General features: G+C 39.3%; 53 protein-coding genes and 2 tRNA genes (1 of these 55 running past the window's edge). 38 read left to right on the forward strand and 17 right to left on the reverse strand.

The features are described 5' to 3' along the window. Positions 1 to 776 (forward strand): hypothetical protein (locus U0839_RS00275; RefSeq protein WP_413549843.1); only part of this gene is annotated, 776 nt, incomplete at its 5' end. A 78-nt stretch (positions 777 to 854) separates the two neighbouring features. Here the strand turns inward: U0839_RS00275 and hemJ are convergent. Genes hemJ through hemE form a run of 3 tightly spaced genes read right to left on the reverse strand, consistent with a single transcriptional unit; the run spans position 855 to position 3,120 of the window. After that, complete coding sequence (hemJ, locus tag U0839_RS00280; protein ID WP_110439218.1) at positions 855 to 1,304, reverse strand: protoporphyrinogen oxidase HemJ; 450 nt, start codon at positions 1,302 to 1,304, stop codon at positions 855 to 857. A 2-nt stretch (positions 1,305 to 1,306) separates the two neighbouring features. Next, positions 1,307 to 2,041 carry an HAD family hydrolase gene (locus tag U0839_RS00285; RefSeq protein ID WP_155564749.1) on the reverse strand — a complete coding sequence of 245 codons (735 nt, stop codon included), beginning with the start codon at positions 2,039 to 2,041 and terminating at the stop codon, positions 1,307 to 1,309. A gap of 14 nt (positions 2,042 to 2,055) precedes the next feature. Beyond that, on the reverse strand, positions 2,056 to 3,120 hold the full coding sequence (hemE, locus tag U0839_RS00290) for a uroporphyrinogen decarboxylase (RefSeq protein ID WP_413549844.1): 1,065 nt from the start codon (positions 3,118 to 3,120) through the stop codon (positions 2,056 to 2,058). Positions 3,121 to 3,588: 468 nt separating this feature from the next. Here hemE and U0839_RS00295 point away from each other — a divergent pair, with 468 nt between their 5' ends. Beyond that, positions 3,589 to 4,029: a carboxymuconolactone decarboxylase family protein gene (locus tag U0839_RS00295; protein WP_110439215.1), complete on the forward strand. Its 441-nt coding sequence runs from the start codon at positions 3,589 to 3,591 to the stop codon at positions 4,027 to 4,029. 217 nt (positions 4,030 to 4,246) lie between these two features. Then, positions 4,247 to 4,322 (forward strand) — tRNA-Ala (locus tag U0839_RS00300). Between the two features lie 256 nt (positions 4,323 to 4,578). Here the strand turns inward: U0839_RS00300 and U0839_RS00305 are convergent. After that, on the reverse strand, positions 4,579 to 9,108 hold the full coding sequence (locus U0839_RS00305) for a DEAD/DEAH box helicase (protein WP_413549845.1): 4,530 nt from the start codon (positions 9,106 to 9,108) through the stop codon (positions 4,579 to 4,581). A gap of 280 nt (positions 9,109 to 9,388) precedes the next feature. On the opposite strand from U0839_RS00305, the gene dalD reads away from it, so the two are divergent. From dalD to U0839_RS00345, 8 genes are all read left to right on the forward strand, one after another. Further along, entirely contained in the window at positions 9,389 to 10,765 is a 1,377-nt protein-coding gene (gene dalD, locus U0839_RS00310; RefSeq protein ID WP_230882710.1) for a D-arabinitol 4-dehydrogenase, read from the forward strand. A 99-nt stretch (positions 10,766 to 10,864) separates the two neighbouring features. Continuing rightward, positions 10,865 to 11,767, forward strand: coding sequence for a glycosyltransferase family 2 protein (locus tag U0839_RS00315; RefSeq protein WP_155564745.1), 903 nt, complete (start codon positions 10,865 to 10,867; stop codon positions 11,765 to 11,767). Positions 11,768 to 11,909: 142 nt separating this feature from the next. After that, positions 11,910 to 12,803, forward strand: a complete 894-nt coding sequence (locus U0839_RS00320; RefSeq protein ID WP_122124207.1) for a BadF/BadG/BcrA/BcrD ATPase family protein — start codon at positions 11,910 to 11,912, stop codon at positions 12,801 to 12,803. Then, entirely contained in the window at positions 12,803 to 13,591 is a 789-nt protein-coding gene (nagB, locus tag U0839_RS00325; protein WP_413549848.1) for a glucosamine-6-phosphate deaminase, read from the forward strand. The genes U0839_RS00320 and nagB overlap by 1 nt, the downstream gene beginning before the upstream one ends. Before the next feature lie 36 nt (positions 13,592 to 13,627). Then, the gene (locus tag U0839_RS00330) at positions 13,628 to 14,929 is read left to right on the forward strand and encodes a sugar MFS transporter (RefSeq protein WP_155566147.1); all 1,302 of its coding nucleotides are present in this window, start codon (positions 13,628 to 13,630) and stop codon (positions 14,927 to 14,929) included. Between the two features lie 2 nt (positions 14,930 to 14,931). Next, complete coding sequence (gene nagA, locus U0839_RS00335) at positions 14,932 to 16,047, forward strand: N-acetylglucosamine-6-phosphate deacetylase (protein WP_413549850.1); 1,116 nt, start codon at positions 14,932 to 14,934, stop codon at positions 16,045 to 16,047. Positions 16,048 to 16,206: 159 nt separating this feature from the next. Then, complete coding sequence (locus U0839_RS00340) at positions 16,207 to 16,476, forward strand: DUF333 domain-containing protein (RefSeq protein ID WP_413549852.1); 270 nt, start codon at positions 16,207 to 16,209, stop codon at positions 16,474 to 16,476. A gap of 74 nt (positions 16,477 to 16,550) precedes the next feature. Next, positions 16,551 to 17,243: a pirin family protein gene (locus U0839_RS00345; protein ID WP_413549853.1), complete on the forward strand. Its 693-nt coding sequence runs from the start codon at positions 16,551 to 16,553 to the stop codon at positions 17,241 to 17,243. Between the two features lie 49 nt (positions 17,244 to 17,292). Here the strand turns inward: U0839_RS00345 and U0839_RS00350 are convergent, their stop codons facing one another. Further along, entirely contained in the window at positions 17,293 to 19,224 is a 1,932-nt protein-coding gene (locus U0839_RS00350; protein WP_413549854.1) for an alpha/beta hydrolase family protein, read from the reverse strand. Between the two features lie 168 nt (positions 19,225 to 19,392). Here U0839_RS00350 and U0839_RS00355 point away from each other — a divergent pair, with 168 nt between their 5' ends. Next, positions 19,393 to 19,971: a DedA family protein gene (locus U0839_RS00355; protein ID WP_155564739.1), complete on the forward strand. Its 579-nt coding sequence runs from the start codon at positions 19,393 to 19,395 to the stop codon at positions 19,969 to 19,971. On the opposite strand, the gene trmB is transcribed toward U0839_RS00355, so the two are convergent. From trmB to U0839_RS00385, 6 genes are all read right to left on the reverse strand, one after another. Then, positions 19,966 to 20,718: a tRNA (guanine(46)-N(7))-methyltransferase TrmB gene (gene trmB / locus U0839_RS00360; protein ID WP_155564738.1), complete on the reverse strand. Its 753-nt coding sequence runs from the start codon at positions 20,716 to 20,718 to the stop codon at positions 19,966 to 19,968. The genes U0839_RS00355 and trmB overlap by 6 nt on opposite strands. 11 nt (positions 20,719 to 20,729) lie before the next feature. Continuing rightward, a complete protein-coding gene (metK, locus tag U0839_RS00365) occupies positions 20,730 to 21,917 on the reverse strand; it encodes a methionine adenosyltransferase (RefSeq protein ID WP_155564737.1) in 1,188 nt (395 codons plus the stop codon). 97 nt (positions 21,918 to 22,014) lie between these two features. Further along, the gene (gene dapB, locus U0839_RS00370) at positions 22,015 to 22,812 is read right to left on the reverse strand and encodes a 4-hydroxy-tetrahydrodipicolinate reductase (protein WP_155564736.1); all 798 of its coding nucleotides are present in this window, start codon (positions 22,810 to 22,812) and stop codon (positions 22,015 to 22,017) included. A 35-nt stretch (positions 22,813 to 22,847) separates the two neighbouring features. Then, complete coding sequence (gene dnaJ, locus U0839_RS00375) at positions 22,848 to 23,984, reverse strand: molecular chaperone DnaJ (RefSeq protein WP_110439202.1); 1,137 nt, start codon at positions 23,982 to 23,984, stop codon at positions 22,848 to 22,850. A gap of 129 nt (positions 23,985 to 24,113) precedes the next feature. After that, positions 24,114 to 26,051: a molecular chaperone DnaK gene (gene dnaK, locus U0839_RS00380; protein WP_122124196.1), complete on the reverse strand. Its 1,938-nt coding sequence runs from the start codon at positions 26,049 to 26,051 to the stop codon at positions 24,114 to 24,116. Positions 26,052 to 26,286: 235 nt separating this feature from the next. Then, entirely contained in the window at positions 26,287 to 26,904 is a 618-nt protein-coding gene (locus U0839_RS00385; RefSeq protein ID WP_155564735.1) for a nucleotide exchange factor GrpE, read from the reverse strand. 256 nt (positions 26,905 to 27,160) lie between these two features. On the opposite strand from U0839_RS00385, the gene U0839_RS00390 reads away from it, so the two are divergent. The 15 genes from U0839_RS00390 (at position 27,161) to U0839_RS00460 (ending at position 42,404) form a co-directional block, all read left to right on the forward strand. Then, a complete protein-coding gene (locus tag U0839_RS00390; protein ID WP_198196655.1) occupies positions 27,161 to 27,871 on the forward strand; it encodes a response regulator in 711 nt (236 codons plus the stop codon). A 43-nt stretch (positions 27,872 to 27,914) separates the two neighbouring features. Next, complete coding sequence (locus tag U0839_RS00395) at positions 27,915 to 29,675, forward strand: ATP-binding protein (protein ID WP_370533624.1); 1,761 nt, start codon at positions 27,915 to 27,917, stop codon at positions 29,673 to 29,675. 366 nt (positions 29,676 to 30,041) lie between these two features. Continuing rightward, the gene (locus U0839_RS00400) at positions 30,042 to 30,908 is read left to right on the forward strand and encodes an OmpW/AlkL family protein (RefSeq protein ID WP_110439197.1); all 867 of its coding nucleotides are present in this window, start codon (positions 30,042 to 30,044) and stop codon (positions 30,906 to 30,908) included. An 18-nt stretch (positions 30,909 to 30,926) separates the two neighbouring features. Then, entirely contained in the window at positions 30,927 to 32,291 is a 1,365-nt protein-coding gene (hemN, locus tag U0839_RS00405) for an oxygen-independent coproporphyrinogen III oxidase (protein WP_155566108.1), read from the forward strand. Positions 32,292 to 32,305: 14 nt separating this feature from the next. Then, positions 32,306 to 32,962, forward strand: a complete 657-nt coding sequence (locus U0839_RS00410) for a 2OG-Fe(II) oxygenase (protein WP_155566107.1) — start codon at positions 32,306 to 32,308, stop codon at positions 32,960 to 32,962. 84 nt (positions 32,963 to 33,046) lie between these two features. After that, the gene (locus U0839_RS00415) at positions 33,047 to 34,693 is read left to right on the forward strand and encodes an electron transfer flavoprotein-ubiquinone oxidoreductase (RefSeq protein WP_155566106.1); all 1,647 of its coding nucleotides are present in this window, start codon (positions 33,047 to 33,049) and stop codon (positions 34,691 to 34,693) included. A 39-nt stretch (positions 34,694 to 34,732) separates the two neighbouring features. Further along, positions 34,733 to 35,482: an electron transfer flavoprotein subunit beta/FixA family protein gene (locus tag U0839_RS00420; protein ID WP_155566105.1), complete on the forward strand. Its 750-nt coding sequence runs from the start codon at positions 34,733 to 34,735 to the stop codon at positions 35,480 to 35,482. A gap of 2 nt (positions 35,483 to 35,484) precedes the next feature. Next, positions 35,485 to 36,432 (forward strand): electron transfer flavoprotein subunit alpha/FixB family protein, encoded by a 948-nt coding sequence (locus tag U0839_RS00425; RefSeq protein WP_155566104.1) that lies wholly within the window; start codon positions 35,485 to 35,487, stop codon positions 36,430 to 36,432. A gap of 97 nt (positions 36,433 to 36,529) precedes the next feature. Beyond that, complete coding sequence (locus tag U0839_RS00430) at positions 36,530 to 36,661, forward strand: hypothetical protein (protein ID WP_255412377.1); 132 nt, start codon at positions 36,530 to 36,532, stop codon at positions 36,659 to 36,661. A 48-nt stretch (positions 36,662 to 36,709) separates the two neighbouring features. Continuing rightward, positions 36,710 to 37,612, forward strand: coding sequence for a metal ABC transporter solute-binding protein, Zn/Mn family (locus tag U0839_RS00435; RefSeq protein WP_413549860.1), 903 nt, complete (start codon positions 36,710 to 36,712; stop codon positions 37,610 to 37,612). After that, positions 37,612 to 38,370, forward strand: coding sequence for a metal ABC transporter ATP-binding protein (locus U0839_RS00440; protein ID WP_155566102.1), 759 nt, complete (start codon positions 37,612 to 37,614; stop codon positions 38,368 to 38,370). Before U0839_RS00435 ends, U0839_RS00440 begins: the two co-directional genes overlap by 1 nt. 23 nt (positions 38,371 to 38,393) lie before the next feature. Further along, complete coding sequence (locus U0839_RS00445) at positions 38,394 to 39,203, forward strand: metal ABC transporter permease (protein ID WP_155566101.1); 810 nt, start codon at positions 38,394 to 38,396, stop codon at positions 39,201 to 39,203. A gap of 90 nt (positions 39,204 to 39,293) precedes the next feature. Next, entirely contained in the window at positions 39,294 to 40,220 is a 927-nt protein-coding gene (rapZ, locus tag U0839_RS00450; protein WP_155566100.1) for an RNase adapter RapZ, read from the forward strand. Positions 40,221 to 40,269: 49 nt separating this feature from the next. Then, complete coding sequence (gene purH / locus U0839_RS00455; RefSeq protein ID WP_155566099.1) at positions 40,270 to 41,844, forward strand: bifunctional phosphoribosylaminoimidazolecarboxamide formyltransferase/IMP cyclohydrolase; 1,575 nt, start codon at positions 40,270 to 40,272, stop codon at positions 41,842 to 41,844. Positions 41,845 to 41,858: 14 nt separating this feature from the next. After that, on the forward strand, positions 41,859 to 42,404 hold the full coding sequence (locus U0839_RS00460; protein ID WP_155566098.1) for a hypothetical protein: 546 nt from the start codon (positions 41,859 to 41,861) through the stop codon (positions 42,402 to 42,404). A gap of 32 nt (positions 42,405 to 42,436) precedes the next feature. Here the strand turns inward: U0839_RS00460 and U0839_RS00465 are convergent, their stop codons facing one another. From U0839_RS00465 to gmk, 4 genes are read right to left on the reverse strand one after another with little or no spacing between them, the layout of a single operon-like run. After that, a complete protein-coding gene (locus U0839_RS00465; RefSeq protein ID WP_347400651.1) occupies positions 42,437 to 43,942 on the reverse strand; it encodes a replicative DNA helicase in 1,506 nt (501 codons plus the stop codon). Between the two features lie 4 nt (positions 43,943 to 43,946). Then, entirely contained in the window at positions 43,947 to 45,158 is a 1,212-nt protein-coding gene (locus tag U0839_RS00470; RefSeq protein ID WP_413549861.1) for an AGE family epimerase/isomerase, read from the reverse strand. Between the two features lie 34 nt (positions 45,159 to 45,192). Next, complete coding sequence (gene rfaE1 / locus U0839_RS00475) at positions 45,193 to 46,638, reverse strand: D-glycero-beta-D-manno-heptose-7-phosphate kinase (RefSeq protein ID WP_155566118.1); 1,446 nt, start codon at positions 46,636 to 46,638, stop codon at positions 45,193 to 45,195. 7 nt (positions 46,639 to 46,645) lie between these two features. Next, positions 46,646 to 47,302, reverse strand: a complete 657-nt coding sequence (gene gmk / locus U0839_RS00480) for a guanylate kinase (RefSeq protein WP_155566096.1) — start codon at positions 47,300 to 47,302, stop codon at positions 46,646 to 46,648. A 67-nt stretch (positions 47,303 to 47,369) separates the two neighbouring features. Between gmk and U0839_RS00485 the strand changes: the two genes are divergently transcribed. Next, positions 47,370 to 48,170: an SDR family NAD(P)-dependent oxidoreductase gene (locus tag U0839_RS00485; RefSeq protein ID WP_230873478.1), complete on the forward strand. Its 801-nt coding sequence runs from the start codon at positions 47,370 to 47,372 to the stop codon at positions 48,168 to 48,170. Positions 48,171 to 48,241: 71 nt separating this feature from the next. Beyond that, complete coding sequence (locus tag U0839_RS00490) at positions 48,242 to 49,603, forward strand: MATE family efflux transporter (protein ID WP_230873477.1); 1,362 nt, start codon at positions 48,242 to 48,244, stop codon at positions 49,601 to 49,603. 9 nt (positions 49,604 to 49,612) lie between these two features. Here U0839_RS00490 and U0839_RS00495 read toward each other — a convergent pair whose 3' ends face one another. After that, complete coding sequence (locus tag U0839_RS00495; protein ID WP_155566094.1) at positions 49,613 to 51,106, reverse strand: oligopeptide:H+ symporter; 1,494 nt, start codon at positions 51,104 to 51,106, stop codon at positions 49,613 to 49,615. Positions 51,107 to 51,251: 145 nt separating this feature from the next. On the opposite strand from U0839_RS00495, the gene U0839_RS00500 reads away from it, so the two are divergent. The 8 genes from U0839_RS00500 to U0839_RS00535 all read left to right on the forward strand — a co-directional run bounded on the left by U0839_RS00500 (position 51,252) and on the right by U0839_RS00535 (position 57,097). Further along, complete coding sequence (locus tag U0839_RS00500) at positions 51,252 to 52,016, forward strand: hypothetical protein (RefSeq protein WP_155566093.1); 765 nt, start codon at positions 51,252 to 51,254, stop codon at positions 52,014 to 52,016. Positions 52,017 to 52,092: 76 nt separating this feature from the next. Then, positions 52,093 to 52,404: an AtpZ/AtpI family protein gene (locus U0839_RS00505; protein WP_110439178.1), complete on the forward strand. Its 312-nt coding sequence runs from the start codon at positions 52,093 to 52,095 to the stop codon at positions 52,402 to 52,404. A gap of 28 nt (positions 52,405 to 52,432) precedes the next feature. Then, entirely contained in the window at positions 52,433 to 53,200 is a 768-nt protein-coding gene (locus U0839_RS00510; protein WP_110439177.1) for a F0F1 ATP synthase subunit A, read from the forward strand. 45 nt (positions 53,201 to 53,245) lie between these two features. Beyond that, the gene (locus U0839_RS00515; RefSeq protein WP_110439176.1) at positions 53,246 to 53,479 is read left to right on the forward strand and encodes an ATP synthase subunit C family protein; all 234 of its coding nucleotides are present in this window, start codon (positions 53,246 to 53,248) and stop codon (positions 53,477 to 53,479) included. 13 nt (positions 53,480 to 53,492) lie between these two features. After that, a complete protein-coding gene (locus tag U0839_RS00520) occupies positions 53,493 to 54,104 on the forward strand; it encodes a hypothetical protein (RefSeq protein ID WP_110439175.1) in 612 nt (203 codons plus the stop codon). Between the two features lie 15 nt (positions 54,105 to 54,119). Continuing rightward, positions 54,120 to 54,629, forward strand: a complete 510-nt coding sequence (gene atpF, locus U0839_RS00525; protein ID WP_230873476.1) for a F0F1 ATP synthase subunit B — start codon at positions 54,120 to 54,122, stop codon at positions 54,627 to 54,629. A 23-nt stretch (positions 54,630 to 54,652) separates the two neighbouring features. Beyond that, positions 54,653 to 55,378, forward strand: a complete 726-nt coding sequence (locus U0839_RS00530; RefSeq protein ID WP_155566092.1) for a glycosyltransferase family 2 protein — start codon at positions 54,653 to 54,655, stop codon at positions 55,376 to 55,378. 33 nt (positions 55,379 to 55,411) lie between these two features. After that, positions 55,412 to 57,097, forward strand: coding sequence for an ArnT family glycosyltransferase (locus U0839_RS00535; protein WP_155566091.1), 1,686 nt, complete (start codon positions 55,412 to 55,414; stop codon positions 57,095 to 57,097). Positions 57,098 to 57,192: 95 nt separating this feature from the next. Here U0839_RS00535 and U0839_RS00540 read toward each other — a convergent pair whose 3' ends face one another. After that, entirely contained in the window at positions 57,193 to 57,495 is a 303-nt protein-coding gene (locus U0839_RS00540; RefSeq protein ID WP_110439173.1) for a YggT family protein, read from the reverse strand. 109 nt (positions 57,496 to 57,604) lie between these two features. Here U0839_RS00540 and U0839_RS00545 point away from each other — a divergent pair. Continuing rightward, positions 57,605 to 57,671, forward strand: a tRNA-Ala gene (locus tag U0839_RS00545) (it continues 9 nt past the right edge of the window).

Raw genomic sequence — 57,671 nt, forward strand, 5'->3', positions numbered from 1 at the left:
TAAAAAAATTTTTATACATTTTTATATTTCTTATGATTATTTGCAATAGCTTCATTGCAAAAACCAATGCAAAGGATCCTTTTTTTATTCAAGAAGATCATTATGAAAACTGGTCGCTAACCAGAAATTACACTCGAACCTGGTTAACTTATACCGGACAGAATAATGATCTTGCAATAAGATTGCATCCTTACAGCTATTCATTAAGAATTTCCATTACCCTTAACAAATTACGGAGCAATCAACCCGTTATTGAACTAGATGTTGGTGATTTTACCTGTGAACTAAAGAAAGAGGAAACAGGCACTTACAAAACTGTCCTGGAACCTATTAGTACCGTTCAATTTATCAATAATCTGAAACAACAAAAAATATTCACATTAATTGTTGATGAACAAAAAAATTACACTATTCCCCTGAAGGGAATCAATAAGGCAATAAATGAAATGGAAAATTTCGCCAAAGATCATTACATTATTCTTCCCCCTCCATTTTCCTCAAAAATTGACGAATTCACGACAATGGATATACCCAATATCGTTCCTCCAGATCTATATCCCTTATTCAGACAACAGGCTGCACTGGCTAGAAAATGCAAAGAGGAAAAAAATGATAGGGAAACCTGCGAGAAAGAATATTCAACTGTTCTTGGTTTGCTAAAACAAAACAATATCTGTCAAAAAGAAAAAAATCAGTTCATGTTATCCTATAACAAATCCTCTCCAAAATCCTATCAATGGGTCAGTTGTAACGCTTCCCAGAAAGATAATGATTAAGGACTGATCCTGTATGAACAGCAATTGTTACAATTTATATTTGTAACAATTGCTGTAATTAAAAATATTTTTAAAATATTAAAAAGGCTGCACAATAACCATGATAACAATAATAATCATTAATATTGTAGGAATCTCATTCATCCAGCGATAAAATTTTTCAGAATGATGATTGTTATTTGCAGCAAATTGCCGACGCCAACGTGAACAAAACCCATGATATCCTGTTAAGATCAATAAAGCCACCAGCTTAACCACCCACCATTTTGCATGCCAATCAATGATCCCAGGAGTCAAGGCCAATAAAATTCCAAATAAAAAAGCCGCCATCATTGCAGGATTAATAATATAACGAAGCAATTTATACTCCATTATTTTAAATCTTTCATTTTCATCTGTTTCTTTGTTTACCTGACAATGATAGACAAATAACCGGGGCAAGTAAAACTGACCTGCCATCCAGGCAATAACTGAAATGACATGCAAAGCTTTTATCCACAGGACATAAGGCAATAGAGAGGACATCATTACTAATGTTCCCTGTTATGCTGAGATTGAACAATTTCCTTTATGATATCAGTAGCTTTCTGAAGAGAATCAACACGGATGACCCCTTTATAATTTGGTGCTGCTTTATTTAAATCCCTCAATAACATACAGGCCATCCCCGCATCATAGGCAGCTTTTAAACCTGTATCAGAATCCTCGATAACCAGACATTCATCAGGGTTAACCCCCTCTTTTTCAGCAGCATACAAATAAAGGTCAGGAAAAGGCTTTGAATTTCTAACCTCATAAGCAGAATGAATACGATCCTTGGGAAACCACTTCATCAATCCGGTTTTCTCAAATTTTGTTTTCATTTCCTCCTGTGAGGAATTCGAGCCGACACGATAAGGTATTTTCAAATCATGTAGGGTTTGCAGAATTGATTCAACGCCAGGAATTTTTTCCACATTGCCGAACATGCCCTCGACAACCTTTTTATGTGCTTCCTCAGCCCAGTTATCCGGTAAATTCCTTTTTGCATGCTTGGCTATCTTTTTTCCGATATCCACCATTTGCACTCCGGTAAATTCTTCACGGGCCTGTTTATCGGTTATGTTCCATCCGTATTGACGAGCTTCCTTTCCCATAATTTCTGCCACAATATGCTCACTTTCAACCAGAACACCATCGCAATCAAAAATAACCAGTTTTAAAGATCCATTAGTATGAACTGCCTGCGGTGCCTGTTGAATGACCTGTTTTATTCTATCGTCCATTCCCAATCTCCCAATTATTTCAAATTATGTACAGTGTTAACCAATTCTTCGACATGTTCAATAGGGGTTGCAGGTAATATTCCATGACCTAGGTTAAAAATATGCGGCCTGTTTTTCAATTCATGACATAAGCGATAAATTTCCTTCTGAAGCATGTTCCCGCCATATAACAGACACAAGGGATCAAGATTACCCTGGAATCCAACTGTGGGGGATACCTGACGGTTTAAAAAGGATATATCGTTATACTGATCCACTCCAACCGTATTTAAACCTGTCCGTTCAATATAGGTTAGCAGTTGTGCCCCGGCCAACCGCGGAAAACCGATAATCGGGACCAGAGGATAGACCTGTCTGATTCTGTCAATGATTTGTCGGGTGGGATCAATGACATAACGCTGAAACAGGGTTGAAGGGAGCAGACCCGCCCAACTGTCAAAAAGCATAATGGCTTCGGCACCGGCCCTTACTTGATGACAAAGATAGGTTGCTGTTGTTTCTGCAAGAAGATCAATGATCTTATCAAACAAGTCAGGATTTTGATAAATCATTTTAAACACAGTTGAAAAATCTTTCGAGGATTTACCTTCAACCATGTAACAGGCAACTGTAAAAGGCGATCCTGTAAATCCCATCAGGGTTACCGATCCAGGTGAGGCTTTTCCAATCGATTCACCATTATTAAGCAATTTATTAAGATTTTGCAGGGTGATCAGGACCGGTTCAATTTTTTCATCAATCTGTTCCGGATGGAGTTTTTTCAGATCCTCCTCCGAATGAATAGGGTGTAAAATGGGGCCTTTTCCTTCAACAAACTGTAATTTTTGTCCCATCGCCCATGGCAGGATTAAAATATCTGAAAAAAGGATGGCGGTGTCAAAAGCAAAACGTCTTATGGGTTGCAATGTTATTTCAGCGGCAAGATCAGGTGTCAGACAACGTGTAAGAAAATCTGCCTGTTCCCTTAATTTTCGAAATTCAGGTAAAAATCTTCCTGCCTGTCGCATCATCCATAAAGGGGGTGGCCATATTTTTTCCCCTTTCAGAACTTTCATCAATTTTTTTTCAGATTTTAACATTCATATTCTTTCTTTTTCGTCTTGATAAAACAGTATCAAAAATTTTTTTTTTTTTCATGTCCTTTAAAATAAAAAGAAAATTTAAATTTTTTGATGTTTGTTTATAAATCCTGTTAGTACTGTGGTACCCGTTATTTAAAAAATGTACCCCATTTTTCCAACAGAGTGTACAGTTTTTAACAGGTTGAATTCATTCAATAAATTTAGGTTATCCAGATATTGCTAAACCAAACCTGTGTACAACTCACTGAAAAATAAAAAAGGGTACAATCCCCGGTACTCAGTACCTGACTGTTTTTCTTGAAATTTAATCCCCATGTACCTCATTGTACCCCAATCATAAAATCAGATGAAAAATTGTCGGAATCGATTTGGAAAAACCGAGAATAAAATTCATTGTAAATACATCTTATAATAGATATTCTTTATTATGGGAAACCAAAATTTATTTTAGAAAGGGAATTTGAGATGGTAGAAAAACGACTGAATTATTTTAAGGCCGCTCCTGAAATGATGAAGGCCATGTGGAATTTGGAAGAGGCTTCAAAAAAGTCAATTCTTCCCGTTTCATTGAGGGAATTGGTAAAGATAAGGGCTTCCCAGATTAATGGCTGCGCTTTCTGTATTGATATGCATACCAGGGATGCCCTGGCTGCAGGCGAGGATTTGAAACGGATCTTGACCCTCAGTGCCTGGCGGGAGACATCCTATTTCAATGAACGGGAACAGGCAGCCTTATTATGGACGGAAACACTGACGCTTGTATCGGAAAAACATGCCCCTGATGAAATTTACAGTCAGGTCAGAAAACATTTTGATGATCAGGAAATTGTCGAGTTGACGGTTACCATTAATGTTATCAATGCCTGGAACCGTTTTGCGATAGCTTTTGCGACCAAACCTGAATAATTGATTGAAATCCGGGATGTTTGTTGTTGGTTCAATCAATAATTGCTGTTCGGATGATAGATATTTTCGGATTTTGTTTTGAATATCTTTCCTGAAGTGGAGATTTATCAAAGAAAGCCGGAATATTGTCTGAATTTTCCATCATTTGATAAAAATTAAAAGTTACCATTTTTAACTTGCCATCTACAGGTTTAACCGTTATATATTTTTTTCAAAAGGGGCCATAGCTCAGTTGGGAGAGCGTCTGAATGGCATTCAGAAGGTCAGGGGTTCGATTCCCCTTGGCTCCACCATTTAAATAGGTTGGATATTGCCAATTCCTGACAGATACCTTGTTTTTCCCAAAAAATACATATTTACCTATCATATTCTTGCCAGTTCATGACAGACTATGTGATAAAAAGTGGGTACAAAAATGGGTACAATATTTTGAATTATTAAATTCGCTTTCTTAATAGACAAGTTTCAACGATAATATTCTATCTTTATAACAATTGGTTTCGGAATGATATATGAGGATTGTTCCTTGAATATCATTTCTGTTGACTGTTACAGTTTCAGTTTAGGCAAGGCATTGACAATTTTACTTGTTGCCAGACTGACAGTGATGACACGAAGAAAGAGTTCAAGCGGATATTTCGGATCATGCATGGTTTCAATGGCCCAGTCGTTGGCATCATTGGTAATGGCCTGATCGGGATAGGCGGCCTGAAAATGTTTTAGGGCATCATTGGAGATGGCGTCTCGTCTTTTGGGTGTTTCCTTTTCCAACAAATCATTTTCACGGGGGGAAATGTCGTAGAGATATAGAGGAAAACACTGACCGTTGGCTTGTAATTGTACATCTGGAATAACATTACATATTATACAGCTGAATTTTTTTGTAACTCCCAAACCTGTAACACAAATAACTCGATTATCAGTCTGTGTAGTTGGAAAAATCTGTGGCATTTGACCAGTACGATGATTAAATATAGAGTCAAAATATAAATATTGTTTTGAAAAAGGGCGATATAAAGCATAATAAATATTTTTAATATTTAATGAATAAGTAATATTTTTTGTCACTTTTTGTAATAAGCTACTTGACCAACTAATTTTGGTTGAATCTTTAATAACAAAATCTTCAATTTTACTAAATTTTTCTGAGGCTTGATAACGTTTAACTTCATTATTAAAAGTATTAATTAATTGATTTATGTTTTTTTGTAATACAATTTTGGAAGCATTATAAGACCATGGATCACGAGCACTTTCTAATCCACGAGAATAGTTGTCAAATATACTTATAGTCTGCCTATCTTTTTTATCACCCATGGAGATATAGGTATTGAAATCTGGATCGCGCTGATTGATCCAGTCATTGAACCGGTCAGGAACAATATTGATCCAGCCATTGTGTCGGGTGATTCCATCGATATTGCCGAATTTCCGTATTGTTTCCAGTTTTTGCTGACGGGTGAGGTAATCGCCAATATCATGAAAATATATTTGTCCCCTCTGGTTTTGATTGGGGTTTTTAACCAGAATTGAAATGGCAATGGGGGCACGACTGCCTGAACCAAAAATTTGTCCTCCTTCTTTTCGTGCTGTTTCACTTGCAGTTCTTGTATTACCGCGTAAATGAAAAATATAAAGGCTGGTGAATTCTTCAGCCAGACATTTTCTCAAACCATCACCAGTGTTGCTGTCGATAAAGCTGGCATTGCTGACAAATCCGAGAACACCGCATTCCATGATTCGATCCGATGCCCAGCGGATGGCCCTTATGTAACTGTCATACAACGCGTTTTTATTGGTTGCCGTTGAATATTTGGCATAGGTTTCACGAATTTTTTCATCCAGGTCTGGATAGGAAAGATTTGCATTATTGTCATTGGCGGATTCCTGCCCAGCGGAATAGGGCGGATTGCTCATGATAACCTGAATGTCAAGCGCCTGCTGACGGGAAACCCGTTCATTGTTTTCCCTTAGCAGGATATCCTTTCCGATATCCTTTTGCCTGCCTTTCGCCATTTCGAACGTGTCGGTCAGACAGATTCCGGCAAAGGATGTATATCCCCCTTCTTTCTTTTCTGTTTTGCCAGTATCGTTTTGTTGCGTCATTATACTGTGATAGGTTGATTCAATATTGATCGTGGCAATATAATAGGCCAGCAGGACAATCTCATTGGCATGGATTTCACGTTTATATTTGTGGGGTAGTTTGTCCTTTGTGATAATGCCGCTTTGCAGCATCCTTGTGATGAAGGTTCCGGTACCTGCAAAGGGTTCAAGAATATGGACATTGGGTTCGGCGAGACTGCTTCCAAATTCGGTTTTCAGGACATGCTCGATGCTGTGGATGATGAAATCCACCACCTCAACCGGTGTGTAGACAATTCCCAACCTTTCGGTCATGCGGGGAAAGGCATTGCGAAAGAATTTGTCATATAGCTCGATGATGATGCGCTGTCTGCCCTGTGCGCTGTCAATGCCCGTGGCACGCATTTTTACGGATTCGTAAAAGGCCTGCAGGGTTGCACGTTCCCTGTCCAGTTTCTCCCTGTCCAGCTGTTCAAGGATTTTCTGCATTCCCTTTGAGATGGGATTGTGCTCGGTAAACCGGTAATGTCCGAACAGGGCGTCAAAGACAGGTTTTGTGACCATATGCTGGGCCAGCATTTCAATGATTTCATGATCATCGAGATTTGGGTTGATATCATTCCGCAACTCTTTGGCAAATTCGTTGAAAAGATGAATGGCCTGATGATTTTTCGGGTTGTCCAGAATGTGCTGGATGCGATCGATATGGGTTTGGGCAATTTTGGCGACATCATTTGCCCAGTCCTCCCAGTGATGCCGGTTTCCACATTTTTTAACGATTTTGGCATAGAGAGCCCGTTCAATTTCCCCAACCTCGAAGACCAGGTCTCCCTGCCGGTTCGATGAGGGTTGGGAAGCCTGGCCAATAATATGGCTTTTCCTCGCCCTTGCGGCTATTTCCTGAGATCTGGTTTGCTTTTGTCTTTTGGGGCCGATCTTGTCGGCAACAGCGATCACCTCTATTCTTGAGGGGGCCTTTCCATTGAATTCCAGCTTGTTGATGGTTGCGTCAAAACGGTCATCATGGGAACGGAGGGCATTTAGAACCTGCCATACAACACGATAGGTCTGATTGTCATCCAGTGCCTTTTCAGGCTCAATGCCTGCCGGTATGACAATGGGCAGTATGACATATCCCAATTTTTTCCCGGGTGCCTTGCGCATAACCCGGCCAACGGATTGAACCACGTCCACCTGGGATGAACGGGCTGTCAGGAAAAGAACGGCATCCAGTGCCGGAACATCTACCCCTTCGGACAGGCACCGGACATTTGACAGTATGCGACAGGTATTTTCTGGTATTTCGGATTTCAGCCATTCCAGTTTCGTTTCCTTTTCCCCCGCATTCATTCCCCCATCAATATGTTCTGCCTCGCAAGTCATGCTCAAGGCCCTGTCCGGAAATGCGTCAGGATTTTCTTTTGAACGTTCTTCGGTTTCGTGATGTTGATATTGTTCAACAACCTTGCCAAACATCTCGGCGATTAGTTTGGAACTGACTTTGTGTGTCCTGCCCTTATAGGTTGCCTCAATGACCTGGCAAAAGGCAACGGCGCGTTGCATGGGATCCGCCGAATTATCGGGATTTTCATACAGACCCTGTTTAGACAGGGCTTTCCAGCAACCAACGATTTTTGCCGCATCATCAACCTTCAAGGCATTATCCTGATCCTTCAGCAATTCTTGCAGGCGTCTGTTGATGTGGCTTTCCTCCACGGCCAGAACGATGACTTTGTAATCAACCAGCAAGTTCCGTGATACCGCCTGGGAAAATGTGATGACATATAAATCCTCACCATAGATAGCCGGATCATCCATTGAATAGACGACAATAGATTCATCCCTGGCCTTTTTCTTGCTGGCTTCGGCATAAATCCGGGGGGTTGCGGTCATGTATAAACGTTTTTTTCCAAGAATATATTCATTGTCATGAATTCTGACAAATGCGGATTCATCATCCCCCTCATAGGTTGCACCCGTCGTACGGTGCGCTTCATCACAGATGACCAGATCGAATGCCGGAATGGCGTTTTCACCCTGTTGCGCCTGGTTAAGAACCTCGATGGAATGATAGGTTGAAAAAATGACCGTCATGGCTTCGGGATTATTATCAAGGGCCACGTGAAACGCTTTTTTCAAACTTTCGGCATGGGTTGTTGCCGGATATTGCAAATCACTGATTCCCGCAATGACACGGTCATCCTCCCTGGCATGTTTCTTGCCTACATCACTGTCTGAACATACCGCGAAACTGTTTATTTCAATGGCACTCTCTTGCGTCCATTCTGTAAGGCTCTGACTGAGCAGGGAAAGGCTTGGAACCAGAAATAATACGGTTTTCCCCTTACCTGCCATGGTCTCGGCAATTTTTAGCGAGGTAAATGTTTTTCCTGTACCACATGCCATGATCAGTTTGCCGCGATCCGCGGTTTTCAGGCCGTGTTGCACGGCTTCCAGGGCGGACGCCTGATGATCAAGCAGCTTTTTCTTGGGTTTTAAAACCGGTTTTTCTTCATGCAAGTATTTTGACCAGTCAATAACACTCTGTTCCAAGTGATGCAGATCGATCTTGCTGACCGGGGGATTCTGGTTTTCCAGGGCATTTTCAGCATTTTCTGTCCATTTGTCAGTCGTGGATATGATATAGCGATAGGTAAAATATTTCTTGCCCGAAGCGGTAAAGAAGCTGTCTATGTCATTTTTGCTGATTGTCCTGTCCGGATCATAGTTTTTGCATTGAAAGGCATGAAGTTCATTATTCAAAGTGACCCCGACCAAATCAATACCCGTATCCTTTTTATCCGTGATGTTCAGGATCTTTCCATAACAGGACACCCAGTCAGAATAGGGTAAAATATCTTTGTATTTATTTTTATAAGCCGGTTCAGTTTTGAAATACTTGATCATCAGGTTTTCAAAACTGGTTCCCTTATCCCGTTCCGTTTGCGTTGCATGACGGAATTGTTCCAGTAAATTCTGTAATGCCGAGGTCATTTTAAATGATGAATACTAAAAAGAAATTAACAAATAATCAAAATTATTAAATTTTCTTACCTTTTTGAAATAACATTGTTGGTAAATATCGTTCCATTCCATCAAATTATTTTGATAAATCAATTAATTTATTAATAATCGGTCAATTGATTATGATTCGCATTGTCTAAAATATTTATTAATTATTTCAATTGGTTATATAATATGTTTTAATACAGAACATAATTTCATTCACAATGATCCTGCAATATTAGGTACAATCATCTCAAGGGGTTCAGTCATGACAAATATATGGATGCATATTGGTATTGGTTCTTTTCAGCGTGCCCATCAGGCATGGTATCTTCATCGTTTGTTACAGGAAAATACCAGGGAAAAATGGATTGTGGCGGCTGGGGGGATACGCAAGGATACGGCTCCGTTGTTGGACGCCCTGTCAAAACAGGATGGTCAGTATATATTGGAAACCGTCACCCCAAAAGGTGAACGAGATTATGAAAAAATCACATCTATTCAAAAAATCCTGCCCTATGATGATAAAATGCAAGGCCTTGTTGAACAGGGGATCAGGCCTGAAACAAAAATTATTGCTTTTACCGTTACAGAAGGTGGATATTACCTGGATACCAATCATCAGCTTGATAAGAGCAGCAGGGATATCCAGTCTGAACTCAAGGGTGAAATCTGCACGATTTATGGTGCCTTAAAGGCAATTCTAAAGGAAAGAATTAGAAAGGGTGGCCAACCTGTCACCCTGTTAAGTTGTGATAATTTACGTCACAATGGGGAACGTTTCAGAAACGGGTTTATCGAATTCCTGAAACTGTCTCGGGAAGACCAGTTGCTGGAATGGGTAAGGAAAAACACTTCCTCTCCAAATACTATGGTGGATCGTATCACCCCCCGTCCCTCAGCCGATTTACCGGAACGGGTATATGGGGCCACGCATTTCAGGGATGCCGCCCCCGTTATGGCAGAATCATTCATTCAATGGGTTATCGAGGATCATTTTATCGATGGTCGCCCCGAACTTGAGAAAGTCGGGGTTGAAATGGTAAAATCGGTTGATCCATGGGAAGAGGCAAAAATTCGTATCCTGAATTCAAGTCACAGTTGTGTCGCTTGGGCGGGAACCTTGGCAGGGCTCTCCTTTATTCATGAGGATGTGGCCAATGCTGAGATCAGGAAAATGGCATGGAATTATGTTACAGAGGACGTTATCCCTTGTCTGACACCAAGTCCCCTTGATTTGGCCAGATACAGGGATGTTGTATTGGATCGTTTTAGTAATCCGTATATAAAAGATACGAATCAACGCGTGGCTGCAGACAGTTTTTCCAAAATCCCGGGGTTTATTACACCCACCTTAACCGAATGTTACGATCGGGGTAAAACACCTGATGCAACTGCCGTTTTACCGGCATTATTTTTTGTTTTCCTGGAAAATTATGTAAAGGATCTAATTCCCTATCAATATCAAGATGGTATTATGGATCAGCAAGCTGTTCACGAAATGTTCAAGGCAGGGGACCCCGTTGCGGAATATGCGGGAGACAAAATGCTGTTCGGGAAATTGGCAGGCAAACCAGAATTTGTAAAATTATTACACAACAAAATTAATTATTTGAGAGGTTGGCAGAAAAAAGTTAATAATTAGTTATGAAACCCTTAACCAGCATTAAAGCCTGTTGAGTGTCAATTACACCAGAATTGAGGGTTATTTTAATGAATTTAATTTTGTGAAGTTGATAATTTTATGAAAATTGGTATTGCAATAACTACATTTAACCGGATTGAATATTTAATAGAACAAATACGCCTGATCCAAAAGTTTTCCTTGAATGAATATGAACTGATTGTATGTGACGATGGTTCAACAGATGAAACGGTTGATGTTTTAAACAGGGAAAAAATAAATTACATCACGGGAAAGAACAAGGGTATCGCCTGGAATAAAAACAGGGGGATTTACTACTTGGCCAACTATACGCAAGCCGATATGTTTATTTTACTGGATGATGATATTTTCCCAACGATGTATGGATGGGATGTGGAATGGGCAAAGGCAGCCCAAATTCATGGACATGTCACCTTTGTCGTTCCAGAATGGAAGGACAAATTGCTTTATGGTGATTGTAATGCGCAGAATCCGGGCATATCCCCACTAATTGCGGGTTCATGTATCACGGTCAGCAGGGAGGCTTTTCCCCTGGTCGGTTATATGGATAACCGTTTTGGGCGTTATGGACATGAACATACGGATTATTCAACAAGATATGTTAAATCTGGATTTGGGGGAATTATCAGGGAAGATAATTCCATCGTTTATGCGGTTATGGATAGTGGATTAAAATTGATGCCCATTCCCTCAACAGGTTCCCCAGAAGAAGCAAGAAATAATGAAAAAACGTTAAATGACCTAAAAGAGGAGCCGCTTTTCCGGTACCCCTGGTTTTCACGAAATCAAAAACAGGAATTCCTGAATGATTTAAAAGATAAAAGTCAAATAGTTCATTTAAAAGAATGGGACATTATTCGTGAATTTGATCAGGATTTTTATCTGGAAACCTATCCTGATGTGAAAGCGGCAGGTATTAACCCTGTTCAGCATTATATTCTTTATGGATGTAAAGAAAATCGAAAAATTAAACCAGAATAATGAAACGTATTTATTATCTTCTATTGGAATTTTAAAAGTTAATAATTAATTAATAAATGAGGTGCTTATAAAGTAAATAAATTTTTTTTATTTGTTAAATTTTTTATTTGCTTAATCGACGAATAATCTAGATTGGGTGACTATGAAAAAAAAACAAGATTTATTAATCAGTATTGATGGTGGAGCCACTAAATCCATCATACAAATTTTTACAGCTGATGGAAAATTTTTATTAGAAAATAAAGGGGGGCCAGCGAATATTGCGAGTAACACGCAAGAAAGCTGGTTTTCTATTAAAGAAACTCTGGATAACAGTTTAAAACAATTGGATATTACACCAGAGGATGTTAATTTATATGGAGGTGCTGGTCTGGCCGGTGCAGAGGTTCCTGTTGCCCGTGAAAATTTTAGGAAATTATGCACAGGTTTTGAAAAATTTATTTTTGAAACAGATGCTCATACATCATGTCTAGGTGCGCATAAAGGTAAAAATGGCGCGGTTATTGCCATTGGAACAGGGACAGTGGCCTATGCCATTTTCAATGATAAACATAAAAAATTAAGCGGCTGGGGTTTTCCGCAGGATGATCAGGGAGGTGGAGCCTGGCTGGGATTGCAATTGATATCTGACATGTTGCAACGTATAGAGGGACGTAAGCCGGAAACCGATTTAAGCAGAAAATTATATAACCATTTAAAGCGGCAGGGAGAGGATCCAATGTTGTGGGCAGTAAGAGCGCAACCACAAAAATTTGGTTCTTTGGTTCCATGGCTGATTGAGCAAGCGGAAACTGGATGTTCTGACGCAAGTTTATTCTTGGATAAAGCAGCGGAAATTATATCTGATTTGGCTTTGGCATTACTAAAAGACGAATATGCGGATCTTCCTCTGTGTTTATTAGGGGGACTGGCAAATATTTTCTTATCTCGATTATCTCCAAAAGTGCGTGAACATATTATTCCTGCTCAAGGTCAATCTTTAGATGGTGCCTATTATCTGGCGCTTCAAGCATATAAAAATAAGGAAGTACATTAATGGAAGTCATTATTCGCCCAGATGCAGAGAAAACAGCACAGTTGGCGGCAACTTTTATTGCCCAGAAAATCAAAGAAAAACAAAAGATTGTTTTAGGACTGGCAACGGGTCGAACCATGGAACGGATTTATGCAATTTTGGTCCAGATGCATAAAAATGAAGGGCTGGACTTTTCCGGATGTCATTCTTTCAATCTAGATGAATATATTGGTTTGTCCGCAGAAGACCCCAATTCTTATCGTAGCTATATGGATTATCATTTATTCAGGCATGTGAATATTGATTTGAAAAATACACATGTTCCAAACGGTATGGCACAGGATGTGCATTCTGAAGGTAAACGTTATGAAAAAGAAATTCGTAAAGTGGGCGGAATAGATCTTCAATTGTTAGGTATTGGTGAAACCGGTCATATTGGTTTTAATGAACCCTTGTCCGCGTTAATGTCACGAACCAGGGATAAAAGCTTAACCCCTCATACACGTCAACAAAATGCAGAAATGTTTGGAGGAGATCCGGAAAAGGTTCCCAGTCGTGCAATGACCATGGGTGTTGGTACGATTTTGGAAGCGCGGTCAATCCTATTGGTTGCCTTAGGAGAAAGCAAAGCATCAATTTTAGCAAAGGCAGTTGAGGGACCTATCACTTCGATGATTAGTGCGTCTGCACTACAACTTCATTCTGCATGTAGGATTCTGGTTGATGAAGCGGCAGCCTCTCAATTGTCAGGTCGCCAATATTATGATTGGGTTTTCCAAAACGAACCTGAATATGCCCAATATCGTTAAAAATAACAATTCAAGGCGTGGATAAAAGGAAAATATATGTCTAATCAGATATCGCCTAATGTTCCTCAGAATACGACAAAACCTCTTATTATTGTAGGTGTTCTTTTTTTTGTTATTGGATTTTTTACTTGGATTAATAGCCCTCTAATCCCTTTTGTAAAAGTTGCTTTTTCGCTTGATGATTTCAATGCTTTTTTTGTTTTATCTGCTTTTTACATATCCTTTTTTGTTTTTTCACTTCCCGCCTCATGGGTGTTAAAAAAGACAGGCATGAAAAATGGCTTGTGTATTGCATTGATTGTCATGGCAATAGGTGCATTAATTTTTGGTCAGTTTATAAAATCTCATTGGTATACTGGGGTTTTAATAGGTTTATTTATTATTGGGGTTGGATTGTCGTGTCTACAAACCGCTGTAAATCCTTATGTTAGTATTTTGGGGCCTATTGAAAAAGGTGCCCAAAGGCAGGCAATAATGGGTATTTGCAATAAGGGTGCTGGTATTCTTGCCCCTGTAATCTTTGGAATGTTTGTTACAAATATCAGTGGCATCCAGGAACGTATTGATGCCGCCAAATCCATTAGTGAGAAAACGCAAATTATATCTGTTTTTGCTGATAAAGTTTATTATCCATATATGGGAATGGCATTGATTTTGCTTTTGGTTGCTTTTGGAATTTATCGTTCGACTTTACCAGAAATCAACAATGAAGATGATGGACAGCAAAAAGGAAACAGTGGTGGAATTCCTACCTCTCCTCGTTTATGGTTTGGTGTTTTGTGTATCTTCACCTATGTAGGTATGGAAGTTTTGGCTGGAAGTGCCATCGGTACTTATGGATCAGATTTTCATATTTCTCTCGATATTACCAAGTTTTTTTCTTCTTTTACCCTTTCTGCAATGTTGGCTGGTTATTTTGCAGGAATTATTATTACCCCTAAAATTCTTTCTCAAGAAAGTTATCTGGTTGTATCCAATGTTTTAGGCATTATTTTTGCTATTGGTGCATGGTTGACCACCGGATATATTTCAATTACTTTTATCGCTCTATTGGGATTTGCCAATTCAATGATGTGGCCCGCTATTTTTCCAATTGCCATACGTGGTTTGGGTGAACGAACAGCTAGTGGTGCAGCTTTAATGGTAATGGGGATTTGTGGAGGTGCTGTTATTCCGCAAATTTACAGTTATTATACGAAATTTATTGATTTTCAAACGGTTTTTGCAAGTATAGCCATTATTTGTTACACGATTATGGGTTTATATGGCATTTATGGTTATTTTGACCTGAAAAGAAGCAAAGCATCTCGACCTGTCATTATTAATGAGGGTGCATAGGGATGACCAATTTACAAGGACGTATTGTATTACGTGATCGGGTTGTTACAGGTAATATATCTTTTGGTGAGATAATTTCTGATATAGAGGTTGAAAATTTATCCAATAAAGATCCACAATATTATATTCTGCCGGGTTTTATTGATGGTCATGTTCATGGTGGAGATGGCGCGGATACAATGGATGGTGCGGAGGCAATTGAAAGGCTTTCAAGATTTCATATGCATCATGGCACGACAACCATTCTACCAACAACCATAACACGGCCATGGAAAGAAATTCTTGATTCACTTCGGGCAGTTAAAGAGGTGCGACAAAAGGGATTGGCGGATCTTCCCGATATTCGAGGTGCCCATTTGGAAGGTCCTTTTATCAGTAGTAAAAAACTGGGTGCCCAGCCTCCATTTAATATCATGCCAAAGGCAGAAGTGCTTCAGGAAATGATAGATCTGGATATTGTCAGAGTCATTACCATTGCCCCTGAAGTTGAATATATTGAACAGGCTGTTCCTTTATTAACCAAGGCTGGAATTCGTGTCAGTTTGGGACATACGGCATGCAGCTATAGCCAAGCCCAACATGCTTTGCAAATAACTCATACACATCATGGTGTTGTGGGGGGAACCCATTTATTTAATGCAATGGGTGGGATTGAAGGACGCGCTCCAGGTCTTGCCGGGGCCATATTAGATGATGATAAGGCATACGCTGAGATGATTTTTGATACCCATCATGTTCATCCTGTCAATTTTCGATTGGCACATCGTCAAAAACCCGATCATTTGCTGTTTGTGACAGATGCGATGCGTGGAGCTGGAATGCCTGAGGGTGAAAGTGAATTGGGTGGACAGAAAGTGATCATTAAAAATGGTTGTGTGATGGGAATGAATGGACATCTTGCAGGAAGTGTCCTAACGCTTGATCAAGCCTTTCGTAACGCTTTGGTTCATGGGGCAACAATACCGGAAGCGACACGTTTGGTAAGTACAAATGCAGCCCAATATCAGGGATTGACTGATCGTGGTGAGATCGCACTTGGAAAAAGGGCAGATTTTGTTGTGATGAATGCCAATATGCAGGTTGAACAGGTTTGGATTGCAGGCAAAAGAAGAGTCTAGCTACAAATTGGGTTTAAATTCTGATATGGAGCCTAACCTTGTTTGAGGTTAGGTTTTTTTATTTGATATTTGATGAGAGAATGGAGGTAAATAATTTGTTCTGAAATTATCTGAAACATAGTATTATAAAACAGTAAATACATTCAAAAGGGGTAAAACTTGAATAAATATTTTGTTAATATTGGAATATTATTATCGGTTTTTACCCTGTCCAATTGCCAGGCGGCCAATAAAAGTAATCATAAAACCTCATTTCCCGCCCAAAAAATAGGGATGCCCAATCCCGCCTCTGTTTATTGTCTAAAGTTGAAGGGAAAGCTGATCAAAAAACAAAATAATCTTGGAGAATATAATGATTGTCTTTTACCTGGTGGACAGGTTATTGAGGAATGGACATTATTTCGCAGAGACCATTCCGTTAAGAATTAGGAAACCAATGGTATTTATGAAACATTCTTGATTAATATCGATTCCATTATCTTGAATATTTGAAAGTCTATAGAATGATTTATGTACGTAAGGCAAATGCAAGAGGGCATGCCAACCGTGGCTGGCTTGAAACCTATCACAGTTTTTCGTTTGCAAATTACTATGATCCGGATTTTATGGGGTTTTCAGATTTAAGGGTAATTAATGAAGATCGTGTACAGGTGGGTAAAGGGTTTGGTCAGCACCCACACAAGAATATGGAAATTCTTTCCTATGTATTGGAAGGAACCATTGAACATCAAGATAGTATGGGTTGTAGGGAACGGGTAAAAGCCGGCGAGTTTCAGATCATGAGTGCCGGTACCGGAATTCATCATTCAGAATATAATCCCTCTGATCAGGAAACGTTACATTTTTATCAGATATGGATTAAACCAAATGAAATAAATATTAAGCCACGGTATGAAACAAGATATTTTCCTGAGGTTGAGGGTAGGCAACTCATTTTATCATCAGACGCACGTGAAAATTCCCTAAAGATTTACCAAGACATGAATCTTTGGCGTTGGCGATTTAAGGCACAAGAAGATCATGAATATACAATTTTAAAAAGATACGGAAATGTATGGATTCAAGTTGTTACTGGTGAATTGAGAGTAAATGGACAATTGATTCAAACAAGTGATGGCGTTGCTGTTTTTGATGAGGAAAATATTCAGATCACAACAGTTAAAGCTGCTGAAATATTGCTTTTTGAATTATTGTAAATGTTTGTAACCCATTAAAACAAATCCAAAAAAGGATTTGCTTTTTTATCTAAGTGTGTAATGTTACCTTTTCAGAAATACTATCCGGTTTAAACCCAAGAATTTTACCGAAAAAAGCTAGCTCCAGCTCAAGAACCCTTTTTACGGTTGCCTCTTGTTTAAATCCATGTCCTTCTTCTTTAAATGTATAATATGCATGGGGAATATGGTTGTTTTTTAAAACTTTAATAATATTTTCTGCCTGTGATGGAGGGACCACCATATCTTTAAGGCCTTGAAAAAGAATAAGGGGACATGCAATTTGATGAATATGGGTCAAAGGGGAGCGTTCATGATAAAGCTCTTTTTCTTCTGGATAAGATCCGATAAGACCATTTAAATAGTTGGATTCAAATTTATGTGTTTCCTCGGCTAGGGCTGTTAAATCCCCCACACCATATAAACATGATCCTGCAGCAAAAATCTTGGACTTGACTAGGGCTGATAATACGGTAAAGCCTCCTGCGCTACTGCCTTTTATGACGATTTTTTTTGGGTCAACCTTTTGTTGCTTGATTAGATAGTTACAGGCATCAATACAATCCTGGACATCCAGGATTCCCCATTTTTTTTGTAATGCATTCCGGTAGGTTTTTCCAAAACCCGTAGATCCTCGATAATTAACATCAACAACCGCGAAACCTCGACTGGTCCAGAATTGTATCTTTGGATTGTAACTGTTAACAGTTTGACCTGTTGGTCCACCATGAGCAATGACCATCAAGGGAGGTAATTCATTTTTATTTGGTTGAAAATACCGATTGGTTGGTGGATAGAAAAAACCATAAGCATATTGATGGTCCTGTGTTGGGAAACATATAGTATGTCCAATGGAAATGTCTTCCTTGTGTATATGAACTAGACTTGATATTTGAATAACCTGTTTATTGTGATGATTATCCTGGTAAATGATTTCCGTTGGTCGGGAAGTTGAGCAGTTTATCCAGGCAAATTCATTATTTTTTATGGGAACAGGACAGTATTCAGGTTGATCTAGGGAAATTTTTTTGATTTTATTATGACTTATGACAAATGTTTCAGGAAATCCCTGATGAATAGCCTGGACAACAAAATTATTATTTGAAACCGGATACCAGTTTTTTTGGCCAAAAATCCAATGTGGTTTACCAATTTCGGCATTCATCTGGGTAATGGCTCTTAAGTTATCAGCTTCGTCAGTGTGCAAGTTTACATGGTAAAGATTCCACCAATTTTCACGGTCACTGCAAACATAGAGCTGATTATTTTCTGTCCAGCCTGGTTCAATCAGAGATTCAATTTGTTTATTACCAGCCAAGATCCTTTTATTTTTAATCGCTTTATCCTTAATATCAAAATCTGCACAACATAAATACGTTGATTCCCATGGCATGAAAGGATGATACCATTCAATCCAGGCGAGCTTCGCTTGATCCTTTGATAATGTTGGTGTGCTATAAAAATCAGCCTTTTCATCCAGTGTTATCATTATATTTGGATTATCCAATGAAAATAGAACAAGACTGTTTTTAACATTATTTGTTAAATGATCTTCACAAACACAGAAAACATGTTTATCAATCAAGTTAAAGCTGGCAAAACGCAAGGTTTTGTCCTGATACAGACAAGTAGCCTGCCGATCTTGTGAAACAGTCCAAATCCCACCTGTATAAAGATCGCTAAAAACAATACTGTTTTTATGAACGCTATAGGATCCTCCACCATATTCATGTACCTTATTTCCAACAGAAAATGATGGTGTGGTTATATCCTTTATACCCTTGTTTTTATTCCATTGGACAAGAACGGTTCTGTTTTGTTCCTGTGGACGTCTTTCAAGCCAATATATGTTTTCCTCATCTATTTGTAATTCGGAAAAAATAACGTTCTTTCCTGCAACAGTTTCCGTTGTGAAAGGGGAGGGCCAACTTCCACAAGGGCCATTTTTTTTGAACATATTCATAACAAACTCGATAAAAATTAAATCTTTCTTAATTGGTTAGAATCGGTCATAAAGATAGTAAGATTTTTAGAAATGAAACAATATGGATTTTAAACACTGTTAGATTATATTTTACAATTTGTTCATCATTATGAATCCCATGCCTATTATATTGTTGGTCTTATCATTATGTTGGAAAGTATGGGATTAATCCTACCAGCTGAAAGCTTGCTGATTACCATATCCATTTACTGTGCCTCTCATTACAGTAGCCTCAATATTAATTATATTGCCTTATCCGCGATTGTCGGTGCGATTATGGGGGATAATTTTGGATATCTTATTGGTCGTATTGTTGGATATCCAGTATTGAAAAAATATGGTCCTAAATTCAAATTGACCCCAGATCGTCTATTATTAGGACAATATTTGTTTAGGCATCATGGGGGTAAAGCTGTTTTTTTTGGACGTTTTGTTGCCATTTTAAGGTTTTTTACGGCTTTATTGGCAGGTGCAACACATATGCATTGGAAGGATTTTTTAATCTATAACGCTTTGGGGGGTATGTGTTGGGCAGGTGCCTTTACATATACCGCATATTTCCTGGGTCAGGAATTTCTTAGACTAAAAGGGACTATAGGCCTTGTTATAGGGATTATCTTTGTTGTAGTTGCTGTTCTGGTGTTTATATTTTTACGTAATAACGAACATAGGCTTGTCAAGCGTGCAGAACAGGAACTAAAAGTTGATAATAATAAAAAATCATGATTTTTCAAATATCCAGAAAATTGGTGATCTTCCAGCCTTGTAGGCTTTTTGTTCGTAACGGGTTGATGGCCAGTTTTCAGGACGTTTGTTCGTTTGCATGATTTTCTTGAAATAGGGTTGATTCTCCATGGTTTCTTCAACCCATGCCTGATAGGTTGGATCATCACTTGCAATATGCCATTGTCCTTTGAGAGTTAGAATACGATGAAGCAAAGGCAGACGTTCTGGATGGACAAACCGTCTTTTTGCATGTCTCGTTTTTGGCCAAGGGTCAGGAAAAAGCAGAAAAACCTTTTCAATTGAATTTTCCGGTAATGCACGGATCAAGATACGTGCATCTTCATTCCATATCCGAAGCATATTTGGAACAGTTGCTTCTGTTTCCTTAACATCTTCCTGAACAAGATTGGATAATAGGGAACAAATTCCGTTTTCAAATACCTCACATGCAATATAACCAATATCAGAATGTATTTGGTGCTGGGCAAGGCTGTGCTCACCTCCCCCAAACCCAATTTCCAGCCATAATGCCCTGGGCTGACTTTCAAAAGCCTCAAAGGGGTGTTTGATATTTCTGGTTGGGAATTTGATTCGGGGAAGATAGTCTGAAAGAAGCCGTTTTTGTCTGTCGCGTAAAGGATGACCACGACGACGCCCGTACAAACGGTCTTTGGGTAGGGATGAATCTGTTTTGGAAAAAGGCTCTTGAGCACTTTCTCCACAAGAACCTTTTTGAATTATGGTCATATACTTAAGTTTTAACGATTAAAAGCATTTTGCAAAGCATCAACAAGATCAGTTTTTTCCCATGTAAAATCATCTTTTACCGGGTCTGGATGGCGTCCAAAATGACCGTAGGCTGAAGTTTGTTTGTATATGGGACGATTTAATCGTAAATGTTTACGGATGCCTCTTGGAGAAAGATCCATTAATTCACGTAAGACTTTTTCAAGTTTTGCTTCATCAATGTCTTTGCCTGTTCCATGTAAATCAACATAAACAGAGAGAGGATGGGAAACTCCAATCGCATATGAAATTTGCAGGGTACAAAGATCAGCAAGACCGGAAGCTACAATATTTTTGGCAAGATAACGACAGGCATATGCTGCTGAGCGATCAACTTTGGTTGGATCCTTACCCGAGAAAGCTCCCCCACCATGAGGGGCAGCCCCACCATAAGTATCGACGATGATTTTACGACCTGTCAGGCCACAATCGCCATCAGGACCTCCAATAACAAAAATTCCTGTAGGATTGACATAAAATTCTTTGTCTGGACACATCCAGCCTTCTGGCAATGTATTCGTAATCAGTTCTTTTAAAACGTCACGAATATTTCCCTGTGGCATGGATTCCTCATGTTGGGTTGATAAAACAACAGAGGTTGCGCCAACAGGTTTACCGTGAACATAACGCAAGGTTACCTGACTTTTTGCGTCCGGAAGAAATCCTTTACCCTTAGGGTCACTTGATTTACGTAGGTCATTGAGATTTTTTAGGATCTTATGAGCATAATAAATTGGGGCAGGCATTAAGGTTTCGGTTTCAGACGTTGCAAAACCGAACATGATTCCCTGATCGCCAGCGCCTTCATCTTTACTTTCATTACTGTCAACCCCGACTGCGATATGGGGAGACTGTGCATGTAACAGGTTTAATATATTTGCGGTTTTCCAAGAAAAACCGTCCTGGTCGTATCCAATTTCACGTATGGTTTCACGGGCTTTTTCATTAAGCATTTCTTTGGTAATGCTTTTCGGGCCACGCAGTTCTCCAGCCAAAATTACCTGATTGGTTGTAACAAGAGTCTCACAAGCTACGCGCGCTTCTGGATCTGCGGCAAGGTAGGTATCCAAAATGGTGTCGCTGATACGATCGGCAACTTTATCTGGATGACCCTCTGATACCGATTCCGAAGCGAACAGAAAATCGCTATTGTTTCGCATAATTTTTCTGCTATCTCACTAATAAATAAAAAAACACAAGTATTGTAAACAGACCCTTTTGTGGTCTATCCGTCAAGTATTAATTTAAAAAAAATTATTATTTGACCGGATCCAGTCCCAAAACATGGTTCATGTCATATAAACCTGCGGGTTTATTGATACACCAAAAAGCTGATCGAACGGCACCTTTTGCAAAAATGCGACGATCAAAAGCTTTATGTGTAAGAACAATTTCCTCAACATCGGAGAGAAATATGGCACTATGTTCACCAACAATTTGTCCGCCCCTTAAGGAAGCAAATCCGATGGCATCTTTTTTCCGGGCCCCTGTAAACCCTTTTCTGCCAATTTCTGCAACAGATCCTAAATCCACCTTTCTTGCTTTTGCAATGGACTCTCCGATTGCCAAAGCTGTTCCAGATGGAGCATCAATTTTTTGACGATGGTGTGTTTCCACAATCTCAGCATCATACTGATCGGCAGGCAAAGCTTTCGCCAGTTCAAAAGCCAGTCGGGTTATCAAGGTTACACCAGGTGAAAAATTAGCCGCCTGAACAACGGGAATGGTTTTTGCGGTTTCTTTGATAAGTTTTTGGACGGATTCAGATATGCCTGTTGTTCCTAAAATCCATGCTGTTTTACTATTGTTTAATGCTTTTGCATGTGTTTCCGTTGCTGTAGCATTTGTAAAATCGATAATTACATCACTTTTTTCGACCAGACTTGCAATGTCAGAGAAGATTTGAACAGAATCTGGTATATCATGAATGTCTTTTGAAAGTGATGTACCTCCAGATAAAACAGCATTATCTCTAGAGGTAATTTCTTCCATCAAAAGACGTCCAACACGTCCGGTTATGCCAGCAATACCAATACGTAAAACAGATGTATTCATTCTAAACACTTTCATTTATCAAAGATATAGATTAATCAGGATTTTCCTTCAAAGAAATCTTTGACTTTCTTAAAAAAACTTGTTGTTTCCGGATTTCCCTCATTTTCTTTATTTTGCGCTTCTGCCTCAAATTCTTCAAGCAGCTCTTTCTGGCGTTTTGTCAAATGTTGAGGAATCTCGACTTTGACTTCAATATACATATCACCACGTGATGAAGAGCGTAGAACAGAAAACCCCTTACCCCGTAAACGGAATTGTTTACCTGTTTGGGTACCGGCAGGAATTTTCACTTTTGATCTGCCACCATCTATGATAGGCACTTCAAGCTCTGTTCCCAAAGCAGCCTGCGTGATTCGAATGGGGATACGACAGAATATATTTGCCCCTTCTCTGTGAAATAGATCATGGGGTAAAACAGAAACATATACGTATAAATCCCCAGGTGGATTTCCATTGCTGCCGGCCTCCCCTTCCCCCGAAATCCTTATACGGGTTCCATCTTCAATTCCGGCAGGTATATCGATTTCCAACTCTTTATCTTGATTTTCAAGCCCGGTACCATGACATTTTTTACATGGGTTACTGATGACCTGGCCTGTTCCATGACAGGTATTACAAGGGCGTTCTACCAGAAAAAATCCCTGTTGAGCACGGATTTTTCCAGAACCATGACAGGTCGGACAGGTTTTATTTCCATTGGTTTTGTCTGTTGATCCTGATCCATCACAGCTTTGGCAAGGTTTTTTTGTTTTATATTTTACCTTTTTCTTAATGCCTGTAAAAGCTTCAGTTAACTGGATTTCGGTTTGAATTTGGATATCAGCACCAGAACGTTTGCGACTGTTACCGCCACGGTTCATACCCATCATATCGCCGAACATGTCAAAGATATCGCTGAAGCCACCAGCTCCAAAACCACCACCGAAACCATTACCGGCCCCGCCATTTTGGAAAGCATCGTGACCAAAACGGTCATAAGCGGCTTTTTTCTGTTCATCTTTTAGAACATCATAGGCCTCATTGATTTCTTTAAATTTGGCTTCCGCCTCCTGATCGCCAGGATTACGGTCAGGATGGTATTGCATTGCTTTCTTGCGATAGGCTTTTTTAATTTCTTCGCTACTTGACGTGCGACTAATCTCTAGAATTTCATAATAATCTCGTTTAGACATTGATGTCCTCAAATTATCTTCAAATAGGTATCGTAACAAAAAGCAGCCCGCCTTTGTTGAAAGGACGGGCTTGACTTCTTATGACATATCAAATTGGTTAATATATCTTATTTAATAGGCATTGACCCATTAGCTAGATTTTTTGTCATTATGATTGACATCTTCAAAATCAGCATCAACAATGTCTTCTTCTGGCTTTGCAGAGGAACCCGCTTGATCTGCAGTTTCTGCTCCAGCAGCCCCTGCGGCTGCATTTGCATCATTGGTTGCTTTGTAAATGGTTTCACCGATTTTCATTAAAAGCTGGGAAAGTTTTTCAGTTGATGATTTTAGGGCTTCCAAATCATCACCTTCTTTTTTGCTTTTAACATCGGCTACGGCAGCTTCAATATCTGATTTTGTTGAAGCATCAATCTTGTCACCATGCTCTTGCAGGTTTTTCTCTACCTGGGCGACCATCATATCTGCCTGATTTCTGCTTTCAACCATTTCTTTCTTCTGCTTGTCTGCCTCAGCATTCGCTTCAGCATCTTTAACCATTTTTTCGATATCGGCATCAGACAGACCACCAGAAGCCTGAATACGAATTTGCTGCTCTTTACCGGTTGCTTTATCCTTGGCGGATACAGAAACGATACCGTTTGCATCAATATCGAATGTTACTTCAATTTGTGGGACTCCACGTGGTGCAGGTGCGATTCCTGTTAGATCAAAGTTGCCAAGCAACTTGTTGTCTGCCGCCATTTCACGTTCACCTTGGTAAACCTTGATGGTAACAGCACTTTGGTTGTCTTCTGCTGTAGAAAAGGTTTGGCTTTTCTTTGTAGGAATGGTTGTGTTTCTATCGATTAAACGTGTGAAAACACCTCCGAGTGTTTCAATTCCAAGGGATAAAGGAGTAACGTCAAGCAACAGTACGTCTTTAACATCCCCCTTAAGAACAGCACCTTGAATGGCAGCACCAATTGCAACGACTTCATCAGGGTTAACGTTACGGGCGGGTTCCTTGCCAAAGAAGCTTTTGACGACCTCGATGACTTTTGGCATACGGGTCATTCCACCTACCAAAATAACCTCATCAATATTATTTGCTGATAATCCGGCATCCTTGATCGCTGCCTTACAAGGTTCTAGGGTTTTGGTGATTAGATCATCAACCAAGCTTTCCAGTTTTGCACGGCTTAGTTTAATGACCAAGTGTTTTGGACCGGAAGCATCAGCGGTTATAAATGGAAGGTTAATTTCCGTTTCTTTTGAAGAGGAAAGTTCGATTTTTGCTTTTTCAGCCGCCTCTTTCAAACGTTGTAAGGCGAGTTTATCACTGCGAAGGTCAATTCCTTGTTCTTTTTTGAATTCATCAGCCAAGAAATCAATGATTCGAGCATCAAAATCCTCACCACCAAGAAAAGTATCACCGTTGGTTGATTTAACTTCAATTACACCATCAGATATTTCTAGAACAGAAATATCAAAAGTACCACCACCTAGGTCATATACAGCAATGGTGCCGCTATTTTTCTTTTCCAAACCGTAGGCCAGCGCGGCGGCTGTTGGTTCGTTGATAATACGAAGAACATCAAGTCCAGCAATTTTACCGGCATCCTTGGTTGCCTGACGTTGCGCGTCATTAAAATAAGCTGGAACAGTAATGACAGCTTGTGTTACTTTTTCGCCCAGATATGCTTCTGCTGTTTCTTTCATTTTACCTAAAATGAATGCAGAGATTTGTGAAGGGGCGTATTTTTTATCTCTGGCTTCAACCCATGCATCGCCATTTTCACCTTTGACAATAGAATAGGGAACCAACCCCTTGTCACGGCTTACAGTCGGATCGTCAAACCGACGACCAATTAACCGTTTTACGGCGTAAAATGTATTTGTTGGATTGGTGACAGCTTGTCTTTTTGCTGATTGACCAACAAGCATTTCATTGTTTTCAGTGAAAGCAACCATTGAAGGGGTAGTACGGGCCCCCTCACTATTTTCTATTACTTTGGTTTCATTACCTTCACGGATAGCAACACAGGAGTTTGTTGTACCAAGGTCAATACCAATAACTTTACTCATTTAATTCATCTCCTAATAGCAACTTTCACAAGACCCGAAGCGCCTTCTAAAAGTCCTTTTTTAAAAATCATGGTCATTAAACATTAACCCCCAATAATGGCGAGGTTACAGTTATGACTTGTTACCATTATATAAGTTTCTTTAGTGAAATCTTCAAGAAACCTTTTGAACAGCTCCATTATACACATTTAATTAATGGAAGTCAGCTAATTAATTTAGTTATTTAATATCTGCATTATGTGTTTTCAGGAGATTTGGCCACGACAACCATGGCTGGTTTTAACAGACGGTCGTTTAGGGTCCATGTTGGTGTCCAGCTTTGAATAATGGTTCCCTGAGGGTGTTCATCAGATGGTTGTTCTGCCATTGCTTGATGTTTATTTGCATCAAATGGACTGCCTGTCGGATCTTCGCATTTGATACCATTTTTTTCCAGAATTTTTAAAAATGAACGTTCAGTACTTTCAAAACCTTCACGCATTTTTGTAATCATTGGATCTTCATTCTCAGCTGGTTTTGGCAAGCTATCAATGCCGCGACGCAGGTTTTCGGCTGTCTCTACGATGTCACGAGCAAATTTCTGTACAGTATACAGGCGTGTATCTTCAAGCTCTTTTTTATGGCGATTGCGTAGATTCTGATTTTCGGCTTCTGAACGCATCCACTGATCTTTCATGGCTTGCAGTTCATTTTTCAACTTGTCAACTTCACTATTCTGGTTGGAAGAGGAATCTGAAGATTCCGTGCCGTTTTCCTCTTGTGGGAAAATAGTTTCATGACCCCGTGAATCTTGTTCCTGATCAGGAACAGAGCTATTTTCTGTATTGGTGTGTAAATTTTCTTCTTTTGTCATAATAACCAAATTTGTTTTATTCTGTTAAAAAGATTGTAAAAGATATTGGATAAGATCGGTATCCTTACAAAATTTAAGACAGATCTATTTTAATAAACTTTTTGAAAGTTACAAGAAATACGAATGAAATAGAGCAAATAAGATACAGAAATTAACCTTTGGAATTGATTTTATAATTTATTTTCTATTTAACTTTATTCTAGCATATTTATATAAGATTTTGATTTATTTTTAATGGATTGGTGGAGTGTAACAGGTGGAAGCAGGGAAACATGTCATAGCATTGGTTGATGATGACCGTAATATTTTAACCTCTGTTTTTATGATGCTGGAAGCTGACGGTTTTATTGTTCAGACCTATACGGATGGTGAAAGTGCGTTGCAAGGTCTTTTATCACGTCCTGTTGATCTGGTGGTTTTGGATATTAAGATGCCTCGGATGGATGGAATAGAATTGTTGCAGAGACTGCGTAACCGTTCCCAAATTCCCGTGATAATATTATCTTCCAAGGATGAGGAAATTGACCAGTTAATGGGGTTGCGCCTTGGGGCAGATGATTATATCACTAAACCTTTTTCCCAGCGTCTTCTTCTGGAGCGTATTCGTGCTTTGTTAAGGCGTCATGAAGTCAATAAGGCTGAAAATGATGGTGGGATCAATAACGGTTTGGTTGTTCGTGGTGCTTTAACCTTGGATGATATGCGCCATCAATGTCGTTGGCATGACCAGGATATTCAATTGACAGTAACTGAATTTTTATTGACCAAAGCATTGGCAACACGGCCCGGTCTGGTAAAATCAAGGGATCAGTTGATTGATGCTGCCTATGGTGAAAATATTTATGTTGATGATAGAACAATAGATAGTCATATTAAACGTATCCGCAAGAAATTTCGTCAGATTGATCCTGAATTTAATAAAATAGAAACGTTGTATGGCATTGGATATCGTTACAAAGAAGATTAGAAAAGTCTATAAACTCTTTGGTTTTTTTTATCGTCATTACCCTTTGGAGGATAGAAGATTTAGGAAACTTTTTTTTTCTCCTCTGATGAAGAGGATATTATTGGTTAATACGCTTCCTCTTGTGGTTTTGGTTGTTACACTTCTTTATTTGAATCAATTTCAGAATAGCCTGTTGGAAACAGAAATCAATGTTTTACGGGAGCAGGCAAAAATTTATGCTGGAGCACTCAGCCAAAGTGCAATCAAGAAGATTAAGGATGATGTTTTTTTTCGATCCTTGGATTTTTATGCTCTGGTGCCAGAACAGCGGAATAATCAATCTTTATCTGTTGAATTGGCCAGACCTCTTTTGTTAAGCCTAACAAACCCCAGTCCACGTGTACGTGCACGTGTTTATGCCGTTAATGGGAAACTGGTTATTGACAGTCAAAATGAAAGAAAAAAAATATATAGATCTCATAAAGATAATCGACTTGATAATTCAGTTTTTTCAAATACAGAGCAGGATACACAGAAAAAAATAACCGTATTTGGTGAGAGTAATAAAAATAAATATTTAAATTATGACGGCTTTTTAGAACAGATTTATGATCATCTTTTAAGTTGGCTTCCCTATACGAATGCAAGAAGAATTGAGTTTCTTGAAATGGGTGCCGATCCAGATAGTTTACCTTATGATAATCAGACATTTAAGCTGCATGAATTATCAAATAATTACGAAGCTCCCCCTTATATTCGTAGAACAGTTGATTATCGTTTGTTGATTACCGTATCTGAACCTATCATCCATCAGAACCAGCTTGTAGGTATTATTGAACTGACAAGAGAGGCACAGGATATCGATCAGGCGCTATTTTCTGTGCGTGCATCAATTTTGATTCTATTTTTAGTTGCCTTGGCAATAACGGTCCTATTATCTTGGTACTTGTCTTTGACTATTGCAAAACCTTTACTGAGTTTGGCTAATTCCGCTTACAGGATTCATAAATCTACGGGACGAAACAGAATGATTCCTGATTCCCTTTTGATCCGAAAAGATGTTATCGGTGATCTGGCAAGGGCAATTCAGGATAGTGCAAGAGAGTTATGGACCAAGATGGATGCAATTGAGCGTTTTGCGGCTGATGTCAGTCATGAGCTAAAAAATCCTTTGTCTTCCATTCGTTCTGCAATTGAATTGTTACCAAGAATAAAAGATGATAAACATCGTCAACAGTTATTATTTATTATTACCGATGATGTTAAACGTTTGGATCGTTTAATAACGGATATTGCCAATTCAAGTCGTATTGAATCTGAAATGTCAAGGGTGACTCCAAAAGCTGTTGCTGTAGCGCCTCTTTTTCGTTTGCTTGCTGATATCAATGCAGCTACACAGAAAGAAGATGATCCTTATATTGTTGTGGATCTGAAAAATGACGATACTAAATATCCGCTTTCTGTTTTGGCAATTGAAGATAGACTGGTACAGGTTTTAAGGAATTTAATTGGAAACGCATCTTCTTTTTCTCCATCAAAGGGAAGAATTATTTTGTCGGCTGTTGCAGTCAAAGATAACGTGGAGATCATGGTCAGTGATGAGGGGCCGGGGATTCCTGAAAATAAATTAAATAATATCTTTGAACGGTTCTATACAGAGCGACCTCAAGGAGAAAATTTTGGGCAACATTCAGGTCTTGGATTATCAATTTGTCGGCAAATTGTGGTTGCCTTGAAAGGGTCAATTCGTGCCTATAACCGGTATGATGATGCAGGAAAAGTTATTGGCGCCTCTTTTGTGGTTTCTTTACCAAGGGCAAAATAACTGATTGGATTTTGTTGTAAATTTAAAAATTTAATCAAACAAAAACCGATTCGTTCAAAGAATTTTCGAATATTTAATTACAATTAAAGATATATTACAAATATATATTTGTAATATAATATGTAAAAAAAATACTTATTAAAATAATGATTATCCTAATTTGTTAAGCTTTATCAGGAACTAATTAATTTTTTTGCGAAAGATTACATATTTATTTGTTGTTATTTGGTCACATTATGTATTGTTTAAGTATATATTGTTAGAAACTGGTTGCCTGATCAATGGTTATGATCCTAATAAAAAAGAACATTTAACTATTTAATTTGATCATTTCATCTTTACTTTGATCAGTAAGGTTTCATCACAATGAAAAAATCATTAAGTCGTATTCTTACCTGTGCATTTTTGTTTACGCCAGTCGCAGGCTATGCACAACAACATTATGCTTCTCCTAATCTGACTCCTGCTGCCAATCCAGCATTGGCTCCAGCTTCAAGCACAACTGCCCCAGCAACGGCAATTCCTATGAGAAGAGAAGAAATCTGGGCTTCTGGCTGGAGTGGAAAAATCCAGTATCGTGAAGTTCCAATGTATGCTCCACCTAAAAAACCAAAACCTCATTGTGGTTTATTTAAAACATGTCCTGGTGTAACCAGAATTGGTTTGGGTAAAGGTGATTTTATCATCAGATTAAGTGCATTGGGTGTTATCACGAATAATACAAGTTCTAAAACATCCGTTGGAGGGCATGTCAATGCAACCAACCAGGTTATGCCTGAATTAAGTTTTGATTATTTTGTCACGGATAATTTGTCATTTGAATTAATTGCGGCAAGTACACGTCATGAAATCAAGGCGCAGGGTGTCCCGGGTCTTGGTAAGGTGGATGTGGGCAGTGGATGGATTTTGCCTCCTACCTTGACAGCACAATGGCATTTCCGTCCTCATAAGGCCTTTAATCCTTATGTAGGTGTTGGCTTGACAGTAGCTTTCTGGCATAATATCTCTCCTGCAGGGGGTATTGTCAAAAAAGTGGGGCTTGAAACAGCAGTTGGTCCATCTTTCAATTTCGGGTTTGATTATCAGATTGTTGGAAACTGGTTCTATAATGCTGATGTAAAACAGATTCTTTTACAACAACGTGCCCACATTAATGACAGTCCTAACAGAATTGATGCTCGTACTTCTTTGAATCCAACCGTTGTAAGTATGGGTATTGGATATCGCTTTTAATTCATTGCGGAGATTGGCATGAAACCCGAAGTTTCCTTTGACCGTCTTGCGCGGTATGAAGGAAACGTGCCGCGTTATACAAGTTACCCAACAGCTGTACAGTTTGAAGAGCGTGTCGGGTTTAACGAGTATAAACATTGGTTGCAGGCTTTTCCTGAAGAAGAGCCTGTTTCTTTGTATATCCATGTTCCTTTTTGTGATGAGTTGTGCAAATTTTGTGCCTGTAACACACAAGTCGTTCATCAAGTTAATGTGCGGGTTGCTTATGGTAATCTTCTATGTGATGAATTGAAACGACTGGCAACCCTTTTAAAATCGCGTCGTAAAGTAAGTTTTGCTCATTTTGGTGGGGGTACTCCTACAACATTACCGATTGAAGCGATGAAAAAGGTAATGTCAACAATACGATCCTTATTTTATGTTCAGCAAGATGCCGATATTTCGATAGAATTAGATCCAAGACATATCTCCGAGGATTATCTTGCATTATTACCCACTGTTGGATTTACACGGGTTAGCCTTGGAGTTCAGGATATTGCTCCTGAAGTGCAAAAGGCTTGCGGTCGAATCCAGAGTTTTGAAATGATTTCTGATTGTATTGATCGTGTCAGGCAGAAAAATATAAAATCGGTTAATTGTGATTTGATTTATGGTCTACCCAATCAAACAGCTGCCAGTGTTCGAGAAACGATAGAAGCTATTGTGACGTTAAGGCCTGATCGTTTGGCTGTTTTTGGTTATGCACATGTCCCATGGAAATTTAAACGCCAAACTTTGTTGGAGGGGGAAATCTTACCCAATCCGGCTGAACGTTTTGAGCAGAGACAGATTATTGATGAAGTTTTAAAAAAAGCGGGTTATCGGGCTATAGGATTTGATCATTATGCTTTGCCTCATGATTCTATGAGTAAGGCAATGGAAAAAGGTGTACTGCATCGCAACTTCCAGGGATATACCGTAGACCAAGCCAAAGCACTGTTAGGGGTTGGTGCTTCATCAATTTCAATTTTACCGCAAGGTATTTTTCAAAATCAGCCATCTTCCTATGGCTATCAAAAGGCAATGCAGCAGTCCGATATCTTGCCCGTTGTAAGGGGGGTACAGCGTAGTACAGCAGATTTGTTCCGTTGGGAAATAATTGAGCGGTTAATGTGTGACTTACATGTTGATTTAAAGAAAATGATTGGTCAATATAAACAAGATCCGTCTTTATTAGGTGAGTTTCTTAAAAAGCTACGCAGCTTCGAAGAGGATGGTCTGGTTATTATTCGTAATAATGAAATTACAGTGACAGAAGAAGGTCGTCCCTTTTTACGAAATATCGCCGTGGTTTTTGATGCTTATTACCGTGCAGCTCCCCATCGCCATGCGCAGGCGATTTAGGTGAAAGAAAAATTATGCAACTTGTAGAAGAGATAAAGCAAACTAAACAAGATATCAAAAACGTAATTGATCATGCTGATTATCATTCGCTGCCATATTCCTATTGGACAATGACGAATGTCTTGCCTTTGTTTATTTGTGATTCTCTGTTGAACTGGATGCCCGATTCAAGATCTATTGCCGGTGATGTGAAGGGCAAAAGGGAAAATCATAATAAAGATCGTGTATTTGTAACCCGGCAAAAACAGAGGGAGGATCCCGCCTGTGCGGTTTTGGCGCAAGTTTTTGATTCAGAGGAAATTCGTTCTGCTTTCTCTCATTTAACAGGTGGTGATCTTTCCAATACTTGGTTAAGATTGGAATTATGCCTTGATACTGATGGGTTCTGGTTGGAACCACATACAGATATTGGGGCAAAGAAATTAACCTTTTTGCTTTCTTTGTCCACTGCAGAAGGGGCCAAGGGATGGGGGACCGATATCATGAATGAGGAAGGTCAGTCTTTGGGAAGAAGCTCGGGCGTTTTCAATTCAGCATTTTTATTTATTCCCGCTAAAAATACCTGGCATGGTTTTGAAAAGCGACCTATCAAGGGAGTGCGTCGTACCCTTATTTTAAATTATGTAGATTCAAGTTGGCGTGCAAAACATGAATTGGCATTTCCCTCATAATTGAATAAAGTCTTTTTAATTAAGATTAAAGATATATATAATTTGCAACTTGATAAATATCAGCAGAAGAGAGATTAAGGAATTATGGGTGAGGTTGTGCGAGAGCAAATGGAATTCGATATTTTAATCGTTGGTGGAGGACCTGCCGGTCTTTCAGCGGCAATACGATTAAAGCAATTACTTCCATCTCTTGAGATCTGTTTGATTGAAAAGGCTTCTGAAATTGGTGCCCATATTGTTTCAGGAGTGGTGATCGAACCGACAGCGCTTAATGAGTTGATCCCAGATTGGCAGCAAAAAAACGCCCCTTTAGACACGTCGGTTCAGCATGAGGCATTTTTTTATCTGCCGAATGAAGACAAGTCTATAAATATCCCCATTATTAAATCTATTATGCCTCAAATGAACAATGAGGGAAATTATGTGGGAAGTTTGGGTGATTTTTGTCGGTGGCTGGCCGCAGAAGCTGAAGCAATGGACATTCAAATTTTTCCAGGATTTGCTGGTAGTGATCTCATAATTGAAAATAATCGAGTTATGGGTGTAGTGACTGGTGATATGGGACTGGAAAAAGATGGCAGCCAGGGAGGCAATTATGTTCCAGGTATGGAGCTAAGGGCAAAATATACGTTATTTGCAGAAGGCTGTCGTGGTTCCTTATCCAAAAAGCTCATGGGCTATTTCAATTTACGTCAAGGTGTTGATCCACAAACATACGGAATTGGAATTAAGGAATTATGGGAAATTCCACAGGAAAAATTTTCGGCTGGATATATACAGCATAGCTTTGGTTGGCCCTTGGACAATCGCACTTATGGTGGTTCATGGCTTTATCATTTTGGCAGTAATCTGGTTTCATGTGGTTTTGTTTTGGGATTGGATTACGAAAATACTTGGCTTTCTCCATTTGATGAAATGCAGCGTGTAAAAAAACATCCCATTATCCGCAAATATTTAGAGGGAGGCAGAAGAATAGGATACTCTGCCCGTGCATTATCTGAAGGTGGATACCAATCCATTCCAAAACTGACCTTTCCTGGTGGTCTATTAATCGGAGATGCAGCAGGCTTTTTGAATGTTCCAAAAATTAAGGGAACGCATACTGCAATGAAATCGGGAATGATTGCCGCTGAGTCGATTGTTGAGGCATTAAATACACAACAAGCAGAACCTATGATTTATCAATTTCGTATCCGTAAATCCTGGGTTTATGATGAATTGTATCAAGTGAGGAATATTCGTCCCGCATTTGCAAAATTTGGTGCAAGGTTTGCAACATTGTATACGGGATTTGATTCCTTGGTTCGGGGGAAAGTGCCTTGGACCTTTCGCCATCGTTTGGCTGATAACGATAAATTAAAAGCGGCTTCTTTATGTGTTAAACCTGATTATCCAAAGCCTGATGACAAATTGACATTCAGTCGTGAATCTTCCGTATTTTTGGCGAATATTGATCATCGTGATGATCAGCCTGTTCATCTGAAATTAAAAAATCCCTCAATTTGGAAAACGGTTAATTGGGATATTTTCAAGGCTCCTGAAACAAGATATTGTCCGGCCGGTGTTTACGAGGTTGTTGATGCTGATCATGAGAATCAAGAACCCAAATTACAGATTAATGCACAAAATTGTATTCATTGTAAGACTTGTGATATCAAGGATCCAACACAGAATATCGATTGGGAAACACCTGAAGGTGGCAGTGGTCCCAATTATTCAGGGGGAATGTAGAAATCATTTAATTATGTGTAATTATAGAGAAAGGTCATTATGAAAGTAATTGTTCCGGTTAAAAGGGTTGTTGATTCCAATATAAAACCGCTGATAAAATCAGATGGATCCGATGTTGAGATTAATGGTGTAAAAATGTCCATGAATCCTTTTGATGAAACAGCTGTTGAGGAGGCTGTTCGTTTAAAGGAGAAAAAAATTGTCTCGGAAATTGTGGTTGTTTCCATAGGAGAAGCGAAATGCCAAGATACATTGCGAACAGCTATGGCAATGGGGGCGGATCGGGGAATTCTGGTGACAACGGATAGGGCTGTGGAGTCTCTGACCGTTGCAAAAATCTTGCAACACTTTGTGGACAGGGAAAAACCCGACCTTGTGTTAATGGGTAAACAGGCCTCAGATGATGATATGAATGCGACAGGGCAGATATTAGCTGCCAAACTTGGATGGGGACAGGGTACTTTTGTCAGTAAACTGGAGTTGTCTAATGGACACGCAAAAATTGCCAGGGAAGTCGATGATGGACAGGAAATTCTTGAGCTAACATTGCCAGCAGTCATTACAACCGATTTACGGTTGAATGAACCTCGTTATGCATCATTACCCAATATTATGAAAGCACGTAAAAAGCCTTTGGAAACGGTCGCTTTATGTGAATTGGGAATTGAGGCAAAAAAACATTTGGAAGTTATTTCCGTAAAAGAATCCTCTTCGTCTCGTGAAAGCGTCATTGTTGATTCCGTTGATGCATTACTTGATAAACTTAAAAATGAAGCAAAGGTAATTTAAGAATGACCGTTTTAGTTTTGGCAAGTTATGAAAAAGGTGATCAAATTCGTTCTATTACCCGATCAGCGATTACAGCCGCATCCAAACTAGGGGAAGTTCATGTTCTATTAGCTGGGAAAAACCTAGAAGCAATAACGAAAAAGGCTGTGGCGCTGGCTGGTGTTTCAAAGGTGCTGGTTGCTGATCATGAGGTGTATGCCCATATGTTGGCAGAGCCAACTGCAGATCTGATTGCATCTCTGGCCGATTCTTATGATACGGTTATTGTTCCTGCAAATGCTGAAGGAAAAGATATTTTGCCTCGTGTTGCTGGGTTGTTGGATATACAGCCTGTATCTGATGTTATCGAAATTATTGATGCCTCCACCTTTGTGAGACCTATTTATGCTGGGAGCATTTTGGCAACGGTTAAGTCTCATGATTCCAAAAAGCTTTTATCTGTTCGTGGAACGGCTTTTGCTCCTGTTGCTGAAGATGGGGGGAGTGCCGAGATTGAGATTCTGGATAATTTTCCCGGTTCAGAAAAATCATTATCCAAATTCTGTGAACTGCAAATTTCCCAATCGGACAGACCAGAATTGGAATCTGCCCGTGTTGTTATTTCAGGCGGACGGGGTATGCAAAGCGGTGAAAACTTTGTGTTAATTGAAAAGGTGGCGGATCAATTAAATGCCGCCATTGGGGCATCTCGTGCTGCAGTTGATGCCGGATTTATCAATAATGATTGTCAGGTTGGCCAAACAGGGAAAATTGTTGCTCCGGAATTATATATCGCAGTAGCCATTTCTGGTGCCATTCAGCATCTTGCGGGTATGAAAGACAGTAAGATCGTGGTTGCAATTAACAAAGATCCTGATGCTCCAATTTTCAAGGCTTCGGATTATGGTATTGTTGGCGACTTATTTGAAATTCTCCCTCAATTAGAGGAAAAACTTAAAGCATTAAGATAAAAGATATTCAATTGAGGCATGATTTTTTAACAATGTTTCAATTGAATGAATAAGGTTAAGTGGAAATATTAATATTAATAAGGTTAGGATTAGGGCGATGAAATGGGAATTACAGCAACCAAGAGATAAGTATTATGTTCCAGTTATAACCATTAAATGGTTGTTGATTCTTCATCTGGCCCTAATTGTATTGCTTAGTATTATGATTATTGGTGCCTGGGAATTATAGGAATTGGTGAGCAGTTTAATTTTAAGTTGGGGAATGGCATTCTAAATAATGAAAAATGGTGACATAATCAAGGGCAATTTTTTTTTCAGTATTTTATTAAGTATTTTTGCTTTGTTATTTTATGCTTGTCATGATGATGTAAAAGCCAAAGTTGTTCATATTGTTGCTGCTGAAAATATGTACGGGGACATAGCCCAACAAATAGGGGGTGATAACGTCAAGGTTGACGTGATTTTAAATAATCCTGATCAAGATCCGCATCTATTTGAATTGACCCCGCATATCAGCAGAATGACAAGTCAAGCTGATTTAATCATCATGAATGGTTTAGGGTATGATGACTGGATCAATCGGCTAATTTCCCGTGTTGAAATAAAAAACGGAAAGGTTATCTCCATTCAGGATTTGTTAAATCGTTCTGATGGTAGTAATCCACATTTATGGTATGATCTTCAGTCAGTCAAGAAATTGGCTGGGTATTTGGAGCAAAAATTATCCGTTCAGGATCCTGAACACAAGAATTCTTTTTTGCATAATCGTGATCATTTTTTGCATGAAATCGACAGTATAGATCGGCGTATTCATAAAATTCGTGTTCAGCATCTTGATTTAAGCGTGGCTGCTACGGAACCTGTTTTTGGGTTGATGGCCAAACATATGGGCTTTAGGGTATTGGAAGAATCCTATCAATGGGTAATTATGAACGGTGGAGAACCGACTCCCCAGCAAACAGCCCAATTTATCCAGGATTTTAAAACCCATAAAATAAAAATCTTGTTTTATAATAATCAGGTCAGTAACGGCGCGACAGAGCATTTGAAAAAAATGGCGTCAATATATAAAATTCCTGTAATTGGTGTTGAAGAGATTATGCCTGTTTCTCTTTCTTATCAAACATGGATTAACCAGACATTAGATAAAATTGAGGCGGTAACACAGAGCATTCCCTGATGACAATCCTCGCTTGCAATAAGCTGCGTATCCAGTTTGGTAACCGGCTTGTTTTGTCAGATTTAACCTTTAGCATTGATGAACCCCAGTTTATAGGGGTTTTCGGTCCTAATGGGGCGGGCAAAACAAGTTTTATGAAAACAATTTTAGGTATTTTACCTGTTCAGCAAGGAACCTTAAAAATTTTTGGAAAACATCCAAGACAGGTAAGGAAGGAAATAGCCTATATCCCTCAGTATCAAAATATGGATAGCTTTTATTTGACGGGAAGATCATTTATTGCAAGTTCTGTCCATGGGAATCGTTTGGGTTTACCGTTTCTAGCAAGAAAAGACCATCAGGAAATAGATCGGGTTCTGGATGATGTGGAGGCAAGGGATCTGGCTGATCTATCCTTGATGGAAATGTCGGGAGGCCAAAAACAGAGAATTTTATTGGCACAAGCCCTTTTGGGGGAGCCAAGATTTATTATACTGGACGAACCTTTTAATAACTTGGATCCCAAATGGGTAAAAGTTATTCTTGCCTTGATAAAAAATATACAGCAGGAAAGAAAAATTTCTGTCTTATTGTCAACGCATGATTTAAATCCGTTAATTCATGTTATGAATCAGGTATTATGTATTGGTAATCAATCAGCAATTCTGGGTAAGGTTCAGGATGTCATTACAGCAAAGACTTTAACGAAGCTTTATGGTTTCCCAATACAGGTGATAAAGGCAAATAATACGTGTTTTGTAACAACATCCTTTAATTAAGAAATTCGAAAGTATATTCTTGGATGCTTACCCTTGAATTTATGTATCATGCTTTTGCTGCTGCAGGGATTGTGGCTTTATTGACAGGGTTTATTGGTTATTTTCTTTTATTGAGAAGAGAGGCCTTTGCAGGACATGCATTATCGCATATAGGGTTCGCTGGGGCGACAGGAGCGGGACTGTTGGGAATATCCCCTTTTGCCGGACTGCTTGTTTTCAGTTTATTTGCTGGTGGATTGATCGGTTTTATAGGCCCACAGTTGAGGGATCGTGATATCGCTATTGGCCTGGTTCTGTCAGCATCAATGGGTTTAGGTCTGTTATTTCTTCATTTTTATACCCATTACGCGACACAAGTTACGAGCTTGTTATTCGGCAATATTTTTGCGGTTGATACAGTCATTTTATATGATCTTGTCGGTCTCGCATTATTTTGCCTAGCTGTTATGCTATTTTTTATGCGACCTTTGTTATTTGCCACCTTGCAACCAGATTTGGCCGAGACAAGAGGAATCTCTTTACGATGGGTTTCGATAGTCTTTCTAATGCTGGTTGCCTGCATAACTGTTGCTTGTGTTCAAGTGACCGGTATTCTTTTGACCTTTTCTTTGATGATTGGACCTGCTGCTGTTGCCAGGCAATGGGGTAAGACAATATGGCGGGCACTTATGGTTTCGATTTTCCTGGCTTTATTTGAGGCCTGGAGTGGTATAGTGGCTTCTTGGTATACAGACTTGCCAGTATCTTTTTGGATCAGCTTTTTTAGTTTTGTCATTTATTCAATAAGTTTGCTTTTTTTCAAAAGAAAAATATCATTTCGAAAGTATTTATAAATATCATATTGTATAAAGAGTAAGGATTGCTTAACATAACCCTTTATGAGGTATTTGAAAATTTTTATTTAAAAAGTTGATTTCTTCAGAATGCATGATTTCACGTCAAGTAAGAAATTGGTAATTTTTGTAACGGGATTATCAGGAGCTGGTAAAGCGTCTATTCTTCGGGTTTTTGAGGATCTTGGATATGAACTGGTTGATAATGCGCCTTTACAGCTTATTGCGGATGTTGTTGGGCGTGTTCAGGGACCCATTGCAATAGGCATTGATTCCAGAACCAATGGGTTTGAGGTGAATGCATTTCTAGAGGTTTTAAATAGTTTAAAGCAGAATTCATCCCTTAAGGTTGAACTAATTTACGCCACGGCAGAGTTGGACGTTTTGTTGCGACGTTATACAGCAACCCGTCGTCGTCATCCAATGGCTGCCAATGGTACGGTTAAGGACGGGATTAGTGCTGAAATAGCCTTGATGAATCCATTACGAAATGTTGCCGATCTGGTTATTGATACATCGGATCTTCCCCCTATGGAATTAAGGTTGCTTGTGGAAACAAGGTATAACTTTAATCATCTGGATACTAAAAACCGCTTTACCCTAACCTTGATGTCTTTTGCCTTTCCTGTTGGAATTCCAAGAGAGGCGGATATGGTATTCGATGCACGGTTTTTGCATAATCCTTATTATATATCAGAATTATCAGCACTGACGGGACTGGATACGTCGATCCAAGATTATGTTAAAAGTGATCCTGATTATGAGAAATTTGTTGATCAGATTTATCAGATGCTAAATTTGATTTTTCCCCGTTTTGCGATAGAAGGAAAAAAATACGTCACAATTGCGGTAGGATGTTCTGGTGGACGTCATCGTTCAGTTACCGTTATAGAGGACCTTGCACGTCGTATTGTTAATTCTAAAGATAAAGAAATGCGTTTCCCTGCATTGGTTATCCATCGTGAACTGGCGCGGCAGGGAATTCAAACATGGCGATGGGTTGCCCATCCTCAATAAAAATTATAATAAGTGTAAATTGTTAGAATATTAGGTTTGGAATATTAATATGGATCAACAGATTATTCCTGTTCGTCGGGCTTTGATTTCTGTTTCTGATAAAACAGGTTTAATTGATTTGGCCAAGTTATTGGCTGAAAACAGCGTGGAAATCTTGTCAACAGGTGGGACAGCCAAAGCACTTCGGGATGCCGGAATAAAAGTGGTGGAGGTTTCGGATTTTACAGGATTTCCGGAAATTCTGGACGGTCGAGTTAAAACACTGGTGCCTCAAATTCATGGTGGGTTATTGGGACGACGTGATCTGGCCAGTCATCAGGAACAAATGAAACAGCATAATATTTTGCCGATTGATTTGTTGTGTGTCAATTTATACCCTTTTGAGGAAACAGTCGTGTCAGGCGCCGGTAAAGAAGATATTATAGAAAATATTGATATCGGTGGTCCAGCTTTAATCAGGGCTGCATCTAAAAACCATAGTCATGTCGCGGTGTTGACGGATGTTCATCAATATGCCGTTTTTAAAGAAGAGATGAAGCAGAATGGTGGAACAACAATACAGCAGCGGCGAAAATGGGCCCAGGTGGCTTATGCCCGGACCGCTGCATATGATGCTGCGATTGCCAGTTGGTTTGCAGGTCAGGCAAAAGATATATTTCCAGAACGCCTAAATTTAAGTGGCCAACGGAAACAGATTTTGCGATACGGGGAAAACCCTCATCAACAGGCTGCTTTTTATACGAATGATGAACAACGTCCGGGTGTTGCAACAGCCCAACAATTACAGGGTAAAGAGCTTTCCTATAATAATTTTAACGATACAGATGCAGCTTTTGAAGCGGTGGCTGAATTTGATAAACCATCTGTTGTTATTGTCAAACATGCAAACCCTTGTGGTGCAGCAAGCGCATCTTCTTTATCAGAAGCTTGGGATTTGGCTTTACGGTGTGATCCTGTTTCTGCTTTTGGAGGAATTATTGCGGTCAATCGTCCATTAGATAAAGAAGCCGCACAAAAAATTATAACTATATTTAGTGAAGTGATTATTGCTCCAAAGGTCAATTCAGATGCATTGGAGATCCTTTCAAAGAAAAAGAATGTAAGGGTTTTAGAAACAGGGGCAATGCCTGATCCATTGGCACAAGGTATGACGGTTCGTACTTTGGCGGGTGGGTATCTTTTACAAAATCGTGATAATGGACGACCTTCCGATTTTAAGGTTGTAACTAAACGCGAACCTACTGAAAAGGAAATGGAAGATCTGATTTTTGCCTTTACGATTGGCAAGCATGTTAAATCAAATGCAATTATTTATGTTAAAGATAAAGCGACTGTAGGGATAGGTGCGGGTCAAATGAGTCGTGTCGATTCAGCCAGGATTGCTGCCCACAAAAGTGCGGAAGCAGCTCAAGCCGCCGGTTTAGAAAAACCCATGACCCGGGGAAGTGTTGTTGCTTCAGATGCCTTTTTTCCATTTGCAGACGGTTTGCAGGCTGCCGTAGCGGCAGGAGCCACTGCGGTTATTCAGCCAGGTGGTTCAATGCGTGACAATGAGGTGATTGCGGCCGCAGATGAGGCTGGAATTGCAATGGTTTTTACGGGAATGCGCCATTTCCGTCATTAAAAGGTCAAGGGAAAATGAAACGGATAGGTTTGTTCTGTATTTCTTCTTTATTTCTGTTTGTGCAGTTTGTTTATGCGAAAGAATATCGCTTGAAAAGCCAATTTGATCCAGCTTCGGTTCAATGGTCTAAAACAACAGGAAATGCAGCGGTCGCAGGTATGGGTATCTATCGATTATCCGATGGTACGATGAAAAGTTGTGCAGGACAAACCGTCTATTATTATCCCTATTCTGATTATGTAATGGAACAGTTGCAGTTTAGAATGCGAGGTATTACCAATATCAAGAATTTAAATCCACAGTCTGTTCAATACCGTTTTTCCGTAACTTGTGATCAAGAAGGTGATTTTCACATTGCCTATTTGCCGGCAGGAAAATGGATTTTTGTAATGAATATTCCTGTGGTTAAAAATGATGAAGACTATTCTTCTTACAATCAAGAATCAGATTTAAGTGGTGTCGCTGGGGAAGGGAATGGCATTATTTATCGGATTGTAACCCTTACCCCTCAAAAAGTCACGCAGGTTCCCTTGATTCAGGGGGATGTTAACAGCCATTAACATGAATGGTTTTGTTGATTTTTTTTATTGAATTAATAATCGTGAATTTCGTCAAGATCGGTAAAGCGTGTAAATTCTCCTTCAAAAAAGAGGTCAATTTTACAGGTTGGGCCATGACGTTGCTTTTCAAGAATGAGTTCTGCTTTATTATGAACCTTATTCATATCTGCTTGCCATTTTTCCAAGGCAATTTGATATTTATCCTCATTTTCAAATGTGGTCGGTTTCGGCATGCGTTGCTGTAAGTAGTATTCATCACGATAGACAAACATGACGCTATCTGCATCCTGTTCAATTGAGCCAGATTCTCGTAAGTCTGAAAGTTGCGGACGTTTATCTTCTCGGCTTTCGACTTGTCTTGAAAGTTGTGAAAGTGCAATAACGGGAATGTTAAATTCTTTTGCCAGAGCTTTTAATCCTTGGGTAATTTGTGAAATTTCCAAGACCCGACTTTCAGGTTTACTGCCAACGGATGGACGCATCAGTTGTAAATAGTCGACGACAACCAATCGCAACCCTTTTGTTCGAGATAATCTCCGGCAGCGTGTTCGCATGACGGATAGACTGATTGCAGGTGTATCATCAATATAGAGAGGAAGCTGTGATAATTCTCGGCTGACTTGAACAAAGCGATCAAATTCCTTTTGTCCAATTTCTCCACGACGGATGCGTTCACTTGAAACACGTGATTCCTCGGAAAGTAAACGGGTGGCCAATTGTTCAGAAGACATTTCCAAAGAAAAAATGGCAACAGTTCCTATTTTATGATGATTTGTATCCGATTGAATTTGTGATTCTTGTAAAAGATTGCGTGCCGCATTAAAAGCGATTTTAGTTGCCAGGGCAGTTTTTCCCATGGCAGGCCGACCAGCCAGAATAATTAAGTCAGAAGGATGCAATCCCCCAGTTCTTTTGTCCAAGTCACGTAACCCTGTGGTGAGTCCGGCGATTCCGCTACTGTTTGTAAAAGCCTTTTCAGCAATTGTAATGGCTTCTGTTAATGCATTTTCAAAGGTGACGAAACCACCCTCTTGCCCTTTATGCGTGGCAAGCTGGAAAAGCTTTTCTTCGCCCAAAGAAATCTGATCAGTGCCATTTATTTCAGTATTTGATTGAAAAGCTTCGTTGACAATATCCTCGCCAATATCAATTAACTGTCTTCTTATCCAGGCATCATGAATAATTTTACCATAATCCTTGGCATTAATAATTCCCACCATGGATTGTAACAATTGTCCTAGATAAGCTACTCCGCCAACCTGATCCAATTTTCCCGAATGTTCAAACTCAGCTTTCAAAGTAACGGCATCCGCTATTTGACCAGCTTCAATACGCTTTACAATAGCATCGTAGATTTCTTTATTGATGGGATCTGAAAAATGTTCACCAATCAAAAAATCGGCGATTTTATCATAAGCCTTATTGTTGGTCAGTAAAGCACCAAGCAATGACTGTTCTGCTTGAATATTGGTTGGAGGCAGTCTTTGTGACATTTCCAACAAAGATGATTTACTAGAACTGGATTCTTTATTACTCACGTTTTTATTGTATCACTTTTTGTTGATTAATGGGGGTGTTAATTGTGGGGAAATCTGTGGATAATGTGGATAAGTTGATTGTTTTATGAAGTTGTATATAGGCACTCATGATATGATAAAATGAACTGGTGGGTATTTTATCGTTTCTATAATGATAGTGATCATCCAATTGATCTTGCCATGTGCCTGACGGGCAGTGGGTAAAATAGCGATATAATAAGTTATGAAGAATTTGGACAAGATGGCGGCAACTTGTTTCATCTTGATTATGAATTGTCGCCCGTAAAGCTTCTGTCTGAACCCATAATCGGGCAGATTTATGGGTTAGTGTCCCGTCTCTTCTTACTTTATCCGCAACGAGTCCGGTTTTTTGATCAATGGCATGTAAACGGTTAAAAAGAAATAGACGGTCAATTTCGTTTTTATAACTGATTCCAGTCAAGCGTTGATATTCGTAAAGCAGCCAAATCCATTCATATTGATGTCCCGGCTCGATACTTTCCCGAGCCATGCAAGGAGCATTAAACCACCCTTCAGTATAATATTCACCTAAAACACCAGCTTGATGATCAAAAAAATGATTTTTAAATAGAGAAATAAGTTTGTGGGCTAAAAGAAGATCTCGTTCATTTTGGGTAACTTCGAACAAGGCCAGCGTTGCTTCCAGGAGATGCATATGCGGGTTTTGTTGACGATATCCGGCAGTCAAGGGGAGAATATTTTTAAAACCACCCTCAGGATAAGCCATAAATTGCAGGATCCATTGTATGGTCTGGCGGGCCTGTTGAATGGGTCTGGGATTATTACTCAATTTTCCATACCAGGCCAGAGAGAAAATGATAAAGGCTAGATCATATAAATCAGAAGCTTTATCAAGAATTTTTCCTTTTCGTGTTAGGGATTTTGCCCAATGTCCCTCACCTTGAAGGGCATTTTGCATAAAAACATATATTCTTTCAGCAATTATGTTGCCCTTTGTCCATCCCAAAAGTCCTGCTTGACTAAAGGTATAAAGTTGACGTGCCTGAACACGCATTCGTTTGTATCCAGGAAAATCAGGTTGTCCATCAAGCTTTAGTTGTTCATGAACTCCGTAAAGAAAAGGGTTTTCTGCGGTTCCATCACATCCTATTGTTCCCCAATATGGTAAGGCCTTATCAAATAACCAGGAAGTAAAGAGGATATAGTATCGGGTTATATTTTGGGAGATAGGCATAATACTTGACTTTTTAGACTCAAATTACATTGATTTATAAATGTTTTATTTTATCAATAATATTGGTGGTTGAAAAACCTTTCTGCAATTCTGTCAAAATAACTTTGCCGTTATATTGTTCAACGATATTCTGTCCAACAACTTCTTTTCCAATATAATCTGCCCCTTTGATTAGAATATCAGGTTTTATATGTTGAATAAGATTAAGAGGGGTATCGTCGTCAAAGGCAACAACGGCATCGACATACCGTATGGCAGAAATGAGTCTGGCGCGTTCTTTTAACGGATTAATAGGTCTTTTGGGTCCTTTTAAACGTTGAATACTTGTATCTGAATTCAGTGCAACGATAAGCCGGTCACATTGTGTGCGTGCTGATTGCAAAAGCGATATATGACCTGTATGGAGGATGTCAAAACATCCATTGGTAAAACCAATAGTAAGCCCCTGTTTTTTCCATTTATTGACTTGAAGGGTCAAATCATTCAGTGAAATCAGTTCAGGTGTAACAAGAGGAAAAGTCTCTTCTGAGGATTGTGCTTTCAGTTCATTTTGAACTTCTGCAATGGTGGCGGTGGAGGTTCCCGCTTTTCCGATTACGACACCAGCAGCTGCATTTGCAATATGCATTGATTCCCTTATGCATAATCCCGAGGCGACCCCCAATGCCAAGGTTGCAATAACTGTATCGCCCGCGCCAGAAACATCAAATACCTCCCTAGCTCGGGAGGGTATATGTTGGGTGTTTCTGTTTTTTTCAACTAATGTCATTCCCTTTTCTGATCGTGTGATCAGAATGGCTTGTCCCTGGGTGATATCTAAGAGTTCCTGTCCTGCCTTTTCAAAATCGGTATCAGTTTTCAGGGACATCTGCACGGCCTGGCTTGCTTCAGCAATATTGGGTGTGATACAGGTGGCATGTCTATAAAGGGAAAAATCCCTGGATTTAGGATCAACAAATACAGGCAGGCTGTAATGCTTGGCCCTTTGTGCGATAAACTGAATAATCTCAGGGTGACAGACCCCCTTTCCGTAATCAGATATGATAACAGCCTGAACAGATGGAATATTTTTTTCAATATTTTCAATCAATAGGGTGATTTCTTCGGAATGAAGGGGAATAAGACTTTCTTCATCTGCACGAATGATTTGTTGATTTGCAGCGATAAAGCGCGATTTACAGATAGTTGGGCGATAGGGAGAGGAAATAATGGAATCTTCGGGAATATATTTCGAACGCATTATTTTTTTTATTTTCAATGCATATTCATCATTTCCGACTAATCCAACCAGAACAGCCTTACCATTTAGGGATAAAATATTATTGGCAACATTTCCAACACCGCCCAGCATTTCTTTTTGGCTGTTTAAATGAAGAACAGGTACTGGTGCCTCGGGTGAAATACGCTGGACATTTCCGTAAATAAAGCGGTCCAGCATAATATCGCCTATGCACAGGATGGTTAAGGCTGAAAAATCCATTTTAGTATTATCGCTCATGTTGAAAATTTTGAATGAAAGGGTCTAAAAATAATTGTCTGTCTGTTTTTAATCGTTCGCTGGCTAAAATAGATTCAATTTCTTCAATAGCCTTGTTTAATTGATGATTAATAATAACATAATCGAATTCATTCCAATGGGATATTTCATCCATTGCCTTGTTCATTCTATTGTTAATTTCGTCAATATGGTCTGACCCTCTCAGTTGAAGGCGATTTTTTAGTTCATTAAGTGAGGGGGGCAAGATAAAGATACCTACAACATCATGGGGTAAAGCCTTACGAATCTGTTGATGTCCTTGCCAATCTATGTCAAAGATAAGGTCTTTGCCTTCCGACAATAGTTTTTCGACAGGAGCCCTGGGTGTACCATAACCTCGACCAAAGACGGTTGCCCATTCCAGTAACTCATCATTTTCTGCTTGTTTTTCAAATTCTTCTTGACTGATAAAATGATAATGAACACCGTGTTCCTCACCGGGTCGAGGGTCACGGGTTGTTACTGAGATCGAAGGAAACAAATTGGGTTGAGTCGCCCGGAGAGCATTGGCAATTGTTGATTTTCCAGCACCAGAAGGGGCGGAAAAAACAAAACAGATTCCTCTTTTTCTTGGAGTTGATGTTGATTTGGCTTTAGATTCAGACATACCTTGATATTCCTTGATAAGCAGTAATTATTCAAGCTTATAACAGAAAAGTAAACAATATATGTATATGAAATTACGATCAGTTCTAATCACGGGGGCATCATCAGGTATTGGGTATGCCTTGGCTATTCGGCTTGCCAAACCAGGGGTCACATTGCATTTATCAGGCCGGCGTTCGGATGCTTTGGCAGGATTGGCTGAAAAATGTTGTCAACTGGGTGCCAATGTTCATACGAAAATTATTGATGTCTGCAATCATCAGGAAATGGATGAATGGATTAAATCTGCTGGACAGCTTGATCTTGTATTGGCTTGTGCAGGAATTTCTTTCGTTCCTCATGTTGAGACCCATGCGCATGTTATTCCAGAACCAATTGCACAGTGCTATAAAATCATGCAGACCAATATGAATGGTGTCCTCAATACAGTTCTTCCCGCAATTGAGGTGATGCAAAGACAGGAATGCAATTCAGAACATATACGAGGAAGAATAGCTGCTATTGCCTCAATTGCAAGCTTTTTCACTTCGGCCTGGGCTCCATCTTATTGTGCGTCAAAAGCGGCTGTGGATCGGTTTATGGTGGCGAGTGGTATGGGTTGGTGGAAAAAATGCAGAATTCAGTTAACGAGTGTTTGTTGTGGTTTTGTTGAAACACCGATGACACAAAAAAACAAATTTTATATGCCAGGGAAAATATCGGCGGATAAGGCGGCACAATTGATATTGGAAGGGATAGAAGGGCGAAAAAGGCGTGTTATTTTTCCAGTTTGGCTTGCCATTATCGCAAGAATCCTTGATTTGTTTCCTGTTTCTTTTTTGGAAAAAATCTATTTGCCTTATCTTCAGGAACAGGATCGTCATAAATAAAAGATTTATGAATCAATGATCTGTGTGTAAAAGATTCTATTATTTCTTTAAAATTAAGACCGTGATTTATTATGACAATTTCTGCCAAAGATCCATCAATACATAAACCCCGTTTTTGTGAAGGGTCTATTATGCGGCATGTGATCGTTATGGCCGGAACCGGCACAATTGGGTTAATGGCTGTTTTTCTGGTTGATTTTCTGAATCTTTTTTATATTTCCAGATTGGGGGATACACGTTACACAGCAGCTATTGGTTTTGCCAATGTAATTAACTTTTTGCAGGTGGCGATCTGTATTGGTATGTCTATTGGAATCACGGTCGTGACTGCACGGCTGATTGGGGCCAAAAAACATGATTTGGCAGGTCAGATTATAAATTCGTTTTTATTATTGATGACGGTAATTATGATTGTAATTGGTATTGCGATCATGGTTTTCCGATATCCAGTTTTATCTTTATTAGGGGCACAGGATTTAGTGCTTGAACAAGCCGGTCAGTTTATAGCTATTACTTCCCCCTTTTTATGTTTTATAGGGTTGGGAATGGCATTGTCTGGATTGTTAAGGGCGGTGGGTGATGCAAAAGGATCCATGTATATCACAATTGCAGGAGCCCTGGTCACGGCGGTTTTGGATCCTTTGTTCATTTTATATTTTGGTTGGGGATTGGAAGGAGCGGCAGTAAGTACCGTTTTTTCACGAGCGGCTGTTGCCGTTTTTGGTTTTTATAGTTTGAGGAAGTATCAATTAATTCATAAGCCAGTTTGGAAAAAGATCTTTTCTGATTCTTATCCTGTTTTTGTAATTGCATTTCCTGCGATTTTAACCAATCTAGCGACACCAGCAGGAAACACTTTTGTTATCAAGACAATGGCATCTTTTGGAAGCGATGCAATTGCGGGACAAACCGCAATTGATCGTATCGTTCCTGTAGCATTTGCGTTTGTATTTGCTTTGACGGGTTCGGTGGGGCCGATTATTTCGCAAAACTTCGGTGCCGGGTTTAGGGATCGGATGTGTGAAACTTTGATGGTCTCACTGAAATTGGTATGTTTATGTGTTTTATGTGCATGGATCCTTTTTTTTGTTGGAGAGGAATGGATTGTCAAAATGTTTGCGTTAAAGGCGGCAGGTATTGAACTGATGCGGTTATTTTGTCACTGGGTTATTTTAAGCAATTTATTTTTGGGGATGTTATTTGTTTCCAATACGGCTTTTAACAATTTGGGATATCCCTTATTATCGACCCTGTTTAATTGGGGTAGAGCCACGTTGGGGACAATTCCCTTTGTCTGGTTTGGTGCAACCTATGGCCCAAAAGGAATATTGGTTGGTCAGGCAATTGGGGTTATGCCTTTTGGATTTTTTGCGGTTTTATGCGCTTTTTATGTCTTGCGTAATATTAAAATAAACATGGTTTCGTATCAATGAAATCTTATTTCATATTTGATTGGTTTTAAAATTACGATCCCATTTTTGAATAAGGGGATATAAAACAACCAGGAAAATCAAGACAATAATGGCAGCGATAAAAAGATTTAAAAATAAATTTTGATATAATCGAAGTGTAAGATGGTCAGTTGCTGTATTGATATTTTTTGAGGCTGCAAGATTTGCGATTTTACTGCCTATGTAAAGGGAGATACCTGAAGCCATGAAATAAGATCCGGTCATAAACCCATTCATGGATGCCGGGACATAGCGGGCAATGACTGCCAAACCGAGACCACTGGTTAAAAGTTCTCCCAGAGAAAGGAAAAAATAACCATATATCATAACCCAGGAGGATAATTGTGGAGTTGTGCTTCTAAAACAGGCAAACCACCAAATACCAAAGGCGAAGGCGACAAAACTGAAACCGGTAATGAATTTTGTGGCAATGGAAATATCATATGATTGCCTGTTTATATAGTCATATAGTTTTGCCAGAATGGGGCTGAGAATGATAATCGCAATGGGATTGAGCGCCTGAAACTGTCCCGAAGACCAATTGAAAAGATGATATGATCCGATATAAAAAGCGGGATTTATATTCCGTTGCGCGAACAAGGTCAAAGATGTTGACATTTGTTGATAGAAAATAAAGTAAAGCATTCCTTCCAGAGTTAGGATATACATTATTTTTAGACCATAACGACTTGATGAATCAATCCTGTAATACATGATGAACCATAAAAGAAAGATCAGTATAGCCGCAGCCCACATACATGCAGCAATCAAGGTTGCCGATTGAATCAGAAAGGTCATTCCGGAAATAAAGGTGGCAATCCCTAGAAAAATCAGACCTTGAACCAGCCAGGATAATGGATCCTGATCTTTCTTGGGCAAATAGGGATTTAATCTTTTATGTGTGGCAAAATAATTGAGAATGCCAAGGACAAGTCCTATGAAACAGGTGATAAAGGCAGCGGACCATCCATAATGGTCTTTAAGAATTGGACAGAGAAGCATGGAAACGGTCGAGCCAACATTGACTGCCATATAATAAAGGGTAAAGGCAATGTCTAGTTGATCATCGTTTTGATCATAAATGCGTCGAACCAGCGTTGCTGCATTGGGCTTAAAAAGACCGTTTCCTGTACTGATGACAGCCATGGTAAGATATAGAATGGCTGTATCATGGGTTGCCTTTGCCAATAAAAGATAGCCCATTGCAAGAATTATGCTGCCATAAAGCATCGCTCTTCTGTTTCCAATGATTTTATCGCCAATCCATCCCCCAAGTACTGGTGCGGCATAAGTCATCGCTGAAAATGCACCGATTAGAAGATTGGCATTCTGATCATTGAAATGCATTCTGTTAATGAGGAACAGCACTAAAATGCTTTGCATACCGTAATAGCCAAAGCGCTCCCATAATTCGATGAAAAGGACAACGGAGAAAGCTCTATTTTTCTCCCTGAAAGGATGGATGGTTACAGAAGAGGTATGCACATGTGTCTCGGTCTAAAAAATGATATCATTATAAAAAAATTGATTGTTTCTCATTTTGAAGTAAACAGTATATAATTACAGAAAACCATAAATATGTGTATATTCGTATTAAATTTATTAAATTTATTTAGGTTTGTGGTCGTTTATGAAAAACAATCAATGGAAATTAGCCGGCTGTTTTTTGGTAAGTTCTGTCTTTGTTAATGCCAATCTGTCAGAAAGCCAGGCCAGGCCAGAAAATGGAAATATACATCATATGCGGAAGGTTGATCCGGTTCAGAAAAATAATCGGGTTGCAAAAACTGTTCTGGATTTTTCAGTATTGCCTGTTGTTAAGGGAAATGTTGCACAATATCTTCCTACCCCTTATGGCAATTTGGGTGGATTGTTATTGACGGATGGAACGCAAATCATGTTTTCCACAATGTTTGGGGAAATTGTGAAATCCTTTGTTCATCCGGGTCAGGACGTGGTGATTCGTGGGTTGAAAGCCTATTCATTACCTTTTGTCCAGGCTTTTGAGATTATCAATCAACGTGGAGAACAGATTGAGGAGGATAGTCCCGAGGCAAACTTTTCACCTGTACCTATTACTGGACCAGATTTGTCTGTAAATGGTACAATCAAGCAAGTTTTGTATAATTTGCAAGGTGATAAAATGGGTGTTGTTTTAAAGGATGGAACAGTTATTTATATTCGCTCTTCCGATATTAAAAAACTTGATTTTATTTTGAGTGTAGGTCAGAAAATTTATGTTAGCGGGATGGGAAATGCCAATTCTCTGGGTAAAGCGTTACAGGCAAGGATAATCGGTAAGACGGAAAATACCATGGTAGAATTGTCGCAATTTAATGTTCCACCAGCTGGTGCCCCTGCAGGAAGTCCATCGTATGATTATATTCCGCAGTAATTTTCTTTGAAATTGATTTTTGAAGAAGTGTTTGGATCAGTTATTGATCTCAGTTTGGAGGTTTGAAGCTATAACAATGAATCAGGAAAAGAATCAGTTTGATGCCTTTGATCAGAAATTGAATAGTTTTGAAGATCGATTAAATCCACGCTCTTCAAAAAAACGAGAAAAAAAAACAGAATATGGTGCTAATCCTTGGTTTTTTGCCTGTCGTGCTGGTGTAGAAGTAGTATCTGCCTTTATTGTCGGTCTTGTAATAGGATATGGATTGGATTATTGGTTATCAACAAAACCAGTTTTTATTCTTATATTTTCAGTTTTAGGAATGATTGCGGGCATTTTTAATATCTGGCATCTTGTTAAACCTAATGATATAAGGTTAAAATAAATGCTATTTTTGGTAAGATTCGGTTTATATTGGGAGAAAATTAGTGGCCGGTCATAATATAGACGCGCTCGGTCAATTTGAGTTGCATCCAGTTTTTGGAACCTTGGGTGAAACAATCCGTTTCAGCCAGTCAGAATTAATGATGGTGATTGCAGCAGTAATTGTCCCGGTCGCTATTTATTTTGGCATGCGTCGTAAGGCAGTGGTTCCCGGTCGTTATCAGGCGGCAACAGAGATACTATATGAATTTGTATATAGTATGGCTGTGGGAACCATGGGTGAAAAGGGCAAAGGATTTTTCCCATTTATATTCGCATTGTTTTTCTTCATCCTGACGGGGAACTATCTTGGGCTTTTGCCTTTTTCTTTCGCTTTTACCAGTCATATCGTTGTAACGGTCAGCTTGGCCTTGATGGTATTTGTCTTGGCAATCATTGTTTCCCTCAAAAATCAGGGACTGAAATTTTTTGCCCATTTCATGCCTGCTGGAGCGCCAATTTTAATGGCCCCGTTATTGGTGCCCATTGAAATCCTGTCCTATTTGTCGAGACCTGTCAGCCTGTCTATTCGTTTGTTTGCGAATATGGTTGCTGGTCACGTCATGTTGGAAATGTTTGCTGCTTTCACGATTATGTTGGCTGCTGGATTGGGATTGGCTGTTGGCGGTTTTTTAGGTATATTTCCTATTTTGCTCAATATAGCCTTATTTGCCCTTGAACTATTGGTTGGTGCATTGCAAGCTTATGTATTTACAATCCTTACCTGTATGTATTTACAAGAAGCCGTTCATCATTAACTTTGGGTTTCGTTTACTTTATTTTTAATAACAAGGAAAAAACAAATGGATCATTCGCTTCTTTTGGCTGCAAAACAGATTGGTGCCGGCCTCGCTGTTATCGCTCTTTCCGGTGTTGGTATTGGTATTGGTAATATTTTTGCAACTCTGGTAAGCAGTATTGCTCGCAATCCAGCTTCCCGTTCCCATGTATTTGGTTTGGGAATGTTGGGCTTTGCTCTTACAGAAGCTGTGGCTCTTTACGCACTCCTGATCGCCTTTCTTATTCTGTTCATGTAAAGGGTTCTTTTATATGAGACGCTTTTCAGTCTTTTTTACCCGTCTGGCGGCGTCTCTCGTGGCGGGTGGATGTGCAAGCCTGTTGCTGGCACCTGTTTTTGCTACGAATGCCAGAGCTGCTGGCATGCCCCAGATGGACTTTAAAAACCCATTGGTAATGGGTCAATTTTTTTGGGTATTGATTATTTTCTTTTGTTTATTTCTGGTGGTGAAATATTTTTCAATTCCTCAGGTTGAAAATGTCATTTCCCATCGTCGTTCAAAAATTGATCAAGACTTGAATTCCGCACGTCAGGCTAAGGCACAGGCTGATAAAGCTGTCGCTGCATTAAATAAAACACGTCATGATGCCGCCTTGGAAGCGCAAAGACATGTTGATGCTATTTTACAGGAAACCAAAGCAGATTCTGCAAAAAAAATGCAGGAATTGCAAGGTAAGCTTGATCAGGAAATGAAGAATACTGAAAAACGCATCATTGAAGCTCGAAATAAAGCCCTGACCCAGGTTGATCAAATGTCAAAAGAGGTTGCGTATCTTTTGGTGAAGAAAATGCTGAATGAAGAGATAGATAGCGGCGTTATTGATCAAAAGATCAGACAGTTTGTCCCTTCGTCTTCACATTAAACAAGCAGAGAGAGTATGATGCTTTTTTTACAAGAACCACGTTTTTGGGCTGCTATTGCATTTATTTTATTCTTTGTCCTGTTTGGTAAAAAGATTTGGCGTCCCTTGGCTGCAATGATGGATAAACGGTCTGCACAGATACAGGCGGCACTGGAAGAGGCCAGCCGTTTGCGTCGGGAAGCTGAAGAAATATATACGAATGCCAGAAAAGAGCATGAGGCTGCCAAAGAAGAGGCAGAGAGAATGTTGCAAAATTCCAAGGAAATTGCAGCCCGTATTGCTGCCAAAGCAAAAAAGGATGCAGAATTTGCGGCTGAACGTCATGAACAGCTTATTCGCCAAAGAATGGCCGCTTCTGAACAAGAAGCCATTTCAGTTGTTCGTAAAGAGGCCGCTGAAATTGCTGTAAAAGCTGCAAGAGAAGTAATTGCATCTGTTATGACTGAGGAAAAAGATAAGTCCTTAATTGATCATGCAATTGCTGAAGTTCCCAAGATGTTGGCCAAAGATCAATATAATGCCTAATTTTATTCGTCTCGTTCATGCACATGAATTATAAACTTTCAATTGTAGTTGCTGTTTTAAACGAGGCGGATAATATTTTACCTGTCTGTCAGGAAATTGCTTCTGTTTTGCCAAAGTTGCCTGATAGTGAAGTTATTTTTGTTAATGATGGAAGTACTGATCATACGCTGGATCAGTTAATCGAAATAAAAAAAACGATTCTTCCCGGGCTTGTTATTTTATCTCATCCCAAATGTTGCGGTAAATCAGCTGCATTATTGACTGCAATCAAAGTTGCAAAGGGGGAATGGATTGCAACTCTGGATGGGGATGGTCAGGATGATCCCATTGATATTGTTGCAATGTGGAATGTAATGCAGCGATATCAAGGAAAACCCCCGTTAGTTGTAGGGGTAAGATTAAAGAGACATGATAATTTTTCCCGTCGGTTTGCAACGCGGTTTGCAAATGGGTTAAGACGCCGTTTGTTGAATGATGGCTGTCCAGATACGGGTGCGCCAATGAAATTGTTTATGAAAAACGATTTTCTTTCCTTACCGCAGTTTGAAGGGTTACATCGTTTTTTACCGGCTTTATTTGCCCATTATGGCGTTCCTCTATTATGTTATCCTGTCCATCATAGGCAAAGACTGAATGGATTTTCTAAATATACCAATTTAAATCGTGCCCTTGTGGGAATAAGGGATTTACTGGGGGTAATGTGGTTGTTAAATCGTATTCATTTGCCTGGTAATATTAGAAAGTCTTAAGACCGAAACAGATCAAGATAAAAAGGGATAAGCATGAGTATTTCTCATCTCTCGGAACCGTCTTTTCGTTTGAAGGCAAGTCATTATTTGTGGCTTGCCTTGTTTGTTTTTGTGTTGTTTTTACCTGGTAGAGCAAGCCTTCCACCACTGGATAGGGATGAGGCCCGGTATATGCAGGCAACATCTCAAATGCTGGAGAGCGGTAATTATATTGATGTTCGGTTTCAGGACAAGCCTCGTTATCTGCAACCTGCCGGAATTTACTGGTTGGAAGCGTTTTCTGTAAAGGCGGCATATTCCATCAGTCATAAAGAGGTTTGGCCATATCGCATTCCTTCCCTCTTTGCTGCGGTTGGATCTGTTTTACTGACTGTATGGATAGGCAGTCTATTATTTGATTCATGTATTGGTTTATTGGCGGGTATTTTTCTGGCAGTTTCGGTAATACTTACTGCGGAAGGTCGTATGGCCACAATAGATACGACTCTACTTTTTTTCATTTTGCTTGCCCAAACGAGTGTTGCAAAAGCGTGGTTATCCCGTTCATCTGTGGAAAAATCACCTTTTCACATTGCCGCAATCTATTGGGGCGCAATTGGGTGTGGATTGATGTTGAAGGGGCCAGTTATTCTCATCCCAACCTTATTGACTCCCTTGACTCTAGCCTGGGTTCAAAAGGATAAATCATGGTGGAAACAATTAAGGCCCGGCTATGGCTGGTTAATTTCTGTAATGATTGCCCTGCCTTGGTGTATTGCCATTGCCTTGATAAGTCATGGACAGTTTTTCACAAATGCAGTTGGTACGAATTTTTTAGGGAAGGTTGCGTCAGGACAACAGGCGCATGGATTACCACCAGGGTATTATCTTCTGGTTTTTCTAATTGCATTTTGGCCGGGTTCCCTGTTTACGGCATGGTCGTTACCTTTTATATGGATGGAAAGAAAAACTGAATCAGTAAAATTTTTGTTATGTTGGATTATTCCCCATTGGATGGTCTTTGAGGTTATTGCAACCAAACTTCCCCATTATGTATTGCCTACATATCCTGCGATTGCAATTCTTACATCTGCTGCATTATGGAAAATTTCTGAAAGGTGGCATGGTCCAATTTCTGTCTTGGGAAAGGGGCTGTTTTATTTTTATATGATTTTATGGTGTTTGGTTGGAGTCATTCTGGCTGTTGGAAGTGTTATCTGGGCACATTTCATGACGGGAGAATGGTATTATGCCGCAATGATCGGGGCAGTCACTGTATTATGTCTGATTGGGTATGTTATTTACTGTTTCTGCAAACAAAATGTTCAAAGGGCTTCTCTTTTTTCCATATTGGCTGCTCTAATTGTTTATATTCAACTATTCGTAATCTTGATTCCTTCTTTACAACCAGAATGGCTAAGTTATAAAATCGCACGAACTGTTCATTTTTTTAAACCCTGTCAGAAAACGGTTTTGGCCTCGGCCTCTTATTCAGAACCAAGTCTGGTTTTTTTAGTTGGGAAAGAGACACAGCTGATCAACGTGATGAAAACAGCTGCATTTCTTGAAAAGAATAAGGTTTGTGGAATGGCTTTGGTTGATCGGAAAGATCAGAAAGTGTTTAAAGAGTATTTGGATAAAGATAATATTTCCGTCGATTTATTGGGAGAAATCAAAGGATTAAATTATTCGACTGGAAAAAAATTGAATTTGGGTCTGTATAAAGTTCATTCATGGTAATTAAAAGAGATTGATACGAAATGCTGTTTTTGAAAAGCAAAGATAATGATTCATTATTGGGTATTGTTTAATTTTGAATAACGGCATTTTTTAATTTAATGGGTGAAAATTGATAAGTTAAAAAAAATACGAAACAATAATGGACGAATAAGATAATCAATGATTAAAAACACAATGATAGGACTGATATCTATACCACCAAGATCCGGTAAAATTCTTTGAATGGGTCGTAAAATCGGCTCGCAAAGCCTGCTCAGGAAAGTGCCGATTACATAAACGGCCCGTGCGTTAGGATTAATGATGTTAAGTGCAAATAGAAAACTGAAAATACAATAAGCGAGCAGGATGAAAGAATAAAGGCTTAATAAGGTTTGAAGTAATTGATATAGTTCAAACATATCTAATTCCTTGATAACGGATTCTGATGGTAAATTATGGTATGGATTATATAATTCTTTCTTGACAGTTTTTCTAGGAATAGTATCAATGAATTAGATTTTACTTTAGGGGGTTATAGCTCAGTTGGGAGAGCGTCTCGTTCGCAATGAGAAGGTCAGGGGTTCGATTCCCCTTG

It is taken from the genome of Commensalibacter sp. A3DC (assembly GCF_047307945.1).
Lineage (GTDB): Bacteria > Pseudomonadota > Alphaproteobacteria > Acetobacterales > Acetobacteraceae > Commensalibacter > Commensalibacter melissae.

Bases quoted from the DNA above. Each gene is read 5' to 3' on its own strand.
- hemJ (WP_110439218.1), bottom strand. From the start codon at position 1,304: ATGATGTCCTCTCTATTGCCTTATGTCCTGTGGATAAAAGCTTTGCAT.
- U0839_RS00285 (WP_155564749.1), bottom strand. From the start codon at position 2,041: ATGGACGATAGAATAAAACAGGTCATTCAACAGGCACCGCAGGCAGTT.
- hemE (WP_413549844.1), bottom strand. From the start codon at position 3,120: ATGTTAAAATCTGAAAAAAAATTGATGAAAGTTCTGAAAGGGGAAAAA.
- U0839_RS00295 (WP_110439215.1), top strand. From the start codon at position 3,589: ATGGTAGAAAAACGACTGAATTATTTTAAGGCCGCTCCTGAAATGATG.
- U0839_RS00305 (WP_413549845.1), bottom strand. From the start codon at position 9,108: ATGACCTCGGCATTACAGAATTTACTGGAACAATTCCGTCATGCAACG.
- dalD (WP_230882710.1), top strand. From the start codon at position 9,389: ATGACAAATATATGGATGCATATTGGTATTGGTTCTTTTCAGCGTGCC.
- U0839_RS00315 (WP_155564745.1), top strand. From the start codon at position 10,865: ATGAAAATTGGTATTGCAATAACTACATTTAACCGGATTGAATATTTA.
- U0839_RS00320 (WP_122124207.1), top strand. From the start codon at position 11,910: ATGAAAAAAAAACAAGATTTATTAATCAGTATTGATGGTGGAGCCACT.
- nagB (WP_413549848.1), top strand. From the start codon at position 12,803: ATGGAAGTCATTATTCGCCCAGATGCAGAGAAAACAGCACAGTTGGCG.
- U0839_RS00330 (WP_155566147.1), top strand. From the start codon at position 13,628: ATGTCTAATCAGATATCGCCTAATGTTCCTCAGAATACGACAAAACCT.
- nagA (WP_413549850.1), top strand. From the start codon at position 14,932: ATGACCAATTTACAAGGACGTATTGTATTACGTGATCGGGTTGTTACA.
- U0839_RS00345 (WP_413549853.1), top strand. From the start codon at position 16,551: ATGATTTATGTACGTAAGGCAAATGCAAGAGGGCATGCCAACCGTGGC.
- U0839_RS00350 (WP_413549854.1), bottom strand. From the start codon at position 19,224: ATGAATATGTTCAAAAAAAATGGCCCTTGTGGAAGTTGGCCCTCCCCT.
- U0839_RS00355 (WP_155564739.1), top strand. From the start codon at position 19,393: ATGTTGGAAAGTATGGGATTAATCCTACCAGCTGAAAGCTTGCTGATT.
- trmB (WP_155564738.1), bottom strand. From the start codon at position 20,718: ATGACCATAATTCAAAAAGGTTCTTGTGGAGAAAGTGCTCAAGAGCCT.
- metK (WP_155564737.1), bottom strand. From the start codon at position 21,917: ATGCGAAACAATAGCGATTTTCTGTTCGCTTCGGAATCGGTATCAGAG.
- dapB (WP_155564736.1), bottom strand. From the start codon at position 22,812: ATGAATACATCTGTTTTACGTATTGGTATTGCTGGCATAACCGGACGT.
- dnaJ (WP_110439202.1), bottom strand. From the start codon at position 23,984: ATGTCTAAACGAGATTATTATGAAATTCTAGAGATTAGTCGCACGTCA.
- dnaK (WP_122124196.1), bottom strand. From the start codon at position 26,051: ATGAGTAAAGTTATTGGTATTGACCTTGGTACAACAAACTCCTGTGTT.
- U0839_RS00385 (WP_155564735.1), bottom strand. From the start codon at position 26,904: ATGACAAAAGAAGAAAATTTACACACCAATACAGAAAATAGCTCTGTT.
- U0839_RS00400 (WP_110439197.1), top strand. From the start codon at position 30,042: ATGAAAAAATCATTAAGTCGTATTCTTACCTGTGCATTTTTGTTTACG.
- hemN (WP_155566108.1), top strand. From the start codon at position 30,927: ATGAAACCCGAAGTTTCCTTTGACCGTCTTGCGCGGTATGAAGGAAAC.
- U0839_RS00410 (WP_155566107.1), top strand. From the start codon at position 32,306: ATGCAACTTGTAGAAGAGATAAAGCAAACTAAACAAGATATCAAAAAC.
- U0839_RS00415 (WP_155566106.1), top strand. From the start codon at position 33,047: ATGGGTGAGGTTGTGCGAGAGCAAATGGAATTCGATATTTTAATCGTT.
- U0839_RS00420 (WP_155566105.1), top strand. From the start codon at position 34,733: ATGAAAGTAATTGTTCCGGTTAAAAGGGTTGTTGATTCCAATATAAAA.
- U0839_RS00425 (WP_155566104.1), top strand. From the start codon at position 35,485: ATGACCGTTTTAGTTTTGGCAAGTTATGAAAAAGGTGATCAAATTCGT.
- U0839_RS00430 (WP_255412377.1), top strand. From the start codon at position 36,530: ATGAAATGGGAATTACAGCAACCAAGAGATAAGTATTATGTTCCAGTT.
- U0839_RS00435 (WP_413549860.1), top strand. From the start codon at position 36,710: ATGAAAAATGGTGACATAATCAAGGGCAATTTTTTTTTCAGTATTTTA.
- U0839_RS00440 (WP_155566102.1), top strand. From the start codon at position 37,612: ATGACAATCCTCGCTTGCAATAAGCTGCGTATCCAGTTTGGTAACCGG.
- U0839_RS00445 (WP_155566101.1), top strand. From the start codon at position 38,394: ATGCTTACCCTTGAATTTATGTATCATGCTTTTGCTGCTGCAGGGATT.
- rapZ (WP_155566100.1), top strand. From the start codon at position 39,294: ATGCATGATTTCACGTCAAGTAAGAAATTGGTAATTTTTGTAACGGGA.
- purH (WP_155566099.1), top strand. From the start codon at position 40,270: ATGGATCAACAGATTATTCCTGTTCGTCGGGCTTTGATTTCTGTTTCT.
- U0839_RS00460 (WP_155566098.1), top strand. From the start codon at position 41,859: ATGAAACGGATAGGTTTGTTCTGTATTTCTTCTTTATTTCTGTTTGTG.
- U0839_RS00470 (WP_413549861.1), bottom strand. From the start codon at position 45,158: ATGCCTATCTCCCAAAATATAACCCGATACTATATCCTCTTTACTTCC.
- rfaE1 (WP_155566118.1), bottom strand. From the start codon at position 46,638: ATGGATTTTTCAGCCTTAACCATCCTGTGCATAGGCGATATTATGCTG.
- gmk (WP_155566096.1), bottom strand. From the start codon at position 47,302: ATGTCTGAATCTAAAGCCAAATCAACATCAACTCCAAGAAAAAGAGGA.
- U0839_RS00485 (WP_230873478.1), top strand. From the start codon at position 47,370: ATGAAATTACGATCAGTTCTAATCACGGGGGCATCATCAGGTATTGGG.
- U0839_RS00490 (WP_230873477.1), top strand. From the start codon at position 48,242: ATGACAATTTCTGCCAAAGATCCATCAATACATAAACCCCGTTTTTGT.
- U0839_RS00500 (WP_155566093.1), top strand. From the start codon at position 51,252: ATGAAAAACAATCAATGGAAATTAGCCGGCTGTTTTTTGGTAAGTTCT.
- U0839_RS00505 (WP_110439178.1), top strand. From the start codon at position 52,093: ATGAATCAGGAAAAGAATCAGTTTGATGCCTTTGATCAGAAATTGAAT.
- U0839_RS00515 (WP_110439176.1), top strand. From the start codon at position 53,246: ATGGATCATTCGCTTCTTTTGGCTGCAAAACAGATTGGTGCCGGCCTC.
- U0839_RS00520 (WP_110439175.1), top strand. From the start codon at position 53,493: ATGAGACGCTTTTCAGTCTTTTTTACCCGTCTGGCGGCGTCTCTCGTG.
- atpF (WP_230873476.1), top strand. From the start codon at position 54,120: ATGATGCTTTTTTTACAAGAACCACGTTTTTGGGCTGCTATTGCATTT.
- U0839_RS00530 (WP_155566092.1), top strand. From the start codon at position 54,653: ATGAATTATAAACTTTCAATTGTAGTTGCTGTTTTAAACGAGGCGGAT.
- U0839_RS00535 (WP_155566091.1), top strand. From the start codon at position 55,412: ATGAGTATTTCTCATCTCTCGGAACCGTCTTTTCGTTTGAAGGCAAGT.
- U0839_RS00540 (WP_110439173.1), bottom strand. From the start codon at position 57,495: ATGTTTGAACTATATCAATTACTTCAAACCTTATTAAGCCTTTATTCT.